Raw genomic sequence first — 50,059 nt, 5'->3', positions numbered from 1 at the left:
TCGTCCCTCACGCGGCGTTGCTGCATCAGGCTTGCGCCCATTGTGCAATATTCCCCACTGCTGCCTCCCGTAGGAGTCTGGGCCGTGTCTCAGTCCCAGTGTGGCCGGTCACCCTCTCAGGCCGGCTACCCGTCGTCGCCTTGGTGGGCCGTTACCTCACCAACTAGCTGATAGGCCGCGAGTCCATCCTTGACCGAAATTCTTTCCAGCTCCTAGCCATGCGGCTGAAGCTCGTATCCGGTATTAGACACCGTTTCCAGTGCTTATCCCAGAGTCAAGGGCAGGTTACTCACGTGTTACTCACCCGTTCGCCACTGATCCAGAGAAGCAAGCTTCTCTTTCACCGTTCGACTTGCATGTGTTAAGCACGCCGCCAGCGTTCATCCTGAGCCAGGATCAAACTCTCCATAAATGTTTGATTGCTAGAGGAGCAAGCTCCTCTGCACATCTAGCGCCACCCGCATCCGGAATGGGATGTCGAGGTGACAAGTTTGAAACTGACAAGAACAAATCAATACTGACTTGCTTTGTTTTGTTTATATCTTTTTCCAAAGGAATCCAACGAATGGATCTACGCAGACCGAATGGCCGTTATAGAAACAAACGCCGGGTTTTTGGCATTTGACATTGTGCACGCTGTTGAGTTCTCAAGGATCGGACGCTCCTGGTTTTCACCTTGCGGCTTCTACCCAGGGCCTACCTAGTCAGATTTGGCTGCCTTCGCTTTCGCGCCGGGCAACTTGTCTAACTTACCACCTGCGCGTTACTTGTCAAATCGGCGGGAGTGACTCGAGAGTCGCTCTCAATCCGGACTTGACCTGCTAGGCGAAGTGGATTTCATCCTAAGTTGTAAAGACAGTGACTCAAAGAGTTGCGCTGCTTTATTGCTAGGATTTGGTCCCTCTTGAGGCCGGAAGCTCTTCGGCTTTCCGCACCTTTGGGGTGACAAGTGATTACATTACGGGGATCGCTGGGGGCGGGCAAATTTCGGCCGATCCCGGGCGTGTCGCGCCAAATCGAGTGGAATTTGGGCGGGCGCGCCGACTCAATCGCAGTATTTGCCAACCCAGGCTGCTATGGCTGTCTGCGACGTGACCGACTGAACTGTCGCTAGATTTCCCGCTCGGTCGATGCTCTGGCTGGCCTCGACGCGGCCGATGACCGTTGCCGCAACTGTGGCCACCGCAGTGACGTCTGGGCGGATCGTTGGGTGCGCGACGGCCGCGAGCTGTGCCCACCGCTGCTGGTAGGCCTCCATGGCCGCGACTGTGGTCGGAATGTCGGCGCTTTCGGTCGGCCATCCGAACCCGGGCTGGGCAAGGATTCCCGGGGTCGCCGCCAGATCGGCACACAGGGGCGCACTATCGGCCGCGACCTGCGCTTCGGAGTTCTGCACGAGCGTCCACGCGACAAGGGCGCCGCCGCCCATGATTGCGACGGAGAGGACGAGCACGATGGCCACCGTGGCGAGCACCGTGCGGTCGGGACCGGAGCGTCGACGCGTGCGACGGCCGTCACCGCCGCCGGAATGCGAACTCGGCGTGAGTCCGAAATCAAAGGCCGGCGCACTGCGGGTCGCGCCGTGGTCTCCCCCACTGCCAAACGTCATGCGTGAACTCCCGTACTCGATATCGGCTCAACTGTTGCCAGAGCATACCGGGCTGCGGTCACGAATGGATTACACGGAGACCCGTGCGGCTCACTCGACGAATACGCCGGCGATCGTCTTCTTGCCACGGCGGAGCACGGCCATGCCCGACGGGAGAGCCAAGTCGGAGATCGGTGCGGTGTCATTGTCGATCTTGGCGTTGTTCACATAGGCGCCGCCCTCGCCGATCGCCCGCCGCGCCGCGCTGAGACTCGGGCTGAGTCCGGTGTCGACGAGCAGCTGGGCCACCGTGCTCGACCCTGGCGTTGTGGTGTTGGGCAGCTCACGAAGGGCGGCCTCGAGAGTCGCGTCGTCGAGCGTCGATAGGTCGCCGTTGCCGAAGATGGCCGCGGAGGCGGCGATCGCGGCGTCGGTCGCCGCCGAACCGTGCACGAGCCGGGTGACCTCGACGGCGAGGGTTCGCTGCGCCTCCCGCCGGAAGGGCTCGCCGGCCACCGCCTGCTCCAATCGCTCGATCTCGGCCCGGCTGAGGAAGGTGAATACCTTGAGCCGCGCGATGACATCCGCGTCATCGGTGTTGAGCCAGAACTGGTACAGCGCGTATGGGCTGGTGAGCGTGGCGTCGAGCCAGATGGCGTTGCCCTCGCTCTTGCCGAACTTGGTGCCGTCGGAGTTGGTGATGAGTGGCGTGCCGATGGCATGGGCGCTCACCCCCTCTGCCTTGTGGATGAGGTCGGTGCCGCTCGTGAGGTTGCCCCACTGGTCGCTACCGCCGGTCTGCAGCACGCAGCCGTACTGCCGGTAGAGCTCGAGGAAGTCCATTCCCTGCAGGATCTGGTAGCTGAACTCTGTGAAGGAGATGCCCGCGTCGGAATTGAGGCGGGCACTGACCGCATCCTTCTTGAGCATCGTGCCGACGCGGAAGTACTTGCCGACGTCGCGAAGGAAGTCGATGGCGCTCAGCGGCGCCGTCCAGTCGAGGTTGTTGACCAGCCGCATGGCGCTCGGCCCATCGGTGGCGAGGAAGCGGCTGACCTGCGCCTGCAGGTAGCCGACCCATTCCACGACGGTGTCGCGATCGGTGAGGGTGCGCTCTGCCGTCGGCCTCGGGTCGCCGATCAGACCAGTCGAGCCTCCGACCAGTCCAAGCGGCTTGTGGCCGGCCAGCTGCAGTCGGCGCATCGTGAGCAGCTGCACCAGGTTGCCGAGGTGCAGGCTCGGGGCCGTCGGATCGAACCCGCAGTAGAAGGTGATCGAGTCCCCGGCCAGAAGCTCTTTCAGCTCCGCCTCGTTCGTCGACACGTGCACGAGGCCGCGCCACTGCAGCTCGTCCCAGACGTCGTCGAAGGTCTGGTCGTTGCTCTGTGCGGCGAGGGATTCGGATTGCTGGGCTGACACGGGTTCAACCGTAGCGCGTGGGGATCGTCGCTACCGCTTCTTCGGCATCCAGCGCTTGTACGGAGACACGGTTGGCTCACCCGGGATGAAGTAGCGCCACGCGTAGGGCTCGACTCCCCCTGGCCCCGAGACTCCCGTGCGCAGGCTGGTCTGGAACCCGGATGGCGCGGCCGGCAGTTGGAGGCGCACGCGCCCGGTCGCGAGGTCGTTGCCGTCATCCGCCAGCCCGATGTCCATGGCGACGGTGAGGCGGGCGGGACCACGCGCAAGGTCGACGTCGGAGCGCGAGGTCACCCGGCGCATCCTCGCGACCTCCACCCCGTCGACGATCGACCCGGCCCGAAGCAGCACGGCAGATGCCTCCCCCTCTGGCAGGCACACGATGTTCGAGCAGACATGCATCCCGTAGGTGAAGTACGTGTACAGGTGACCTGGCGGGCCGAACATGGTGTCGTTCTTGGCGCCGCGTCGGCGGTAGGCGTGCGATCCCGGGTCGCTGCCGACGCCGAGGTATGCCTCGACCTCTGTTACCCGCAGCACGACGCCCTCGACCGTGAGCAGCGCACCGAGCAGCAGGGGCGCGACCTCAGTGGCCGGCTGCTCGAAGATCGACCGGTCGAACATGGCTAGAAGAGCGGTGGGCCGTTCGTGATGGTCCACCAGATGACGTAGCCGAACACGGCGACGACGACGGCGATGATCACGATGAACGTGCCGCGCCGCATGGGCGGTCGGAGGTTCTTCTGGCGGGTGCGGTCTCGGTCGAGTGTCATCGTCAGTCGGTTCCCGCGTCGAAGGCTGCGCCCTCGGATGCGACGTCGGTGGCGCGCTCCAGGGCCGCGGTTGCGGCATCCGGGTGCTCCACACCCCCGAGGATCTTGTCGGCGGCCCCAGCCTCGAGGCGGCCGATGAGGTCACCCGTCGGCCCGCCGATGAGCCCGGCCGCCGCGTATTGCTCGAGGCGCGACCGCGAGTCGGCGATGTCGAGGTTGCGCATCGTCAGCTGGCCGATGCGGTCGTCGGGGCCGAACGCCGCGTCGCCGACCCGCTCCATCGAGAGCTTGTTCGGCTGGTAGCTGAGCGAGGGGCCGGTGGTGTCGAGGATCGTGTAGTCGTCACCACGGCGCAGGCGAAGCGTCACCTCGCCCGTGATCGCAGAGCCGACCCAGCGCTGCAGCGACTCGCGCAGCATGAGCGACTGCGGGTCGAGCCAGCGGCCCTCGTACATGAGTCGCCCGAGTCGACGGCCCTCGTTGTGGTAGTTGGCGACCGTGTCCTCGTTGTGGATCGCGTTGAGCAGTCGCTCGTAGGCGATGTGCAGGAGGGCCATGCCCGGAGCCTCGTAGATGCCGCGACTCTTGGCCTCGATGATGCGGTTCTCGATCTGGTCGCTCGCCCCGAGGCCGTGGCGCCCGCCGATCGCGTTCGCCTCGAGCACGAGCGCGACGGAGTCGGTGAACTCGACTCCGTTGAGGGCGATGGGGCGGCCGGCTTCGAAGCGCACGGTGACGACCTCTGTCGCTATCTCGACATCCTCGCGCCAGGCCGCGACGCCCATGATCGGGTCGACGATCTCGAGACCGGTCGAGAGCTCCTCGAGGCTCTTGGCCTCGTGGGTCGCGCCCCAGATGTTGGCGTCGGTCGAGTAGGCCTTCTCTGTCGAGTCGCGGTAGGGGAAGCCGCGGGCGACGAGCCACTCGCTCATCTCCTTGCGGCCGCCGAGCTCGTTGACGAACTCGCTGTCGAGCCATGGCTTGTAGACGCGAAGGGCGGGGTTGGCCATGAGCCCGTAGCGGTAGAACCGCTCGATGTCGTTGCCCTTGTAGGTGGAGCCGTCGCCCCAGATGTCGACGCCGTCCTCCTTCATTGCGCGCACGAGCATCGTGCCGGTGACGACGCGGCCGAGCGGCGTGGTGTTGAAGTAGGTCTTGCCGCCGGAGCGGATGTGGAAGGCACCGCACTGCAGTGCGACGAGGCCCTCCTCGACGAGCGCGGTCTTCGCGTCAACGAGACGCGACGCCTCTGCGCCGTAGTGCAGGGCGCGCTCTGGCACGACGTCGATGTCTGGCTCGTCGTACTGCCCGATGTCGGCGGTGTAGGTGAACGGGATCGCGCCCTTCTCCCGCATCCAGGCGACCGCGCATGAGGTGTCGAGACCTCCAGAGAACGCGATGCCTACTTTTTCGCCGACGGGGAGGGAGCTGAGAACCTTGGACACGACGATAAGCCTAGAGGGACGCCGCGCGTGCGCGAGCCAGAAGGGATGCCAGCTGCAGCTCGACCTGCTTCGGCGCGGTGCCGCCGGCACCGTCGCGACTCGCAAGAGAGCCCTCCACCGTGAGCACCTCACGGACGCCCGCCGTCAGGTGTGGTGAGATCGCCGCATACTGCTCGTCGCTCGGCTCGTGCAGCGCCAGCTCGCTCTGCTCGCAGAACCGCACGAGTGCGCCGCTGATCTCGTGCGCCTCGCGAAACGGGATGCGCTGGCGAACGAGCCAGTCGGCCACGTCGGTCGCGAGCGAGAAGCCCTCTGGCGCGAGCTCTGCCATGCGCTTGGTGTTGAACCGTGCCGAGAGCACCATGCCAGTGAAGGCGGGCAGCAGCACCTCGAGGGTCTCAACGGAGTCGAACACCGGCTCCTTGTCTTCCTGCAGGTCGCGGTTGTAGGCGAGCGGGAGGCCCTTCAGCGTTGCCAGCAGACCCGTCAGGTTGCCGATGAGGCGGCCCGCCTTGCCCCGCGCGAGCTCTGCGATGTCGGGGTTCTTCTTCTGCGGCATGATCGACGAGCCGGTCGAGTAGGCGTCGTCGAGCTGGATGAAGCCGAACTCCTTCGTGTTCCAGATGATCACGTCCTCAGCGAAGCGCGACAGGTCGATGCCGATCTGGGCGGTGATGAATGCGAACTCGGCAACCACATCGCGACTCGAGGTCGCATCCATCGAGTTCTCCGGCGGGCCGCTGAGGCCGAGCTCGCGCGCCACGAGAGCGGGGTCGAGGCCGAGGGAGCTGCCGGCGAGGGCGCCGGAACCGTAGGGAGACACGGATGCCCGCACACGCCAGTCGCGGATGCGCTCGAGGTCGCGCACGAGCGGACACGCGTGCGCGAGGAGGTGGTGGCCGAGCACAACGGGCTGCGCGTGCTGGAGGTGGGTGCGGCCCGGCATCGCGCTCGTCAGGTGCTGCCCTGCCTGCGCCGCGATCGCGTCGATGAGGCCGGTGATGAGCTCGCCGATGATGGCTGCGTGGTCGAGAAGGTAGAGCCGCACGAGCGTCGCGATCTGGTCGTTGCGCGAGCGGCCGGCGCGCAGCTTGCCGCCGAGCTCTGCGCCGACGACGTAGATGAGCGCATTCTCCAGAGCGCCGTGCACGTCTTCGTCTTCTGGCTGCGCTACGAGCTCTCCTCGCTCGAAGCGCGCGGCGAGCTCGGTGAGACCGGCAATCATGCGCTGCAGCTCGTCGTCATCCAGGTAGCCTGCGCTCGCGAGCGCGACCGCATGCGCGCGGGAGCCCGCGAGGTCGTATGGGGCGAGCTGCCAGTCGAAGTGCGTCGACTTGCTCAGCGCCGCGAGTTCCGGCGATGGTCCGCCGGCAAATCGTGCGCCCCAGAGGGAACCGTCGTTGGTTGAGCTGGCATTCATATTGATCTCCTCAGGTTCAGTAGCAGATCGCCGAGACGGCGATCGCGCTGGCGTCGCAGCACAGGCCCGAAAGGGCCTGTGCCCTACGCTCCAGCGCGCCTCTCCAGCAGCCACACCAGCAGGGCCTTCTGCGCGTGCAGGCGGTTCTCCGCCTCATCCCAGATGACACTCTGCGGGCCGTCGATGACCTCGGCCGTGACCTCGAAGCCCCGGTCGGCGGGAAGGCAGTGCAGGAAGAGCGCGTCGGGCTTGGCGAGTGCCATGAGCTCGGCGTTCACCTGGTATGCGCCGAAGGTGGCGATGCGCTCCGCCTTCTCCGCCTCCTTGCCCATCGAGACCCAGGTGTCGGTGACGACGACGTCGGAGCCGGCGACCGCCTCGAGCGGGTCGGTGTAGAGGGTGACCGAGCCGCCCGTGGTCATGGCGACGGCGTCGGCGTCGGCAACGACCGCGTCGTCTGGTGCGTAGTCGAGCGGCGAGGCGACACGCACGTGCATGCCGGCGACAGCACACGCGAGCAGGTACGACTGCCCCATGTTGCTGCGCCCGTCGCCGAGGAAGGTCACCGTCTGCCCGGCGAGCTCGCCACGGTGCTCACGGATGGTGAGCAGGTCGGCGAGCAGCTGGCACGGGTGGAAGTCGTCGGAGAGTGCGTTGATGACCGGAACCGTGGTGCCAGCCGCCATCTCCTCGAGCCCCGACTGCGCGAAGGTGCGCCACACGATCGCGCTCACGAGACGCTCGAGAACGCGCGCCGTGTCGGAGGGGGTCTCCTTGCCGCCGAGCTGGCTGTTGGCGGTCGAGATGATGAGCGGGCTGCCGCCGAGATCGGCGATGCCGACGGCGAAGCTCACCCTCGTGCGGGTCGACGACTTGTCGAAGATCACCGCGACCGTCTGCGGGCCGGCGAGCGGCTTCACGGCGTAGCGGTCCTTCTTGAGCTCGACGGCGAGATCGAGGATCTCGGTCTGCTCTGCCTGAGTGAGGTCATCGTCGCGAAGGAAGTGCCTGGTCATGCGTGTGCCTCCAAGGCCGTGGTGAAGATGGAGAGGAACTCGGCGATCTCGGCGTCGCCGACGATCAGGGGTGGAGCGAGTCGGATGGTGGAGTCGTTGGCCGCATTGACGATCAGCCCGGCGGCGAGGCAGGCCGCAGCCAGCTCGTTGGCAACAGGAGCCGCGAGCCCCACTCCGAGCAGGAGCCCGCGACCGCGCACCTCGGCAACCCCCGGGAGGGCGGAGAGTGCGGCCTTCAGCTGCTCACCGCGGGCGGCGGCGTTGTCGACGAGTGCGGCATCCTCGATATAGGTCAGCACCGCGTCGGCAGTGCCCGTCGCCAGCGGGTTGCCGCCGAAGGTGCTGCCGTGCTGCCCCTTCGTGAACAGATCGGACGCTGCGCCGAAGGTGATGAGAGCGCCGATCGGCACTCCCCCGCCGATGCCCTTCGCGACGGCGATCGCATCAGGCACGATGCCGTGCTGCTGGAACGCGAACCAGCTGCCGGTGCGCCCGGCACCGGTCTGGATCTCGTCGATGATGAGCAGGGCGCCGTGCCGCGACGTGAGCTCGCGCGCCGCCGCGAGGTAGCCATCCGGCAGCTCGATGACCCCGGCCTCCCCCTTGATCGGTTCGACGACGAGCGCCGCCACGTCGCGCGACGACAGGGCCGCCTCCAACGCCTCGATCGTCGACGGAATGTGCAGCACATTCGGCAGGAGCGGCTCGAAGTCCTCGCGCAGCGCTGGCTTGCCGGTCAGCGAGACCGATCCGGTCGTGCGCCCGTGGAAGGAGTTCTCCAACGCGATGATCGTGCCGTGCTGCTTGTGGCGCCGAGCCAGCTTGATCGCTGCCTCGATGGCCTCCGCACCGGAGTTGCCGAAGAACACGCGGCCGTTCTCTGCCCCGGTGAGCCGCACAAGCCGCTGGGCGAGGGCGATCTGCTGGGGGCTCGCGAAGAGGTTGGAGATGTGCGCGATCCGCGCGGCCTGCTCGCTGATCGCCCGCACGACCACGGGGTGCGCGTGGCCGAGCGAGTTGACCGCGATGCCGGCCAGGAAGTCGAGGTAGCGCGTGCCGTCCTCGCTCCACACGTAGCAGCCCTCGCCGCGGCTGAGCAGCGCGAGCGGCGTCGGAGCCGACTTCATCATGACGGCCGAGTAGTCGTCTGTCCAGGTACTCATGCGGGTACTACCTCTGTTCCGATGCCGCTCGAGGTGAAGACCTCGAGCAGGATGCTGTGGGGTGCGCGCCCGTCGATGATGGCGGCCTTGGCGACGCCGCCCTCCACCGCCTCGAGGCACGCCGTCATCTTGGGGATCATGCCGGACTCAAGGCTCGGCAGCAGCTCGCGCAGCTCTGCCGTGTCGATGACCGACACGAGCGAGTCGCGGTTGGGCCAGTCGCTGTAGAGGCCGGCCACATCGGTGAGCACAACGAGCTTGGCGGCCGTGAGCGCGATGGCGAGCGAGGCGGCCGCAGAGTCGGCGTTCACGTTGAGAAGCTGGCCGGCGGCATCCGGCGCGATGGAGGAGATCACCGGGATGCGGCCGGCGGCGACCGCAGACAGCACTGCCGTTGGGTCGACGTCAACGACATCGCCCACGAGCCCGATGTCGACGAGCTGCCCGTCGACGACGGCACCACGGCGCTCGGCGGTGAATAGCCCCTCGGTCTCGCCCGACATGATCGACGAGAGGTCGCCGTGCTCGTCGATGAGGCCGGCAAGCTCCGTGCTGACCACGGTGGTCAGCACCTCCTTGACGACACCGATCGACTCCTCTGTGGTGACCCGGTAGCCGCCGGCGAACTCGCTCGCGATTCCGAGCTCCGCGAGGCGGGCCGAGATCTGCGGGCCACCGCCGTGGACGACGACCGGATGGATGCCGGCGAACCGCAGGTACGCCATGTCCTCCGCGAAGGCACGCTTCAACTCCTCATCGACCATCGCATTGCCGCCGAACTTGACCACGATGATCTCGCCGTGGAACCGCTTGAGCCACGGCAGCGACTCGATGAGCACCGCGGTCTTCACCTCGACGTCGAGTTCCCTGGCCGTTCTGAAGACGCCCATCAGCTGGAGTACGCCGAGTTCTCATGCACGTAGTCGTGCGTGAGGTCGTTGGTCAGGATGGTGGCTGTCGCCGTGCCGACCTTGAGGTCGATGAGCACGTGCACCTCGCGCGGCGTGAGGTCGACGCTCTCGGAGGGCTCGTCAGGCTCGCCAGAGCGGCACACCCGCACCCCGTTGATCGAGACATCGACGTCGTAGGGGTCGAACTCGGCCTGCGTGGTTCCGATGGCAGCGAGCACCCGACCCCAGTTGGGGTCGTTGCCGAAGACCGCGGCCTTGAAGAGGTTGTTGCGGGCGACGGAGCGACCGACCTCGACCGCATCCTCCTCGTTCGCGGCGTTCACCGTCTCGATGGCGATGTTGTGGCTTGCGCCCTCGGCGTCGGCCTGCAGCTGCAGCGCGAGATCCTTCGTGATCTCCTGCAGTGCGGCCGTGAACTCGTCGAGCGACGGAGTGAGCCCGGATGCCCCGCTCGCCATGAGCGACACCTGGTCGTTGGTCGACATGCACCCGTCGCTGTCGAGGCGGTCGAAGCTCACCCGCGTGCTCGCCCGCAGCGCCGCGTCGAGCTCGCCGGAGCCGAGCAGCGCGTCGGTCGTCAGGACGACGAGCATGGTGGCGAGACCCGGGGCGAGCATTCCTGCGCCCTTGGCCATGCCGCCGATCGACCATCCGTCGCGGACGACGACGGCGCGCTTCGGGATGCTGTCGGTCGTCATGATCGCCAACGACGCATCCTCGCCACCGCTCTCGCTCAGTGCCGCAACCGCGGGGCCGACACCGCCGAGCAGCGACGCCCGGAAGGCGTCGCCGCCGACGCCGATGAGGCCGGTGGAGCAGACGAGAACGTCGCCGGCGCTCACGCCGAGGCCCTCGGCGACGGCCTCCGCCGTGAGGTGCGTCGTCTGAAAGCCGAAGCTGCCGGTGTAGCAGTTGGCCCCGCCGGAGTTGAGCACGATCGCCGACACGACGCCGTCGCTGATGACCTGCTGCGACCAGAGGATGGGGTTGGCCTTGGCCCTGTTGCTGGTGAACACGGCGGCGGCAGAGAAACTCGGGCCGAGGTTCTGCACGAGGGCGAGGTCTTTGCCGCCCTTCGACTTGAGTCCTGCTTCGACGCCGCTCGCGACGAATCCCTTGGGGTGGGTGACGCTCATGGCGCGACTCCGTTCACGGTGAGACCCGCTGTCTCGGCGAGGCCGAGCGCGATGTTGGCGGACTGAATGGCGGCGCCGGCGGTGCCCTTGACCAGGTTGTCGATCGCGGTGATCGTCACCAGCCGGCCGGCCGCCTCGTCGACGGCGAAGCCGATGAGCGCGGTGTTCGCGCCGACCGTGTCAGCCGTGCGCGGGAAGACGCCGGCGGGGAGCACGTGAACGAAGGGCTCATCGGCATACGCCTCGTAGAAGGCGGCCTCGATTGCTGCGGCGGTCGCGCCGGGTGCGAGCTTCGCTGTCGTCGTCGCGAGGATGCCCCGCGACATGGGAACGAGCATCGGCGTGAACGAGATGGTCGGGTTCGCCGCCCCCGCCACGCGCAGGTTCTGCCGGATCTCTGGTGTGTGCCGATGCACCCCTCCGACCGCATAGGCAGATGCACTGCCCATGATCTCTGCCGCGAGGTACTCGGTCTTGAGGCTCTTGCCCGCGCCCGACGGCCCGACCGCGAGGACCGCGACGATGTCGTCGGCTGCGACGAGTCCGGCCCGCACTGCCGGCGCGATGCCGAGGGTGATGGCAGTCACGTTGCAGCCGGGCACGGCGATCCGCTTCGAGGATTGCAGCACAGCGCGCTGCTTGGTGCCGTCGCCGTGAACGAGCTCCGGCATTCCGTAGTCCCAGGCGCCGTAGAACGGTCCACCGTAGAAGGCGGCCCAGTCGGCCTCCGACACGAGGCGGTGGTCGGCGCCGCAGTCGATGACGAGGGCGCCCTCCGGCAGAGCGGCCGTGACCTCGCCCGACTTGCCGTGCGGAAGGGCGAGGAAGACGACGTCGTGACCGGCGAGCACCTCCGGCGTGGTCTCGTCGAGGGTGAGCCCGGCGAGCGAGCGCAGGTGCGGCTGCGTCGAGATCAGCGGCTCGCCGGCATTGGAATGGGCGGTCACCGTGGTGACCTCGAGATCGGGGTGCGCTGCGAGAAGTCTCAGCAGCTCACCGCCCGCGTAGCCGGATGCACCGGCGACGGCAACGGATAGAGGCATGGCTCAACCTTATTGTTCAGGGGGACGGAGGCTGGGGCAGGCGACGGCTGGCTGAGTAACTGGGAAACCCCAGATCAGCGAACCGGCGCCCCGAATCGCTCGTCCGTGCCACGACGTCGCGACACCGCGGACAGCACGCGGCTGTCCGTTGCGATGGGGCGGATGGTGGTCACGGGTCGAGGCTACTACCTCGCGGGAGCCTCGCGCCAATCGCTACTGTTGGAGCACCATCCGCACAATCAGGGAGACGCAATGGCAGAACTAGACGGACTCATCGAGATGATCCCGATCGGCGACATCGCCACGAAGCTCGGCATCGATGAGAAGCAGGCGAAGGCAGCCGTCACGACGGCCCTTCCTGCGATCGTCGCCGGGCTCTCGGCAAACGCCAGCTCGGCCGATGGCGCGGCCTCCCTCGAGAAGGCGCTCGCCAAGCACACGGCCACGAGCACGAAGGTCGACGACGTCGACGAGGAGGACGGCAAGAAGATCGTCAGCCACGTCTTCGGATCGAAGAAGGAGGCCGTCGAGGAGGCCGCCGCGGCGAAGTCCGACGTGACGAAGGAGATCATCGCGAAGATCCTGCCGATCGTCGCACCCATCGTTCTGGCCTGGCTCGCCCAGAAGTTCCTCGGCGGCGACAAGACGGAGACGACCACAGCGAAGAAGGAGGAGTCGTCGGGCGGTATCGGCGACATCCTCGGCGGCCTGGTCGGCAGCAAGGAAGGCCAGGACATGCTCGGCGGCCTCCTCGGAGGACTGCTCGGCGGTAAGTAGCCCACAACACACGAAGGCCCCCGACCATCGCGGTCGGGGGCCTTTCGCGTCGGTCGGCTACTCCCGCACGCCCGCCTGGTGCCGGGAGGCAGCGAGCTCGATCGCTCCCTGCTTGGCGGCACTCGCCTCCGCGGCGGTGAGCGTGCGGTCCGGTGCGCGGAATCGCAGGGCGAAGGTCAGCGACTTGGAGCCGTCTGGCACTCCGGTGCCTCGGTAGTCATCGGTGAGCCTGGCATCCTCGAGCAGGCCGCCGGCTCCCTCGATCACGGTGGAGAGCACGTCTCCGGCAGGCGTCGCCAGAGGCACGACGAGCGAGAGGTCTTGCGTTGCCGCAGGGAAACCGACGATCGGGCTCGCGGCGACCTCGCGGGCGCCGAGGTCGATGAGCAGATCGAGGTCGAGCTCAAGCACGCCAACGACGCGCGGCAGGTTCGCCTCCTCTGCGACAGCGGGCAGCAGCTCGCCGACGAGTCCGACGCTCGTCTCGCCGACGAAGACCTCAGCAGTGCGCCCCGGGTGCAGGGCCGGGTGGGCGCCCGTCTCGAAACGCAGGGTCACGGCGAGCGTCGTCGCGAGCTGGTTCGCCGCGGCGATCGCGTCGGCGATGCCAGCCGGCACGGATGCCGCACCCGGCTGCTTGGCGACAGCGTCGCCCATGAACAGCGCGCCGACGCGCCACGGCTGCGGCGGAATCCCCGCCTCGAGCTCTGCACGCTTCGCCTCGTCGGGGTGCGTGCCGCTCGCCGGCACCGGGCCGCTGCCGAATGGCGCGCCCGAGACGGGAACGAAGACGTGACCGATCTCGAACAGCGCGAGGTCGGTCAGCCCGCGGGAGGCGTTGCGGTGGGCGACCTCGATGAGCCCCGGCAGCAGCGAGGTGCGCATGAGCCCGACCTCGGAGTCGAGGGCGTTGAGGAGCTTCACCGACGGACCAGGGGTCCAGGAGAAGAGGTCGTTGCGCGCGGCATCGCTGAATGGCGAGCCGAGCACCTCGGTCAGCCCGGCGAAGGCGAGAGCGTTCGCTGCCGAGCGGCGAAGGCGCTGCTCTCGCGTGTAGCCACGGCCGGGAGGCGCGACGGGAAGCACAGAGGGGATGCGGTCGTAGCCGACGATGCGCGCGACCTCCTCTGCGAGAGTCGGTGCATCCGTGAGGTCGGGGCGCCAGCTCGGCGGCGTGACACGCAGTCCGGTCGCCGTCGTCTCGATGGCGGCGCCGATCATCGCGAGGGAACCCGTGACCTCATCAGCCGAGTAGTCGACGCCGATCAGGGCGTCGACGAAGCCCTCGGCCAGGTCGATGGCTGCGGGCGCCGTCGAGATGTCGTAGCTCGACCCGAGGCCGTCGATGGTGCCACCCGCGAGCTCGGCGAACAGCTGTGCGACGCGGGATGCCGCGACGGCGGCGATCGCCGGGTCGACGCCGCGCTCGTAGCGCTTGGCCGCCTCGCTCGGCAGCTTGTGGCGGCGAGCCGTGCGAGAGATCGTGATCGCCTCCCAGTTGCCCGCCTCGATGAGCACGTTGGTCGTCGCGGCACTCATCTCGGTCTTCGCACCGCCCATGACACCGGCGAGGCCGATCGGACCGGAGTCGTCGGTGACGAGCAGGTCTTCGACGTCGAGCGTGCGCAGCTTGCCGTCGAGAGTCTCGAAGGTCTCGCCCGGCATTGCGCGGCGCACGGTGATGCCGCCGGTGAGCGTGTCGAGGTCGTAGCCGTGAATCGGCTGCCCGAGCTCGAGCATCACGTAGTTGGTGATGTCGACGGCGAGCGAGATCGACCGGATGCCGGCGAGCGTCAGGCGCGACACCATCCACGGCGGGGTCGGCCGGGTCGGGTCGATGCCGCGCACGACTCGCGACTCGAAGCGCGAGACGCCCTGCTTTCCGCGGATGGGTGCCCGGTCGTCGATGACGACGGGGAAGATCTCGACCGGCTCGATCACCGGCACGGCGAGCGCGGGGTCGCGGAAGGCCGCGCCGGTCGAGTGGGAGTACTCGCGCGCTACTCCGCGGATCGAGAAGGCGTAGCCGCGGTCGGGCGTCACGTTGATCTCGACCGCGAAGTCGTGAAGGCCGAGCAGCTCGATGGCGTCGGCTCCGAGCTCCGGGTCGAGCCCGAGCGACTTGAGCAGCAGGATGCCGTCGTGCTCCTCGCCGAGGCCGAGCTCGCGCGCAGAGGCGATCATGCCATCCGAGACGTGTCCGTAGGTCTTGCGGGCTGCGATCGGGAACGGTCCCGGCAGTACCGCACCCGGGAGCGAGACGACGACCTTGTCGCCGACGGCGAAGTTGTGGGCACCGCAGACGATGCCGCGCGGCTCTGCCTCGCCGACGTCGACCTGGCACCAGTTGATGGTCTTGCCGTTCGACTGCGGCTCTGGCGTGAACGCGAGAACCTGACCGACGACGACGGGGCCGGTGACGTCGAAGCGGTGCACGTCCTCCTCCTCGAAGCCGACCTTGACGAGTGCCTCGTGCAGGTGCTCGATCGTGACGTCGTCGGGGAGGTCGACGAACTCGCCGAGCCAGCTGGCTGGGATGCGCATCAGACCACCATTCCGAACTGCTGCGAGAAGCGGATGTCGCCCTCGACCATGTCTCTCATGTCGTTCATGTCGTTGCGGAACTGCAGCGTTCGCTCGATGCCCATGCCGAAGGCGAAGCCCTGGTAGACATCCGGATCCACACCAGCCGCACGAAGCACGTTGCGGTTGACCATGCCGCAGCCGCCCCACTCCACCCAGCGCGCTCCGCCCTTGGCGTTGGGCTGCCACACGTCCATCTCTGCGCTCGGCTCTGTGAATGGAAAGTAGTTGGGGCGAAGGCGGATCTGGGCGCCCTCGCCGAACATCGCGCGAGCGAGGTGCTCTAGCGTGCCGCGAAGGTGCGCCATGGTGAGGCCCTTGTCGATGGCGAGACCCTCGATCTGGTGGAAGACCGGGGTGTGTGTCGCATCCAGCTCGTCGGTGCGGTAGACCTTGCCTGGCGCGACGACGTAGACGGGCAGCTCGCGGGTCAGCAGCGAGCGCATCTGCACCGGGCTCGTGTGCGTGCGCAGCAGCAGGTGCGAGTCGATCGGGTCTACGAAGAAGGTGTCCTGCATAGCGCGGGCCGGGTGGTCCTCGTCGAAGTTCATCGAGTCGAAGTTGAACCACTCGTTCTCGAGCTCCGGGCCCTCGGCGATCTCCCAGCCCATCGCGACGAACACGTCGCTCATGCTCTCCATGAGAAGCGACAGTGGATGCCGCGCACCGGGGCGCCAGCGTGTCGCGACCGCGGTCACATCCACGGCCTCGCTCGCGAGCCTCGCCTGCTCCTCCGCAACGGCCAGCTCGCCCTCGCGCTCGGCGATCGCCTTCGCAACTGAACCCCGTGCCTCACCAACGATCTTTCCCGCCGCGGCCTTCTGATCGCCAGGCAGCGACTTGATGGCGGCGTTGAACTGCGCGAGCGGGGACTGCTCCCCCGCGTGCTGCGCACGGGCCGACTTGAGCTCTGCGACGGTGGCCGCAGCGGCGACGGCCGCGAGCGCGGCGGTCGTGGCGGCGGCTACTGCCTCGGGGGTGATGGGAGTCTCAGACACAAGTCACGAGTTTAGCGTTTCGGGGAATCGCTCCCTGCGCCGTCGACGCCCGCTCCGCCCAGCTGCGCGATCACCGCAGCAGCTCGTCGCGACTTGAGGGTCGACCTGCCACTGGCTGTTCTGCGGGCGACGAGGCGCGCGAGTGCCGAGAGCGTGAGGTTGACGGTGAGATAGACGGCGAGCACGACGAAGAACAGGGTGAAGAAGTACTTGCTGCCGAACGTCGTCGGCCCCTGCCTCAACCCGATGTTGAGCAGCTCCTGGTAGCCGATGATGAACGCGAGCGAGGTGTCCTTCAGCAGCACGACCAGCTGGGCGATGATGATCGGCAGCATCTGCCGAAAAGCCTGGGGAAACTCGATTGAGAATCGGGTCTGCAGCGGGGTGAGCCCGAGGGCGAGGCCAGACTCTCGCTGGCCGCGCGGCAGCGCCGCTATTCCCGATCGCAGGGCCTCGCCGATGACCGCGCCGTTGTAGAGGGCCAGCCCGATGACACCGGCCCAGTACGCTCCGGTCGAGAACACCAGCAGCGTGAACAGCATAAGCAGCAGCACCGGCATGCCTCGGAAGAACTCGATGACGATCATCGCCGGCACCCGCACTGCCCGGTTGGCTGCGGCACGAAGAATCGACAGCACCATGCCGATGGCAATAGCGAGCACGGCGGCAACGGCAGCCATGCGCAGCGTGCCCGTGAGTCCGCGCCCGATGGTGCGCCACATCGCGCGGTCGGCGAGCAGGTCCCACCTGCTCGGGTCGAGCATCCCCGGCAGCTCCACCCCGCCGGCATTGACCCGTGGTATGGCGAGTGTCACCACGAGAAGGGCAAGGCCACCGAGGATGACCACTGCGCCGACCACGGAGATCACCCGCGAGCGCAGTCGCGCCTTCGGCCCCGGCACGTCGTAGAGCACCGTCATCGCAGCACCGCCACCTTCTTCTCGAGGGCGACGGCGAACTGCCCGAGCGGAACCGTGATCACGAGGTAGAAGACCGCGACCGCGATGAGGATGGCGACGGTCGCATTGCCGTTGTCGTTGATGAGCCGCCGCGAGGTCGCGAACAGCTCGATCACGGCGAATCCGCCGGCGACCGACGTGTTCTTCGTCAGGGCGATGAGCACGTTGATGAGCGGCGGGATCACCATCCTGATCGCCTGGGGCAGTACGACGCTGCCGAGTGTCTGCCCGAACCCGAGCCCGAGCGCCCGTGCCGCCTCCGCCTGCCCGACCGGCACGCCGTTGACCCCGGAGCGGATCGCCTCCGCCACAAAGGGAGAGGTGTAGACCGTGAGGCCGATGAGGGCGAAGGTCAGGTAGTCGAATCGAACCCCGAGGTTGGGCAGCACGAACGCGCAGAAGAACAGAATGAGGGTGAGCGGAACGTTGCGGAACAGCTCGGTATAGGCGGTCGCGAACACCCGGAACGCCGCAACGGGCGAGATGCGCATGGCCGCGATGACGACGCCGATGACGAGAGCGCCCGCACCGGAGATCGCGAGGAGGCGCAGCGTCATGAGAAAGCCGTCGATGAAGATCGGCAGGTTCTCGATGATCGCGTTCATGGCACTCCGTGTCTGGATGAGGGTGGCCCGCCTGGCGGTTTCCGGGCGCGCCACAGATCGGTGACTAGTAGCGGTCGACCGTCGGCGGGTCTGGCACCTCGAGCACGGTGCCAGCGGTGCGCTCGAAGGCGTCGGCCCATGAGCCGTCGTCGAAGGCCGCCTCGAGCACGTCGTTGATCCAGTTGCGGAACTCGGTGTCGTCCTTGGCGAGGCCGATGCCGTATGGCTCCTCTGTGAACGGGTTGCCGACGACCTCGAACTCCGGGTCGTTGGCAGCGGCGAGACCGGCGAGGATCACGTTGTCGGTCGTCAGCGCGACGACAGCCCCGGAGCGCAGCGGCTCAAGGCAGTCGGCGTAGCCGCTCAGCGCCGTGATCTGGTCGGTGTACTCCGCGATGTTCGCCTCGGAGGTCGACCCGCTCACCGTGCAGACCGCCTTGCCGGCGAGGTCCTCTGGGCCGGTGATGCCCTCGGGGTTGCCCGCGAGCACCAGGAGGTCCTGACCGGCGACGTAGTACGGGCCGGCGAAGGAGATGACCTCTTTGCGCTTGTCGTTGATCGTGTAGGTCGCGACGACGATATCGACTTCGCCCGACTGGATGAACGGCTCGCGGTTCGCCGACACCGTCTCTGTCCAGGTGATGCCGGACTCGGGAATACCAAGCTTGGCCGCGATGATCTTCGCGATCTCGACGTCGAAGCCCTGCGGGTCGCCGTTGGCATCGACCTGGCCGAAGAGCGGCTGGTCGAACTTGGTGCCGACCGTGATCTTCCCGGCCTCGTTGAGCTTTGCCATGGTCGTGCCGGCCTCGAACTCGATGGTCTCGTCGACCGCGGGGGTCGAGGAGTCGTCCCCTGCTTCGCCCGAGTCCGTACAGCCGCTCAGCGCGACGATTGCCGCTATGGCGAGTGCAGGAACTGCCAGACCTTTGTTGAGTCTCATGGTGTCCTCCTGGTTGCTGTTTCTCCCGCCCACTGGTTAGTGGGCAAGCCATGTCAGTGAGTGAGAACCTTGGAGAGGAACTCCTTCGCCCTCTCACTCTCTGGTTGCGTGAAGAACCTCTCGGGGGTCGCCTCCTCGACGATCTCCCCATCGGCCATGAAGAGCACGCGCTGCGCCGCCTTGCGGGCGAAGCCCATCTCATGGGTGACGACGACCATCGTCATGCCGTCTTCTGCGAGGCCGACCATGACGTCGAGCACTTCGTTGATCATCTCCGGATCGAGCGCGGATGTCGGCTCGTCGAACAGCATCACCTTGGGGTCCATGGCGAGTGCCCGTGCGATCGCCACCCGCTGCTGCTGGCCGCCAGAGAGCTGGGCAGGCATCTTCGCGGCCTGGTTGGCGACGCCGACCCGGTCGAGCAGCTCCATCGCGCGCTTGTCTGCGTCGACGGCAGAGCGCTTGCGCACCTTGATCTGGCCTAGGGTGACGTTCTGCAGCACGGTCTTGTGCGCGAAGAGGTTGAACGATTGAAAGACCATGCCGACGTCGGCGCGAAGCCGGGCGAGGGCCGCGCCCTCCTCCGGCAGCGGAACGCCGTCGATAGTGATCGACCCGGAGTCGATCGTCTCGAGCCGGTTGACCGCCCGGCACAGCGTCGACTTGCCGGACCCGCTCGGACCGATCACCACGACCACCTCTCCGCGGTGGATCGTCGTCGTGATGTCCTTCAGCACGTGCAGTTCGCCGAAGTGCTTGTTCACGCGGTCTATGACGACGAGGGGTTCCATCTAGTCACTGAACCACACCCCCCGCACGGGGGTCAATCAGCGTTCTACCAGCGTGCCGTGAGCAGTGTTCCTCACGTCGTAGCTCCAACTGCGGGCTCGGCGCCCCGGTTGTAGAGCGGGGAATGAGCCCGTCGCTGGAGCCGCGACGGGAGAAGAATAGTCAGGAGCGCTGGGCGAATGCGCTCTCGTAGAGGCACACCGATGCGGCCGTCGCGAGGTTCATCGACTCCGCCTTGCCGTAGATGGGAACGGTGATCGCGCGGTCGGCCAGCGCGAGCTGCTCGTCGCTGAGGCCACGCGCCTCGTTGCCGAACAGCCAGGCTGTCGGCGCGGAGAGGCTCGGCCGTGCGCTGAGCAGATCCTCCCCCTTGATGTCGGCGGCGAGCACCTGGATTCCTGCGGCCTTGACGCGCTCCAGCACGGCATCCAGGTCTGGCATGATCGCGACCGGCACGTGAAAGAGCGAGCCGGTTGTCGCCCGAACGACCTTGGGGTTGTACAGGTCGACACTGCGGCCGGTGAGGATGACGGCGTCAGCCCCGGCGGAGTCTGCTGCCCGGATGATGGTGCCCGCGTTGCCGGGGTCACGCACCTCTTCGAGAATGGCGATCAATCGCGGCTCGCCACCGAGGATGTCCTTCAGCGACGTGGGGAACTGCCGCGCCACCGCGAGCACGCCCTGCGGCGTCACGGTGTCGGCCATGGCCTCGAGCACCTGCTCTGAGACGAACTCGATCTCAAGGCCTGCCTCCCGCGCGGCACGGCCGATGTCTTGGTAGCGGTCGAGGGCGGTTGGCGTGACGAAGAGTTCCTCGATGAGCTCAGGGCGGTAGGCGAGTGCTTCGCTTACGGCCTGTGGGCCCTCCAAGAGAAAACGCCCGGTCTGTGACCGGGCGTCTCTCTTGGCAAGTTTTGCCACGCCGCGTACTCGTGGAGAGCGCGGGTTGTCGATCATGCCGACAGTGTAGGTACTAAAGGTTACGCAACAGCCTTCGGCGCGCTGGTGTTGGCCGGAAGCGCGGCCTTCGCCGTGGCAACGAGCGCCGCGAACGTGGCAGGCTCGGTGACAGCGAGGTCGGCGAGGATGCGACGGTCGACCTCGACACCGGCAAGACCGAGGCCCTGGATGAAGCGGTTGTACGTGAGTCCGTTGGCGCGCGACGCAGCGTTGATGCGCTGGATCCACAGGCGACGGAAGTCGCCCTTGCGCGCGCGGCGGTCACGGTACGCGTAGACGAGGGAGTGGGTGACCTGCTCCTTGGCCTTGCGGTAGAGGCGCGAACGCTGGCCGCGGTAGCCCTTGGCGCGCTCGAGGATGACGCGACGCTTCTTGTGAGCGTTTACCGCCCTTTTAACTCTTGCCATTTGTCTGTTCCTTTACGATTCCGTCGGCGCTACAGGCCGAGAAGCTTCTTGATGCCCTTGGCATCGGCCGGTGCCAGCACCTGGTCGGCGTTGAGGGCGCGCTTGCGCTTGCCCGACTTGACCTCGAGGTTGTGGCGCATGCCGGCCTGCTGCTTCTTGATCTTTCCGCTACCGGTGACCTTGAAGCGCTTCTTGGCGCCGGAATGGGTCTTCATCTTGGGCATTGTGCTTTTCCTTACTTGGTGGACTCGGCCGCTGGCGCAGCAGGCTTCTTCGGAGCCGGCTTTGCAGCCGCTGGCTTGGGAGCTGCGGCAGCGGAGGGCGTGGGGGCCGCAGGAGCGGCCGGGGTGGCTGGCTTGGCCGGGGTCGCCTTCGGCGCGGCAGCCTTTGGCGCTGCAGCCTTAGGTGCTGCAGCAGGCTTCTCGACTGGCGTCTCGACGGGTGCGACGGTCTCGACGACCGGGGCGGCCTTCGCCTCGACGGGCGCGACGACCGGAGCAGCCTTCGCTTCGACAGGCGCGACAACCGGCTTCTTCTCTGCCGCGGCCTTGGGGGCGGCAGCAGGGGCAGAGGATTCGGCGGGCGCGAGCGGCTCGCGGGCCGGCTTGCTCGCCGCACGACGGGCGTCGGCCTCGGCCTTGGCCGTTGCCTTGCTCTTGTGCGGTCCGATCACCATGACCATGTTGCGACCGTCGATCGTGGGAGTCGACTCGACAGAGCCGAACTCCGCGACATCCTCGGCGAAGCGCTGGAGAAGGCGAACACCCTGCTCAGGGCGCGACTGCTCACGGCCGCGGAACAGGATCATGGCCTTGACCTTGTCGCCTGCCGCCAGGAATCCCTCGGCGTGCTTGCGCTTCGTCTCGTAGTCGTGCTTGTCGATCTTCAAACGGAAACGCACCTCCTTGAGAATCGTGTTGGCCTGGTTGCGACGGGCCTCTTTGGCCTTCTGGGCCTCTTCGTACTTGAACTTGCCGTAGTCCATGATCTTGGCGACCGGCGGCTTGGAATTGGGAGCTACCTCTACCAGATCCAGGTCTGCCTCCTGCGCGAGGCGCAGGGCGTCTTCGATACGGACGACACCGACCTGCTCGCCGTTGGGGCCAACAAGACGGACCTCCGGGACGCGGATTCGGTCATTGGTACGGGGATCGCTGATGCGAGTCTTCTTTCGTCATTGGTGCTGTAGCCACGCCAGCGGCACGAGCCGCGTGAGCGACACTGCGAGACGGATGCCGCGCAGCGACGAAAGGAAAGAATTCAATGCACCCGATATGTCTACCTTCACGCACGATCTCTCGCGCGAACAGGCGGGGTGTACTTACCCGATAACCTTGTTCTTGCAGCAACTGCAAGCGGTCATCAGGTGGGAGAATCTCCACTTTCGTACCGGGGCAAGCCCCGGAGCCTGCATCAGAATAGCAGACACTGCGCGAATCAGCGAAGGAAACCATGAGCGACGCCTACAGCCACGACCTCAGTGTCGACCCGGAGATCCGCGATATCGGCGAGGTGCCCGCAATCGAGGTCATCAACACCGTCGCGATCCACCTGCTCAGTGCCACCGCCGTCAAGCTCGGCCTTGGCGAGGAGGACGAGCCAGAGGTTGACCTCGACGAGGCGCGCAAGCTCATCAACGCCCTCGCCGGACTCGTCACCGCCTCCGCCCCCGACCTCGGCGACCACCACGCCCTCGCCCTTCGCGACGGCCTTCGCACGGTGCAGCTGGCGTTCCGCGAGGCGTCGAGCATTCCCGATGCCCCGGGCAGCGGCCCCGGCGAGAAGTGGACGGGCCCGGTCAACTAGCTCCGCTAGCTGAGCTGGAAGAAGCCGACGATGCCGGCTGACGCGTCGTAGCCCTGGGTGTCGAGGCGCGGCCACGCGTGGGGGCCGTCGGTGATGGAGACGACCTCCAGCATCCTGTCGTTCACGCATCCCTCGTAGAGGTCCGTCGCTATCGGACCCTCGATCGTCGTCACTGGCTCGGCATCGCAGTCGTCGCGATCACGCCAGAAGGCCGCGGAGTCGGCGACGGAGACGTTCTTCCACTGTCCGAACCGCGCTGCCGTTCTCTCGTTCGACTCGCCGCCGTCGTACGGCACGGTCTGGTCGGCCATGCCGTGGATGATGAGCACGTTCATGGGAGAGGGCGCCTCGCACAGCGAGATGTTGAGCGCTCCGCCCACAACGGCGATGCCCGCGAAGCGCTCCCCCAGCTCGCAGGAGAGGCGATAGCTCAGCATGCCGCCGTTCGAGAAGCCGGTGAGGTAGACACGGCTGGCGTCGACGGGATGCTGCGCTGCGACCTCGTCGAGCACCGCGGCGATGAAGCCGACGTCGTCAACCCCCGCACGCTGGGGAGCACCGCAGCATGCGCCCGCGTTCCACGAGAACTCGCCGGGGATGTCGGCGGCCTGGGTGCCGTTCGGGTAGACGACGATGAAGTCGTCGGCGTCGGAGTAGTCGTCGAACCCGCTCGCGAGTCGGGCGCGCTCGGCGTCGCCACCGGCCCCGTGGAGCATGACGAGCACGGGCAGCGGCTTGTCGGGCCGGGCGCCCTCTGGCACGTGGAGGATGTACGAGCGCGCCGCCCCGTTCACCTCGATGAGGTTGAGCTGCACCTCCCCCGCCGGCGAGATCTGCACCTCGGCAGGCGCAGGAGTGCACCCGGCGAGTGCAGTGAGAACCCCGAGCGCGACGAGCGCCCCGGCCCCCACGCGCAGATTCATGGAGTAATCCTAGGCAGGAGTCGCGAGCTGCACGCGCATCGAGTCCACGCGCTCTGCGATGACCTCCGAGGCCGTCCAGCGCTGCTGGAGGCGGCCGAGCAGGGCGTCGAGCCCTGCCTGGTCGAGCCCCGGTGCAAGCTCGAGTCGCAGCACGAGCTCCGGGCCCGCCAGTCGCGCATCGGGGTCACCGGGCTCGAGCTGAACCGCAGCGACCGCCGCCTCCCCCGCTGCCGCGCCGACGAAGGCGTCGAGCACCACCGGGTCGAGGTGGCTCGGCGTCCACCCCTGCTGCTGGGCGATCGCCCAGAGGGCGGGGCGGCGGATGGCGAACTCCGTCGCCGAGGTCGGGTCGAGGATGACGACGTCGGTCTGCTCGCTGGCCGCCGCCAACGCGACGCGCGGGGCATCCGTCGGCACGGGGCGCGCCGCCGGGTTCCAGGCCCGCATCGCGTCGACGCTCGTGAACACGGGAAGCGCTGTGCGCCCGTCGGGCCCCTCGACCGTGACGATGGCGAGCTCCTGCGTCTTGTCGACCGTGTGGCCGTGGTCGTTGACCCCCGTCTCGCCGAGATGGGCGATGAGCGGGATCAGCACACGGCACTCGCGAAAGGCCGCCACGACCTCCGCCTCGCCGACCTCTCGCGCACGAAACCGCCGCAGCACCTCGATGAGCACGGGAGGGGCAGAGCCGTCGTCGTCACTCGCGCTGGTGTGCTCGAAGGTGCGGCCAGCCCACGGCTGGCCGGCGGAGTCGGCGCCGGTGCTTGCGTCTGCGTAGTTCACCTGTTCACCCTCTCGTCGCGGCTTCGCCACGACGCTGCGATTGGCTCTTCGCTAGTCGCCCGCGACATCCAGCGCCTCGGCCAAGGTGAATGCCTTGGTGTAGAGCGCCTTGCCGACGATCGCGCCCTCGATGCCGAGGGGAACGAGCGCGCGCAGGGCCGCGATGTCGTCGAGGTTCGAGATTCCGCCGGAGGCGATGACCGGGCGGTCGGTGCGCTCCGCGACCTTCGTGAGCAGCTCGAGGTTTGGCCCGGCGAGCATGCCGTCCTTCGCGACGTCGGTGACGACGTAGCGGCTGCAGCCGGCCCGCTCGAGGCGGTCGAGCACCTCCCAGAGGTCGCCGCCATCCTCAGTCCACCCGCGAGCGGCGAGGGTGGTTCCGCGCACGTCGAGTCCGACGGCGATCGCCTCTCCGTACTCTGCGATGACGTGGGCGGCCCACTCTGGGTTCTCGAGCGCTGCGGTGCCGAGGTTGATGCGCTTGGCACCCGTCGAGAGAGCTGCCTCGAGCGATGCGTCGTCGCGGATGCCGCCCGACAGCTCGATGTTGACGTCACGCGGGGTGTTCTTGACGACCTTCTCGATGACGTGGCGGTTGTTGCCACGGCCGAAGGCAGCGTCGAGGTCGACGAGGTGGATCCACTCTGCACCCTCGTCGATCCACTCCTGCGCGGCATCCTGCGGGCTGCCGTAGCTCGTCTCTGTGCCGGCGGCGCCCTGGGTGAGGCGCACCGCCTTGCCGTCGGCGACATCGACCGCGGGAAGGAGGACAAGCTTCGGGGTGGTGTTGAACTCGCTCATTGTCTGCTCTCGTGGGGTGCAAAAAAGGCCGGGGGCAACCCTACAGCGTTCCCAGCCAGTTCTTGAGCAGCCGGATGCCGGGCTCGCCCGACTTCTCTGGGTGGAACTGGGTTGCCGAGAGGGGGCCGTTCTCGATTGCCGCGATGAAGCGAGAGCCGTGCTCTGCCCACGTGAGGGTCGGCGCGGTGAACGGCGGTTGCGGGTCGAGCGTCCACTCCTGTGCGCCGTAGGAGTGCACGAAGTAGAAGCGCTCGTCTTCGATGCCGGCAAACAAGCGGGAGCCCTCGCCGGCATCCACGGTGTTCCAGCCCATGTGCGGCAGCACGGGCGCGACGAGCTCTGTCACGGTGCCCGGCCACTCACCAAGGCCGTCGGTCTCGTTGCCGCGCTCGAGGCCGTGCTCGAACAGCACCTGCATGCCGACGCAGATTCCGAGCACCGGCTTGTCGGCGATGAGGCGCTTCTCGATCATGGCTCCACCGCGCACGGCGTTGAGTGCCGCGATGACGGCGCTGAAGGCTCCGACGCCGGGCACGAGCAGTCCGTCGGCCGCGGCAACGCGGTCGCGGTCGGCGGTCAGCTCTACCCGTGCACCGGCCGCCTCGAGGGCCTTGGCCGCCGAGTGCACATTGCCGGAGCCGTAGTCGAGAACGACGACGGATGGAGCGCTCACGACTACAGCGCGCCCTTCGTCGACGGGATACCGCTGACCTTCTCGTCGCGCGCGACGGCAAAGCGGAACGCGCGGGCGAACGCCTTGAACTCCGCCTCGGCGATGTGGTGCGGATCGCGGCCTCCGAGCACGGTGACGTGCACGGTGAGGCCGGCGTTGAATGCGATCGCCTCGAAGACGTGGCGAACCATCGAGCCGGTGAAGTGGCCGCCGATGAGGTGGAACTCGAACCCGGCCGGCTCGCCGGTGTGCACGAGGAACGGGCGACCAGAGATGTCGACGACCGCCTGCACGAGCGCCTCGTCAAGCGGCACGAGGGCGTCGCCGAAGCGCGAGATACCGCTCTTGTCGCCGAGCGCCTGCTTGATGGCCGTGCCCAGCGCGATGCCGATGTCTTCGACCGTGTGGTGCACGTCGATCTCGATGTCGCCCTTGGCTGTGACCTCGAGGTCGATGAGCGAGTGCTTCGCGAACGCCGTCAGCAGGTGGTCGTAGAACGGCACGGTCGTGGTGATCGACGAGGTGCCGGTGCCATCGAGGTTGAGACGCAGGTCGATGCTCGACTCGCTCGTCTCACGCTGAATGTGCGCCGTGCGCTGGGTGGTCATAGGTCAATGCTACCGAGGGCGCCAACGCTCTCGAGGGCGCTGAGGAAGAACGTCGTCTCCGCCTTCGTGCCAGCGGTCACCCGAAGGTGGTTCGGGATGCCGACGTCGCGGATGAGCACGTCGCGCTCGAGCAGCGCCTCGAAGGTCGCATTGGGGTCGCGCACTCCCCCGAACAGCACGAAGTTGGTGTGGCTGGCGTGCGGCTGGTAGCCGAGCGCCGGCAGCTCCCTAATGATGCGGTCCCTCTGGGCGCGGATGTCGTCGACCATCGCCAGCATCGCCGGCGCGTGGCGCAGTGCCGCACTCGCGGCCGCCTGGGTGAGCGCAGAGAGGTGGTACGGCAGGCGCACGAGCCGAAGGGCGTCGGTGACCGCGGGGTCGGCGGCAAGGTAGCCGAGGCGGGCACCCGCCAAGGCGAAGGCCTTGCTCATGGTGCGGCTCACCAGCAGTCGCTCACGGCCGGGCAGCAGGCTCACCGCACTCGGGATGTGGTCGGGGGTGAACTCCGCGTACGCCTCGTCGACGACGAGGATGCCTGTCTCCATGGCCTCGTACGCCGCCTCGATCGTCTCGATCGGCAGCGGCGTGCCGGTGGGGTTGTTCGGCGAGCACAGGATGACGATGTCGGGCTTCTCCCGCTCGATGGCCTCCGTGACGAGCTGCGGGCTGATGCCGAACTCTGCCTCGCGCTCTGCCGTGATGACGCGGGTGCCGGTGCCGTCGGCGAGGATCGGGTACATCGAGTAGGTCGGCGGAAAGATCAGCACGCTGCGCCCCGGGCCGCCGAACGCCTGCAGGATCTGCTGCAGAACCTCGTTGGAGCCGTTCGCCGCCCACAGGTTGTCGCGCGTCAGGCCGTGCCCGAGGTAGCTCGCGAGCCCTTCGCGGAGCTCGGTGAACTCCCGGTCGGGGTAGCGGTTGACGGTGAGGATCGCGGCGGCGAGGGATTCGACCATGTCGCGGGCGACATCCTCGGGAATCGGGTGCGTGTTCTCGTTGACATTGAGGGCGACGCGAACCGCCTTCTGCGGGGCGCCGTAGGGGTGCTTGCCGCGCAGGTCGTCGCGAATGGGGAGGTCGTCGAGAGAAGTCACGCGCTCCAGCGTATTCGGCGCGGGGCGCTGTTACTGCTGTGCGTACTTGGTCGGGATCGCGAGCTGCTGGCCCGGCTCGATCTGCGACGACGACATGCCGTTGAAGGCGAGGATGTCGCTGATCACATCACGCGGATCGGCCGTCGGGGCGATGTCGGTGGCAAGAGCCCATAGGGACTCCCCCGCCTCGACCGTCACGTACTCGTACTCAACCCCCGGCTGCGCCACCTGCTGCGTGGCAACCGCGCCGCCGCCGTTGAGGGCGAAGAGCGCCGCAGCGACCACCAGCGGGAGCGCGGCGAGCGAGGTGAACACCGCGCGACCGCGCGGCGTCAGGCGCAGGTGGGACTTGGGAGCCGCGAACCCGAAATCCATGCCTACTGCAGTCATTGCCTTCTCCTCTACGGGGGTTTCGTATCCGGCACTCGGCCGGGAGTGCCGGATACGAAGCTTTGTTCCGAACATATATTCGATTGACGTCTTTTTCAAGTCGATATTCGAAACTGTTCGAACATTTCTTTGCACAACACTCGAATATGTCTTTGGTTTTGCGCCTGCCAGCGGATACTCTTTCGAATGTCTGGTTCTCACCCAACCAGCGACCACTGACATTCGAACGTTGAAGGAGCCGATCGTGGCCGATGAAGAACGCACACGCCGGCGCACGAGCCTGAGCGACAAGCAGCTCGCCATCCTCGACGTCATCCAGAAGTCGGTGACGGCGCGGGGCTACCCGCCGAGCATGCGCGAGATCGGCGACGCCGTCGGGCTCTCCTCGCTGTCGAGCGTCACCCACCAGCTCAACCAGCTCGAGCTCAGCGGCTACCTTCGCCGCGACCCCAACCGGCCGCGCGCCCTCGAGGTACTCATCGAGATGCCGTCGATCGATGACGACGCTCCGGCCGAGTCGAGCGCGCCGTCCGTCGGCGACGCTGCAATGGTGCCGCTCGTCGGCCGCATCGCCGCCGGTATCCCGATCACGGCAGACCAGCAGGTCGACGAGGTCTTCCCGCTCCCCCGCCAGCTCGTCGGCAAGGGCGAGCTGTTCATGCTCAAGGTCGTCGGCGAGTCGATGATCGACGCCGCCATCATGGACGGCGACTGGGTCGTCGTACGCCAGCAGAAGACGGCGGAGAATGGCGAGATCGTGGCCGCCATGCTCGACAACGAGGCGACCGTCAAGGTCTTCCGCCAGCGCGACGGCCACACCTGGCTGCTGCCGCAGAACTCTGCCTTCGAGCCGATCCTCGGTGACTACGCCGAGGTGCTCGGCAAGGTCGTGGCGGTGCTGCGGTCGCTGTAGTCACGTAGCGCGAAGCGCCACACGAGCGCGAGCACGACGACAACAGCAATCACGCAGCCGGCCGCAGCACAGAAAGCGAAGAACCACACGCTGCCACCGAGAGGGTTGCCTCCGCGCACGACAGCGACCGCCCAGAGCGCGGCCATGACGACGAACAGCGTGGATGCGGTGAGCACCCACCCGAATACTCGCTGCCCCTGCGTCAGCCGGCCTGCAACCGCAATCCGCGGCGTGCGCAGTGCCCAGCGCCACGTCCACCACGCGATGATCCCTGCGCCGACAACCGAGAAGCCGAAGTGCAGCGCCCGCAGAACGGTGAACTGGCCAACGTCGCCCTGCATCCACTCCCACTGCTCGGAGAGCCAGCCGACGTGGGTCGGAAGGTCGAGCAGCAGGTGCGTGAGAACGCCAATCTCGAGGGCGACCAGAGTCAGCGCTGCATGAGCGACGCGGTTGCGGCACGGGCGGCACGGGCCGCATCCTTTCTCGCAGCCATGCCGGCGAGTAGTCGAGCACGGGTGCCCGCAGCAGCCAGAACCAGAGCAGGAGCGCTGCTATGCCGACCGGCAGGTCGATCAGGACGATGCCAGGGAAGGAGTGGCTCGCCGAGCGAGTGAGCCCGAGGGGCACGAAGTACTGGAGGTCCGGCGCCATCGACCCGATCACGAGGGCGGCGGCGGGCAGCGGGGTGCGGGCGAACGGGAGGATTGCGACGGCGTGGCTTGGCGTGAATGGCACCCAGCCAGTCTTGTTGCTTGCGGCAGCATCCCGCGTCCGTCTCGAGAATGACCCCGTCAGCGGTGGCGCACTATAGCTGGTAAACTTGGTGTCTGCTTCTCGCGCGGCCGTATCACGGCAACACGCCAATTCAACAGACAGGGATGCCCACATGCAGTTCACCATCGGAGAAACCCTTGTCTACCCGCACCACGGTGCCGTCACGATCACCAAGCTCGACAAGGTCATGGTCAAGGGCGAAGAGAAGACCTACATGACCCTCGACGTGCACACGTCAGAGCTCACCATCAAGGTGCCGATCGACTCCGCAGAACTCGTCGGTGTGCGCGACGTCATCGACGCTGCCGGCGTCGAGGCCGTCTTCGAGGTGCTGCGCAGCGAGTTCGTCGAGGAGCCGGGCAACTGGTCGCGCCGTTACAAGGCCAACCAGGAGAAGATGGCCTCGGGTAGCGTCTACCGCGTCGGCGAGGTCGTGCGCGACCTGTGGCGTCGCGAGCAGGACCACGGCGTGTCCGCCGGCGAGAAGCGCATGCTGCTCAAGGCCCGCCAGGTGCTCATCTCCGAGCTCGCGCTCGCGCAGAAGGTGTCTGACGAAGACGCCTCCATCATCCTGGATGAGGTGCTTCAGGGCACCAAGGCCGCCTAGGTCCTAAACGAAAAGAGCCCCGCTTCGGCGGGGCTTTTTTCATGCCCGAGACCGGGCACGTGAAGCTCGGCCGCCTCGGGGACCCAGTTGTGACCTCAAGCGAGGTGCTACAACGGGGGCCCCGAGGCCGCAGCTGGAGCTACGACGCAGAAACGCGGGCGCGCACTGCCTGCGTGGCCGCGACCACGTTGCGCAGCGACTCGACCGTCTCGGCATAGCCACGGGTCTTGAGTCCGCAGTCCGGGTTGACCCAGACCTGGCGCGACGGAATCGACGCGAGAGCCGTCGACAGCAGCGACTCGACCTCCGACACCGACGGCACACGCGGCGAGTGGATGTCGTAGACCCCGGGGCCGATGCCACGCCCGAATCCGCTGGTTGCGATGTCAGGCACGACCTCCATCTTGCTGCGCGCCGCCTCGATCGAGGTGACGTCGGCATCCAGTCGGTCGATCGCGTCGATGACGACACCGAACTCCGAGTAGCAGAGGTGGGTGTGGATCTGCGTGGCGGGAGCCACGCCGGCGGTGGCGAGGCGGAAGGAGCCGACCGACCAGTCGAGGTAGGCGGGCTGGTCCTTCTTCTTCAGCGGCAGCAGCTCGCGCAGTGCTGGCTCGTCGACCTGGATGATGCCGATGCCGGCTTGCTCCAAATCAGAGATCTCGTCGCGCAGCGCGAGGGCGACCTGGTTGGCCGTGTCGGCGAGCGGCTGATCGTCGCGCACGAAGCTCCACGCGAGGATCGTCACGGGCCCGGTGAGCATGCCCTTGACCGGCTTCTGCGTGAGCGACTGCGTGTAGCGTGACCACTCGACGGTGATCGGCGCCTCGCGGGCAACGTCGCCCCAGAGCAGGGAGGGGCGAGTACAGCGGGAGCCGTAGGACTGCACCCAGCCGTTCTGCGTGACCGCGAAGCCGTCGAGGTGCTCTGCGAAGTACTGCACCATGTCGTTGCGCTCTGGCTCGCCGTGCACGATGACGTCGATGCCGATCTCCTCCTGCAGGTCGACGACCCGCTTGATCTCGGCCTTGAGGTACTCCTCGTACTCGCGCTCGCTCAGCTCGCCCTTGGTGTACTGCGCGCGGTACTTGCGGATCTCACCGGTCTGGGGAAACGACCCGATGGTCGTCGTCGGCAGGAACGGCAGGTTCAACGCGGCGGTCTGGGCGTCCAGGCGCTCCTCGTACGAGCCGCGGCTGAAGGCCTCTGCGGTCAGTGCCGCCGCGCGGGCTCGCACGGCGCCATCGCGCACGCCGGGGGCGTCGTGACGGTCTTGAAGGGCGCTGGATGCGGCATCCAGTTCGCTCTGGATCGCCGCCTTGCCCTCGGTGAGTCCCTTCGCGAGCGTGGCGATCTGCGCGACCTTCTGGTCGGCGAAGGCGAGCCAGCTCTTGAGGCGGTCGTCGAGCAGCGGCTCGTCGTCGACGTCGTGCGGGGTGTGGAACAGCGATGTGCTGGATGAGACTGCCGTCGCCCCAGCCGCGACGAGCTTCTCGAAGGCGGCGCCCAGGTCACCGCGCCAGATGTTGTGGCCGTCGATGACGCCGCCGACGATGGTCTTGTCGGTCACGATCGTGCCCTCGAGGGACCCGCGAACCAGGTCGAGGCCGATCGCCTCGACGGGCGACTCGAGCAGCACGGGCAGGGCGTCGTCGAGCGAGCCGTACGGTGCGGCGACGAAGATCTGCGGGCGGGCCGGCACAGAGCCGAGCAGCTCGTAGGCGTGCTTGGTGGCGGCGAGCACGACCTTGCGGCCGACCTCGATCGACTCGGAGACGAGGGCTGGCTCGTCGAGCTGCACCCACTCGGCGCCGACGGCGGTGAGGGCCGCGAGCAGTTCTGCGTAGACGGGCAGCAGGTCGTCGAGGCGGTCGAGCGGCGTGAAGCCCTCCGGTGATCCCTCTGCGGCCTTCGACAGCAGCAGGAACGTGACAGGGCCGACGATGACGGGGCGCGTGCGGTAGCCGCTCGCCGTGGCCTCCGCGACCTCGCGGATGAGGCGGTCGGAGGCGAGGTGGAAGTCGGTGTCTGGCCCGATCTCTGGCACGAGGTAGTGGTAGTTCGAGTCGAACCACTTGGTCATCTCTGCCGGCACGTCGGCGCCCTCGCCGCGCGCGATGGTGAAGTAGCCAGCGAGATCCACCGTGCCGTCGTCGCCGACGAGGCGTTGGAAACGGGAGGGGATGGCGCCGACGGTGACCGCGGCATCCAGCACCTGGTCGTAGAAGGAGAATGCCTCTGGAATGCTCGAGTCGATGCGGCCGAGGCCGAGGCTCACGAGACGCTCGCGGGTGGCTGCGCGAAGGTCGCGTGCGGCATCCTCGAGCTGCTGAGCGCTGATCGTGCCGGCCCAGAAGGCCTCGACGGCCTTCTTGAGCTCGCGGCGTCGGCCGATACGGGGGTAGCCGAGGATGGTTCCGGTGGGGAATGCGTTGGTCATGCTGGTTCCTTTTCGAGTAGCCCTGCGCCGCGGAGCACCGCGAGCACGGGTTCGTGCTGGTTGAACGTGTAGAGGTGAACGCCGTCATCGGGTTTCGTCACGACGGCGTTCACGAGGTCGATCGCGTGGGCAATGCCAACGGCCGCCTGGCCTTCTGGGGTAGCTTCCGCCTCGAGCCTGCGCAGGAGGGGAAGCGGCAGCATCTCGTCGGTGAGGTCGACGATGCGATGCAGTCGTGCGGGGCTCAGCACCGGCATGATTCCGGGCAGGATGCGCATGGTCACTCCCGCTGCGCGCGCCTGGTCGACGAAGCGAAGGTAGTCCTCCGCGTGGAAGAACAGCTGCGTGATCGCGAGGTTGGCGCCAGCGGCCTCCTTCGCGAGCAGGGTGTCGAGATCCTGCTCGACGGAGCGCGAGCGCGGGTGCCCGTTGGGGAAGGCGGCGACGGCGATGGTCACCTTCTTGCCCTTGGCGATCCTCTTCGCGCCGTGCGCACCGGGAATGCTCACCTCGGTGAAGTGCGCCCGCTCGGCCTGGATGCGGTGGATGAGCTGAACGAGCTCCCCCGCGCTGCCGAGGTCGCCGAGAAACTGCTCTCCCTCGTGCGCATCGGCAGGGGGGTCGCCGCGGAGGGCGAGGAAGCTGGTGACACCCGCATCGAGAAACTCGCGGATGAGGCGGCCGGCCTCGTCATACGACGATCCGACACAGGTGAGGTGCGCCATCGCGCTCGTGCGCGCGAGCACCTTGTCGAGAACGTCGAGCGAGGCGCCGCGGGTCGAGCCGCTCGCGCCGTAGGTGACGGAGATGAACTCGGGGCCGGCCGCCACAAGATGGTCGAGGGAGTCGAGCAACGCGAGCTCGGCCGCAGGCGTGCGCGGCGGGTAGAGCTCGAATGAGAACGTGGGCACTACCCCTCCTTTCGCGCGTGTGCGGAATCAGATGGGCGGGTGCAGGGCTCTGCTGTCGCTCGTGTTGCCTGTTCTGCGCAACCCTCCAAGCCTAGAGCGCGCGTGACGCGGCGTGACGGCGTGTTACGGGCACGGGTGGTCAACCCCGGCGGTCGAGTGGTTCCGCCGATCGACGTAGTCTCGAGCTGGTGAGCAACAAGCCCCGACGCACGAACGCCCGAATCCCCGCCACGGCACCCAGCGACCGCAGCACCGCGAGCTACGTGCCGCTGCTGGTCGGCGGCAGCCTCGTCGGGCTCGGCCTCGGCCTCTGGCTGCTCGGGGTGGTGTGGCCGGTCGCCGCCAACGAGGGCACGGCGCTCGGGTACGGCGGCATGGTCGGCCTGTTCTCCGGACTGCTGGGCGCGAGCGCGATAGCGGGATCGCAGGTGATGACTGCGGGTCGCCGCCTCGCGTGGTTCTCACCGGTCGCGGGAATCCTGTTCACCGTCGGCTTCACCGGCCTTGTGCTGGCGAGCGCTGGCTCCGACTCGGCCCCGTGGATGCTCATCGGCATCACCGGGCTTGGCGCCTGCGTCATCTGGTTCTATGCCATCGGAATGATCACTGGCCGCATCCCGCCGCTGTTTCTCAACCGCTACGGCACGTGGGCAGCACCCGTCATCGGGGTCGTGCTCACTGTGGTTGGCGCGATGAACGGCCTTCTCGAGCTGCTTGCCCTCGGCGTGCTCACCATCGCCGCGTGGGTCGGGATCCTTCTCGGCAGCATCCTTCTGCGACGCGGCCGGCCAACGTCAGTGCGCCGCTAGCGCGAGCTGAGCGACTGGTACTTGCGCACCGACAGCGGCACGAACACCACGAGCAGCACGGCGATGCCGATGAGCACGGTGAGAATCGGGTTCTGCGCTGGCCACGAGTCGCCGACCGGCGTGCCGGGTGGAACGTTGCCGAACAGCTCACGGGCCGCCTGCACGAGCGAGGTGACCGGGTTCCACTCCGCGAAGATGCGCAGCGGGGTCGGCAGGTTCTCGGCCGGCACGAAGGCGTTCGAGATGAAGGTGAGCGGAAACAGCACAAGAAAAGAGACGTTGTTGATGATCTCCGGGCTGCGCACGCTCATGCCGATGAAGGCCATGAGCCAGGAGAAGGCGTAGCCGAACAGCAGCAGCAGGAGCACCGCGAAGAGCGCCTCGATGGGGCTCGACTTTATGCGCCAGCCGACGATGAGACCGGTGCCCATCATGACCAGCATCGAGATCGTGTTGATAAGCAGGTCGCCGTTGGTGCGGCCGATGAGCACGGCCGAGGCGCTCATGGGCAGGGTGCGAAAGCGGTCGATGATGCCGTCTTTGAGGTCTTGCGCCATCGCTGAGCCAGAGTACGTGGAGCCGAACACCACGGTCTGCGCGAAGATGCCCGCCATGAGGAAAGACGTGTAGTCGATGCCCGGAATCGAGATCGCCGCGCCGAACACGTAGGAGAACAGCAGCACGAACATGATCGGCTGGATGAGCGTGAACACCAGGATGTCTGGCACCCGCTTGATCTTGATCAGGTTGCGCTTCGTCGTGACGAGACCGTCGTTGAACCAGTGTGCGAGCGTCACTTCTTCGCTCCCTTCTGCTGAGCCGCGGCGTCGGCCGCATCGTGCTCCTCATCCTCCGAGGCGGTGTGGCCGGTGAGTCGCAGGAACACGTCGTCGAGGGTCGGGCGCCGCATGCCCGCGTCGAAGAGGCGCGTGCCGCTCGACTCGAAGGCGGCGAGGATGCGCTGCAGGGCCGCCGGGGCATCCGTCGAGGCGACCGTGATGGAGCGGCCGTCGCTGGAGACGGATGGCTCACCGGAGCCGAACCGCGTGAGCACCTCGACGGCGCTCGCCGTGTCGTCGGCGGAGACGAGGTTGATCTCGACGCGCTGCCCGCCGATCGACGCCTTGAGCTCGTCGGAGGTGCCCTCGGCGATCACGGTGCCGTTGTCGATCACCGCGATGGAGTCGGCGAGCTGGTCGGCCTCCTCGAGGTACTGCGTCGTCAGCAGTACCGTGGTGCCGTCGGCGACGAGGCTCGTGATGATGTCCCACATGCCGAGGCGGCTGCGCGGGTCGAGGCCCGTGGTCGGCTCGTCGAGAAAGAGCACCCGAGGGCGAATGACGAGTGCGCCCGCAAGGTCGATGCGGCGACGCATGCCGCCAGAGAATCCCTTGACCGGGCGGTCTTTCGCGTCGACGAGGTCGAACAGCTCGATGAGCTCGGTGGCCCGCGCCCTCGAGGCCGCGGCGCCGAGGTGGTACAGCCGACCGACCATGTCGAGGTTCTCGAAGCCGGTGAGGTTCTCGTCGACCGCGGCGTACTGCCCAGAAACGCCGATCATCGGGCGAATGCGATCGGGATGCTTGAGCACGTCGATTCCGTCGATGACGGCCGTGCCCTCATCCGGCCTGATAAGCGTCGTGAAGACCTTGACGGTCGTCGTCTTGCCCGCCCCGTTCGGCCCGAGCAGCGCCTTGACGGTGCCCTGCGGCACATCGAGGTCGAGCCCGTCGAGGGCGTGCACCGGTGCCACCTTGCGCGGCGTGTAGGTCTTCTTGAGTCCCCTGGCTTCGATCATGCTCACGCGACAACGCTAGGGGCGCGCACTGACATCCCGATAGATGCTCGGTGAACGCCCCTAGCGAACGCGGCGCCTTCGGGGCCCCAGAAACCGTTTCGTCTAGCGCCCTAGCAGTGGGGCCCCGAGCCCGCAGCTGGAGCTACGGGCTCGAGAGGGCTAGACGCGGAAGGGCTCCACGTCGCCCATGTTGCGCGGGTGCACCATCGCGGTGACGCGGGTGCCCTCCTCGACGTACTCGGTCGACTTGACGCGGCCGGAGAGGTGCAGCTTCGAGATGACCTCGCCGCGGTCGTATGGCACGAGCAGGGTCACCTCCACCTCTGGGGCGGGCAGCAGCTGGGCGATGCGCTCGTTGAGCTCGTCGAGGCCCTCCCCTGTTCTGGCCGATACGAAGATCGCGCTTGGCTCGAGGCCCCGCAGCAGAAGCCGCTGGTCGGCATCAACCAGGTCGGCCTTGTTGAAGACGATGATCTCGGGCAGGTGACGTGCCTCGACCTCGCCGATGACATCCCGCACCGTCTTGATCTGGCCGGCGGGGTCAGGGTGGGCGCCGTCGACCACGTGCACGATGACGTCGGACTCCCCCACCTCTTCGAGCGTGGAGCGGAAGGCCTCGACCAGCTGGTGCGGAAGGTTGCGCACGAAGCCGACGGTGTCGGTGAGGGTGTACGGGCGGCCGTCCTCGGTGATGTTTCTCCGCACGCTGGTATCAAGCGTCGCGAACAGCGCGTTCTCGACGAGCACTCCGGCCCGCGTGATGCGGTTGAGCAGCGACGACTTGCCGGCGTTCGTGTAGCCGGCGATCGCGACGCTCGGCACCTCGAAGCGGTTGCGGTTGGCCCGCTTCGCCTCGCGAGCCGGCGCGAATCCCTTGATCTGCTTGCGCAGCTTGGCCATGCGCGTGTTGATGCGGCGGCGATCGAGCTCGATCTTCGTCTCACCGGGGCCACGACTGCCCATGCCTGCGCCAGAACCACCCGCACCACCACCCTGGCGGCTGAGGCTCTCACCCCAACCACGCAGTCGCGGCAGCAGGTACTCGAGCTGCGCGAGCTCGACCTGCGCCTTGCCCTCGCGGCTCTTCGCGTGCTGGCTGAAGATGTCGAGGATGACGGCGGTGCGGTCGATGACCTTCACCTTGACGACATCCTCGAGGGCACGTCGCTGGGAGGGAGCGAGCTCGGTGTCGGCAACGACGGTGTCGGCGCCAGCAGCTGCGACGACGGCCGCGAGCTCCTGCGCCTTGCCCTTGCCGAAATAGGTCGACGGGTCAGGATGCGCTCGCTTCTGCAGCAGGCCGTCGAGCACCTGCGCTCCCGCGGTCTCGGCCAGCGCGAACAGCTCGCGCATGGAGTTCTCTGCCTCGACGACGTTGCCCTGGGTGTAGATGCCGATGAGCACGACCTTCTCAAGCCGCAACTGGCGGTACTCGACCTCTGTGACGTCTTCGAGCTCGGTGCTGAGCCCGGCGACGCGTCGCAGCGCCTCACGGTCTTCGCGGTCGAACTGGTCGCCGTCTCGGTTCTCGTCGTAGTTGTTGTCGCTCTGCAGCGCCTGCGCGGTGCCGAACCGCGTGTAGGTGGCGGCCTGCGTGGCCTGGCGTGCGAGCACGCGGTCGACGACATCCGCGTCAGTCATGGGGGTTTCTACTTCTTCAGTCATTTGGGTTAACCCTAGTTCTCGTGCATTAGGTAAGTTTTGGGGATGGTAAATGAGCACTATTTCTCGGCATCGCCAGAGAGTGAGCTCAAGCTACGGACGATCCACACGACCATTGCGGGCCGCGCCGTCGAGCTTCAGACGGCAAATGGCGTGTTCAGCCCCGAACGGATCGACACGGGGACACGTGTGCTGCTTTCATCGGTACCAGCACCTCCTCCGGGTGGCAATCTTCTCGACCTTGGGTGCGGCTGGGGCCCAATCGCCCTCACGCTCGCCGCCGAATCCCCCCACGCTACCGTGTGGGCCGTGGATGTCAACGAGCGTTCGCTGGATCTGGTGCGTCGTAATGCAGCTGTTATGGGGCTCACCAATGTCAACGCTTCTTTGCCTGCTGATGTTCCCGCCGACATCACATTCATGACGATCTGGTCGAACCCGCCGATTCGTGTGGGCAAGGACGAGCTGCACGCGCTGCTGCGGTTGTGGTTGCCGCGGCTTTCTCCTGGCACCGACGCGTGGCTCGTGGTCGCTCGCAACCTTGGGTCGGACAGTTTGCAGCGGTGGATGGATGGGGAGTTCGCCTCGGAGCTCACCGTGTCGCGGGCTGCGTTGAATAAGGGGTATCGGGTGCTTCGGGCTCGGCGGCGCTGATTAAGCGCCCTTGGGTAGATGTTGCGCGAGCGCCGTTACAAGCTTCACGAGGCTTTCGTTGACTTCAGCATCTGCGGGTGCGACAGCAGACTCGACCCAAGCGTGGCCGAAAGCACGTTGCATGAACGCAGTCTTCGCAGCGTCGGCACCATCGACGTCCATCAAGAACGGTTGCAAGGCTCGCAACTCAAGTTCTTGGCGCTTGAAACTGGTAGCTCGTCGAATTGCCTGCCCACCGAATCTGAATGCTACGGCTGCCATACCACCTGCGGCGGCTGTGAGGCCAAACTTCAAAACGACGGGTGGCCACGACACTATGTCCTTGACCTCGCCGTACGCAAAAAGGATCAGTAGTATGCCGGCTGCTGCAGCTGCAGCACCGATTCCGTCGGACACAAAGGCGGCGCGACGCTCCGACGAGGCGTAGGTCCCGTACTCCGTTGCGAGAATATCCCCAGCCGCCAAGCTGGACATCTCAACTGTGCTCGTTCGAAGTTTGGCGATCTCCGCTAGTGCATCTTGCGCCGACGAGTCGGCGTCTCTCAGCGACTGAAGATGGGGGTCAGCCAGCGAAGAAAATTGTGATTCCTCGCTTGCCAGCCATGCTTTGAAGTCCTTCTCACGTGCGCTCTGCGACGCCAGGAAGGCTTCGTTGTTTGCCGTCTGAGACGCATCCATCCGGGTCTCGCTGAGGGAGATGCGCTCCTCCGTAGTGGCGACCATCGCTCTACTCGTCTCGACCATCGCGGACAACTCTTCGAGCCGCCGCTCTAGCTGTGACTCCCTCTCGGAAGCTGCCGAAAGCGCTTGATCAAGGCGCGCAAGCATACGCTCCCGACTCGCGTCGAGTTCCTCGCGATATCGATTGAACGATCGAGTCAAGTTGGCTTGAGCGGCACCATGTGCGAGAGGTCTGGGTATGCCGCCGAGCTGCTCTCGAAGCGCATCTGCTCGAGACGCCGCTTGGCTCAGATACGAAACCTGCTTGCTCGAAATGTAGCTTGAGAGATGACTGTTGATCTGCGCCCACGAGGAGGAAACCTGGCCCAGCTGTGACTCCGTCACCAGTGCCCATTCGGCTACCCGATAGGCATCGGTTATGGCCAGCAACTCGCGAAACTGGTCAATAATCCGCAATGCTTCGGCATCAGCAATATTGTCTAAGGTCTTGAAATTCTCATTTACTGCGGCGAGCTCTCCCCATAGCGGGTGGCTTAGGTACTCGTTCTCTCTCACAGCGCCCCTCGACAAGTTGCAACGCCGGCAGCGACTTCACGATACGAACGGTCTCGAGGCTCACGGTGACGATCCGCCCCAATAGGTCGAGGATGTAGCGCGGATTACCCTGTTCCTCGGCCCAATCGTTGGGGTCGCTTACGATCCCTGAGGCAATATCGGTCTTCACCTGGTAGCGATCGATGATCCAGTCGATCGCAGAGCGGGAACCAATCAAGTAATCGTGTGCCTCTTGAGGGATACCGGAGACAGTGATGTCACTGTTGAAGATGACCGTGGACTTGTCGGCAATGCGACCGGACTTCGCGTACTTCATCTTCTCAACACGGAAGCTGGCGTTGACACTATGTTGCACCTCGAGCGCGTACGGCTCGATGGTCTCGTAGTTCAGATGAAGCGCGGATAGCCGGCACCCCGCGTCGCTGAACACCTGGAAGTCCTTGACCTTCGGGATGCGGGGAAGCATCTTCTTCAGGTCCCCTTCGAACTGCTCTCGATAGTCAGGACTGTGCAGAATTCCGTAGAGGTAGAAGAAGATATCGTCCTTCGTGACATCCGCACCGAACGACTTCTGGTAGTCGGCGAGGGTCTCGTCGCTGACATTGTCGATACGGCGAAACTCGTCTATTACCTCGCCATCTTCGAACGAGAAGGAAACTTGCCCACCTCTTGTCGCACCGACCGGTTCGTAACGGTACCGGGGGAACACCTGCCCTGCAGATCCAGCGCCGGTGAAGTGAAGATCAGGGATGAGAGCAGTGGCAAGCACCGAGAAGGGCACCTGGGAACCTGATCCCACCTGATAGATCACCCAGTTGCTCGACTCCGGAGTGGGGAAAATACTTCGCATCTTGCTTTGAATCTCATTGAGTCGCGAGTCGAAGTACAGATGCTGACGAAAAAAGGGTCGGTACGCGGCCATCCGCATTGCGGACGCGTCAAACTCAATGATCTCCTCGCGGCTGGCACGCTTTCGGAGGCCGCGCGACCAACTTATCTTCTTCGGGTCCTCGACCTGCCGCCCGGCAATCGCCTCGGAATAGGCACCGAGCATTCGGCGGACGTTCGCGGTTACTCGCCTTTCGGACGACGCGTACACCCATGAGTCGCGGGCCGTCGTGGGACCGTTGGAAGCCAAAGCAAGTATGGAAGTGTCAGCGTCCGCGAGAGACTGAAAGCGGGCGAAGTCGTCCCGTCTCTGGTTGACCCAATCGCCCTCGGGGTTGGGGGTGATCGCGGTCCAGTCGATGCCGGTGTAGCTTCGCGCTTCACGCACGCTGTCGAGTTTCTGTTCGCGGGTTAGGTAGTCGCCAATGTCGGAGTAGAAGACCTTGCCGAGGGCGGGATCGTCGGGGTTCTTGATGAGCAAGTAGATCGCTGCGGTGGTGCGAGTGCCCTGCCCGAAGACGTTGTCCTTCTCCTTACGGCGTTGTTCACCGGCGGTGCGAGCGTTGCCTCGGAGGTTAAAGACGTAAATGCTGTTGAACTCGGCGGCGAAGGTCTTACGGACGCCGTCGGCGGTGTTTCCGTCTATGAAACCGCCGTTGGAGACGAAGGACACGATGCCTCTGTCACCGACTCGGTCTGACGCCCAGCGGATGGCTCGGATGTACGAGTCGTACAAGTTGTTCTTGTTCTGCGCCGTGGATCGGGCGGCATAGGTCGCGGCGATCTTCGCATCCAGAGTCGGGTACTTCAAGTTCTGGTTGTTGTCGTTGCCGGACTCCTGGCCCTTGGAATAGGGAGGGTTGCCAATGACCACGCGGATGTCGAGAGCTTTCTGCGCTTCGGCTCGCTCGTTGTTTTCGGGGAAGACTCCGTGGTTGTCGAGTTCGTCGTCAGCTTCGTTCATCTGGAACGTGTCGGTGAGCACGATACCTTCGAAGGGAACGTAATCGCCTCCTGCGAGGTCATGGTAGGTCTCTTCTATATTGATCGCGGCGACGTAGTAGGCGAGCAGAACGAGCTCGTTCGCGTGCAACTCGTACCGGTACTTGTAGGCGAGATCCTCGGGTTTGATGAGGCCGGATTGGAGCAGGCGGACAATAAAGGTGCCGGTGCCAGTGAAAGGGTCGAGTACGTGGACGCCTTTGTCGGAGAGGCTGGCTCCGAACTCGGCCTTCAATGCGTCATCGACGGAGTGGATGATGAAGTCCACAATCTCGTTCGGCGTGTAGACGATGCCGAGGCGGTCGCTGGTTCCGGAGAACGCGGTCTGGAAGAACTTCTCGTACAGCTCCTTCACGATCTGCTGTTTCGCGGCGGCATCCGTTATCCCAGAGGCACGAGTACGCACGGACTCGTAAAACTTGTCGAGCTTCTCGGTCTCCTTCTCGAGATGCTGCTCTTCGAGTGCATCGATCATGTGCTGCATGACCTGAGAGACGGGGTTGTGGTCGCTGAAGGCGTAGCCCTCGAACAGAGCATCGAATACGGGCTTCGTGATGAGGTGCTGGGAGAGCATCTCGATGGCGTCTCGTTCCGTAATGAACGGGTTGAGGTTGTCCTGGAGACCCTTCAAGAACCTGGCGAACTCATCGTGGAGCGTTGCATCCGATCCCTCGACCAGACCCTTGATGCGAGTCATGTGGTCAGAGGCGATCCCCGCGACATCCTTCGCCCAGTTCTCCCAGTAACGCTTCTCGCCGACCTTCTGAACGATCTTGGCGAGGATCGCGTCACGCCATTGGTCGAGGGCGGGGAAGTCGAGGGTGACGGCGGTGTTGCCGGTCTCGTTCTTGTCACCGTCCTTGCCACCACCGCCGACGCCGATGATGGAGAGTTTGCCCTCGGTGGACTTGGTGAGGTCGATCTTGTTGACCATGGCGTCGAAACGCTCATCGTGGGCGCGGAGAGCCTGGAGCACCTGCCACACCACCTTGTATTTCTTGTTGTCGTTGAGCGCGGTAGCCGGGTCCAGGTCGGCGGGCACGCCAATGGGGAGGATGACGTAGCCGTACTTCTTGCCTTCGAGCTTGCGCATGACTCGACCCACGGACTGCACGACATCGACGACCGAGTCGCGCGGGTTAAGAAACATGACGGCGTCGAGGGCGGGGACATCCACACCTTCCGAGAGAACTTTGGCGTTGGTGAGGATGCGAGCGTTGCCCGCGCCTGGGTCCTGCTTCAGCCAGTCGAGTTCCTTGTTGCGGTCGAGCACGTTGTAGGTGCCATCGACGTGGTGCACCTCCACATCGAGGAGGTCTCCAGCGTTTTCGTCGCTCTCTCGGTCGATAGCTTCGATCTCGGCCTCGACGACCCTCTCGAATAGGTTCGCGATCTTCTTGGATTCGCTGATATTGCGCGCGAACGCGACTGCTCGCTTCATCGGCTCGGGGTCAAGAACGAACTCTTCCGGTGTCAGCGACCGCTTGGAGAGTCCGTTCCAGCAGCCAACGATCTTCGCGGCGTCGTCTAGGGTCAGCTCATTGTTCTCGTCCGCCAGGAGTCGCTGGAAGCGGGTAGAGATGTAAGACTCATCCACTGCGAGCACGAGCACCTTGTAGTCGGTGAGGCGACCCATCGCCACGGCGTCGCCGAAGCCGAGACGGTGAAACTCTGGGCCGTACCACTCGAGCCGATCCATATCGATTGCATCGGCTCCGACTTCGTCTGCCTTGGACTTTGCGGCATCCGCATAGATGCGCGGTGTGGCGGTCATGTAGAGGCGCTTCTTGGCCTGGATGTACTCCTGGCTATGCACCCTCACGAACGCGGATGCCTCTTCTCCTGCCAGAGTGACACCCGTCGTGCGGTGTGCTTCATCGCAGACGATAAGGTCGAACTCAGGGATGCCCTTACCCTGAGCCTTGGCGACCACATCGATTGATTGATACGTCGAAAAGACGACCGTGATCCCGTCGAAACCGTCAGGGATCTGTTCAAATTTCTCCACGAGTTTCGTGGTGTTTGTAGTTGCTGGATAGGCAAGGTCCGTGACGGGGATGTCTTCGTCCGACTTGCGCTTGCCAACGCTCACGTCCGAGCACACCGCAAAAGAGCGCAGCGGAACGGCGGACTCGATAGTCCACTCCTTCAGCGTCTGCGAGAGAAGTGAGATTGACGGCACGAGGAACAGCACTGTTCCACCGCGCGGCACGACCTGTTCAACGAGCTTGAGACTCGTGAACGTCTTGCCGGTGCCGCAGGCCATGATCAGTTTCCCGCGGTCGGCGGTCTCGAAGCCGGCGACGACCTTGGCGATGGCCAGTTCTTGATGCGGGAACGGCTGCTTTGCGGCCTTCCTGGTCAGTTCGCTCGGCTTCGCGAGCGAGTACACGCCCCAGTCGATCGACGATTCGTCTAGGTCCTGGACTCGAAGACGCTGCACCGGTGGGCTCTGGCTTTCAACCACTTCCTCTGCGTTGCTGCCCCACTTGTCACTGGTTGAGATGACCAATCGAGCAGAGAACTCAGGCTTGCCGTCAAAGCTTGTGCTCGATGCTGCGAGAAACGAGTCCAGCATCGGCTTCGTCACGGTTGTCGATGGGTCAAAGAACTTGCACTGGATGGCGGTCAGTTCCCCTGTGTCACGAGTCCGTGCAACCAAGTCGATGCCCGTGTCTTTGCGGGTGCCGCGCTGCGGGTAGTCAGTCCACATCCAGACCGCGTCGTAAAGCTGCGCGTACTGAGGCTCCACCGTGAGGTACGCCTGCATGAGACGCTCGAAACGGTCACCCTTGTCGCGCTCGTCATAGGCGACTGAGCGCAGCTCGGCAAGGATGTCGTGGATGCTCGTCATTGGTGTCCTCGGGTGTAGAACGGCTGTTCCATGAGGCTACCGGTGGACCGGGTCGCGGTGGCTGGGCCACGCGGCTTCACTCGCCCCCACCTCGGGTGACAGGGCGTCTTTCCACCGAAGCCGCCATATTGACCTCCAATCGTTCTGCACACGACAACGTGGGTACATGACTAGCTGGCTGTGTCGGTACGAAGAGGGCTACCTGGATTCAACTGGTGCTCACGTCCTCGTCGAACGCCGAGAAGTACAGGACCACGGTTGGGATGCACCGCAAGAGGCAATCGACGCCTGGCGCGCCAACGGAGATTTTGACGAGCCTGGCACTACTGAACTGCCGATGGGGAAGGAGCAGGTCGTCGACGTTTCTGACGATCCTGATTTCTTTCCACTTGGTGTGACACGAATCTGGCGTCGTCTAGTGTTTACGCCGTTCCCCTAGCTGCTGAGTCACGCGCCCAATTACTACGCGGAACAGCCCCTTTTGGGGTGTGACGATTTGTCGAAGATGGTCGCTAGGCTCACCTCCGCGGGGTAAACGCCTCAGCCGAGCATTGAATGGAGGAAACATTGATTGAATCAGACTCTCTTGGGCCCGCGGACGACGTCGACCTTTCAACGGCAATTGAGGCGAAGCCTGTCAAACAGTGGCCTCCGAGCCGGAAGACTCTCACCGTTGCGGCGGGCGCAGTGCTTCTCCTCGGCGTCGCAGCGATTGTGTTCGCCGTGGCTCAGCCTTCGCAGATTGAACGAGCTGGCGAGGCATGCTCGGGGTCGAAGCCGTGGCAAGTCTTCCTGGACGAGCTCGCCTCGAGCGCGTCCCCTGAACCCACTTCGCCTGGAGAGGATGAAGCGAACGCCGAAGGCTACGACGGTGAGGCCTTTGCCGAGTACTTTGACGGTGTTGTCAGCGTTGAAGACGCCGGTTCGACCTTGATCGTGAACACGAAGCCACAGGACGACGACCCACTCGGGATCTCTTCCCTCGCCATGGACTGCGTGTTCACCCAGCTGGATACTCCTAAACACATAACCGAGCGCGTCGCAGCTACACGCAGCCTCGACGGGCGCCAAGAAGGCGAGTGGGACGGGTACAGCGCCTCCTGGAGCTACCACCCAGACGACGGCGCCAACATCATCATCGTCGCCAAGTAACTGCGGCCACGGCAATCGGTGCGCGCGGGAAACGGATGCTCGCCGATCGAGGTGGTCGGGGCTGACGACATCCACAAGCATCTTGCCTCGCGGGGGCGTCGCCTGACGGCCAGCCAGGTCGAGCAGGTGCTCATGGTCGCGATGACGCACTTTCCCGCCTACGTCGGCGCGCAACAGGAGCAGCCGGCACTCGTGCTGCCGGAGCCCGTGCTCGACGAGCCGGTTGACACGCTGCTCGAGGATGGCGCGATGCTCACCGAGGATGAGGTGCGCGACGTGCCCACCGCGGCCGAGCTGGCTGCGCCCATCGAGGACTGGATGACGTTCCTGCACCCGGAGCAAGCCGCCCTCGTGCGCCGCACCTTCAACGGCCCTGCGCGCATCCGCGGTGCGGCCGGCACCGGCAAGACGGTCGTCGGGCTGCATCGCGCGGCCTACCTCGCGCGGGCAGGACGAGGAGCGCGCGGCGCGGGATCTGCGCGAGCGGTATGTGGCGGCGCGGTCGATGGCGTATGCCAAATCTTGACCAGAATCCGGCCATGCGCGATGCTGGGGGCGGCATAACCTCTTAGAGGCGCTCAGGGTTCGGGATGTTAGCCGCGAACTGAGGCGATGGCCGTCGATAGTGGCGGAGCACGTCAGGAATATTCACCAATCCTGATGGAGTGCTCATGGCCCGTTGTCCCAAGATTCGCTACTCGACTGCTGCGGATGCCGCGTTAGCGTTGCGGGCGCTCGCACAGAACGGCCGCAGTGAAGCAGGGATCTACCCCTGTAGTGAGTGCGGCTGCTTACACCTCACCTCAGATCGCAAGTCGGCCGGGAACAAGTGGACCCGAATCGGGCTCGCTGCAATCGGAAGAAAGGCGGAGAGCGGCGGATTCACAACAAGCTAGCGAGAACTAGAGGAAATAGGTTCAGCGCCAACACTCCTGCACCAAGGGCGAGCGCCAGCGCCCAGGCCACCCGTACCCGCCCCGACTCCACCGCCTGAGCGTGCAGTGCGTCGAACGCGGGCAGGTGCGTCATGTCGATGGTCAGATCAGCATCGCGGTGCCACGTCGTGGGCTTCACAGCGGCATCGACTACAGCGGAGCAGGTTGCAGGGTCAAGTGTTGGCTTTTGGCGATGCAGCCACCGGCGGAGCTCCGACGCAGCGAGTACGGACACGTCGTCAGGAATCCCCGGGCCGCCAATCGAGTCCGCGCCGACGACCGCGATTACCGGATGCACACGAACGCCAAGGAGTCGCGTCGCACGTTCCGCTTCATGGCGGGAGTTGCGCAGATAGCTGGTCTTTTGCCCCGCGACAATAATCAGCTTCGGTGAGACCCAGATCTTCGCCCCAGAGTGGTGCTTCGTGTTGATGGTGAAGACGCCGGCCGGCCCTATGGCTACGTGGTCGATGTCGCTCTCGTCTGTGCCCACCGGTACTGCGTGCAGGATGGTCCATTCGTCGCCGAGTCGGGCGAGCTCGTTGGCGACCCGGCGTTCGCCCAGCGCGCCCTTGTACCAAGGCATGGCATCCGTATGAACTGGATGGATACCGAGGATGCGTTGGAAGTTAGTGCGCGGCCTCGCTGTGCTCTGGCGCGCGAGCGTCTCGCGTATGACGCCGTACCCAGCCGGCCGCGACCTCAGGTCGGTCACAATGCCGCCAGCAGCGCCGCGAGCCCGCGCTCGTCGACGATCGGGATTCCATAGTCGCGGGCTTTGCGCGCCTTACCGGAGAGGGAATCGGGGTCGGCCGCAGCTACGAGTTTGACCTTCTTGGTCACGCCCGACCACGGCACGAACCCTCGCGACTCCAGCTCTCGGTGCCAGTCGTCACGATCGCGCACCATGTCTCCGGTCAGCACGATGAGGTCGCCGGCGAGAAGCGCGAACATCGCCTCGGCTAGTGGCGTCGCCTCGCGGGGTTGCATTGCGTTCGCAATGGTCGCGGACGGGATGCCGAGCGCCTCCCCCACCGACACCAGATCGGCCATCTCTGATGTCGTGAGTTCGCCATCCGCCCAGGCAATTGCCGTGAGCTGGTCGAAGTACTCGGCGTGCAGGGCGACACAGGTCTCGCGGCTGATGCCGAGTTGCTCGGCGAGGGTGACGAGCGCATTGCCCTCGTGCACCGACAGCTGACGGTCGAGCAGGCAGCGGTCGAGCAGCGCGAGGTAGTCGAGATGCTCGGCCGGGCCCGCGAACTCTGGCAGCTTGATCGAGATGCGCTGAAGGAAGCTGGCTGGTGCCGCGGCCGTGGCTCCGCGAAGGATCCACTCCGCGTTCGTGGGGGCAAGGGATGGCCAGGCGGATGCCTTCTCCATGTAGGCTTGCCATCCAGACAGATTCTCGGAGTCGCCCATGTAGGCCGCGAGTAGGTGCGCAGTGGCGAGGGCGTCGGCGGAGGCACGGTGGGCATCCGTGATCTCGATGCCGTAGGCGTCGCAGCAGTCGCGCAGCGAGCGACCCGCTCCTGGTATGTACTGCCGCGCCAACTGCATGGTGCACAGCGCGACAGCCTCCGGCTCGTAAGACAACCGCGCGAGCTCGGCAATGAGGAAACGAGTGTCGAAGCTCGCGTTGTGCGCGACGATCACCCGATTGGACAGCAGCTCGACTAGGCGCGGAGCAATGTCCGCGAAGGTGGGAGCCTCGAGCACGTCCGCGGCGCGGATCTGGTGAATGTGTTGCGGTCCGAGGTCGCGGCCCGGGTTGACCACGGTCTCCCACTGGCCGGTGATCGCGCCGTCCGGGTCTAGGTGCACAACGGCGACCTCGATGACGCGATCATGGCCTCCGGGGAAGAGTCCAGTGGTCTCAAAGTCGATGACGGCGAATCCAGCTGCGGGCATGCGGGCTCCTCTGCGCGTTGGCTCGAGGCTATACGTGAGCGAATGTCGGGCGCGCTCCCGCATTCGGGGGCGACCCTCCGCGTCAAACCGTTCGCGGACTCAATGTGATTTGTACACGTCGCTGCGGTGCCCCAGCGTCACCACGACCACGAGCAGCACGTCATCCTCGATCGTGTACAGGATCCGGTAGTCGCCGACCCGGATGCGGAAGCCCGGGCGGCCCTGCAGCGCTCGGGCTCCCGGCGGGCGGGGGTCGTGCGCTAGGAGCGCGATGGCGCCCTGAATTCGGGGACGCATCGCGGCATCCACTCGGCGAAGTGCACGCGCTGCCGCGGGTCTGAGTTCGACGCGGTACGGGGTCACGTCCACCCGAGGTCGCGCTTGACCTCGTCCCAGGGGATGTTCGGGCCCTCCTCGGCGAGTGACTCATCGAAGGCAGTCACGTCGTCGGCGTCGTCGAGGGCGTTCATGAGCTGCTCGTAGCGCTCCGGGCTCACCAGCACGGCGGCGGGACGCCCGTAACGCTCGAGGATGACCGCCTCGGAGCGAGCCAGCTCGATCGCGTCGGGAAGGTTGTCGCGCGCGTCACTCATCTTCATGGTCGCCATGCCCAATTGTACGATTCTGGCGATGTTTCGTACAAGTTATCGGCCGAGGAAGTAATCCTCCGCCGCGATCCACCGCACGCCGCGGTTGTGGGCGAGCAGTGGGCCCCGCAGCGGGATGCCCTCCGCGAGGCAGGCAGCGTGCACCCACCCACCCGGTTTCGATACGCGCGCCTTCGGCGTGCTACTCAACCCGCAGAAGCGGTCGCCACTCAACCCGCCGCCACCGGCACCGCCGCCGTCGCCACCATCAGCACGGCGCCGAGCGAGACGAGGGCGATGCCGCCGAGGGCCACCGCCATCACGCGCAGCCGCACCACGCCGTGCGGCACGACGAGCCGCGCCACCAGCATGCCGACGAGCAGGGCGAGGTCGGCGAGGATCGCGGCGCCGGCCACCCCCGTCGGCGGCATCTCGGTCATCGGCATCAGGATCACCAGGGCGATCGCCGTGAGCGCTGCTCCCACGACGAGCCAGCGCAGTCCGCTGGAGGTGCGAAGGGCCGGCTGGTTTCGCATGCGCATCGGGTCGTTGCTCATGCACTCCGTTCTACGCCTCCCGGCGCAGAAATCAAGCGGCTAGAACCACACCGCTTCTAGAACCACACCTCTTCTAGAACCACACCTCTTCTAGAACCACACCGACGTCCACGGGGTCACCGGGCTGGCAAAGGCCAGATCGATGGATGCCGCTGCGCCCACCGCGTGCTCCGTCACGTGCCCTGCCGCGGCGAGCGTCGTCGCCCGCACTCCGCCGAGGTAGATCGCGCTGAGGGCGTTGACGGTGAGGGTCAGGTCGGGTGTGGCGGACTCGACGCGCTCGACCCCCGCATCCGTCAGCGCATAGGTGCCCGCCGCGAAGCCGAGGTCGTCGGTCACCTCGATCGTGAGGT

Annotated in this window: 50 protein-coding genes, 1 rRNA gene and 2 pseudogenes; 9 read left to right on the top strand and 44 right to left on the bottom strand. The window is 65.9% G+C overall.

Going from position 1 to position 50,059, the window contains the following annotated elements; genetic code table 11:
* The 12 genes from AC14A7_RS01845 to argC all read right to left on the bottom strand — a co-directional run.
* Positions 1-412: ribosomal RNA gene (locus AC14A7_RS01845) — 16S ribosomal RNA — on the bottom strand; the annotation flags it as partial.
* A 633-nt stretch (positions 413-1,045) separates the two neighbouring features.
* Positions 1,046-1,609, bottom strand: a complete 564-nt coding sequence (locus AC14A7_RS01840) for a hypothetical protein (RefSeq protein WP_484006175.1) — start codon at positions 1,607-1,609, stop codon at positions 1,046-1,048.
* Positions 1,610-1,699: 90 nt separating this feature from the next.
* On the bottom strand, positions 1,700-3,007 hold the full coding sequence (gene tyrS / locus AC14A7_RS01835) for a tyrosine--tRNA ligase (protein WP_484006174.1): 1,308 nt from the start codon (positions 3,005-3,007) through the stop codon (positions 1,700-1,702).
* A 30-nt stretch (positions 3,008-3,037) separates the two neighbouring features.
* Complete coding sequence (locus AC14A7_RS01830; protein WP_484006173.1) at positions 3,038-3,631, bottom strand: DNA-3-methyladenine glycosylase; 594 nt, start codon at positions 3,629-3,631, stop codon at positions 3,038-3,040.
* 2 nt (positions 3,632-3,633) lie between these two features.
* Positions 3,634-3,780, bottom strand: a complete 147-nt coding sequence (locus AC14A7_RS01825) for a hypothetical protein (RefSeq protein WP_484006172.1) — start codon at positions 3,778-3,780, stop codon at positions 3,634-3,636.
* Positions 3,781-3,782: 2 nt separating this feature from the next.
* Entirely contained in the window at positions 3,783-5,225 is a 1,443-nt protein-coding gene (gene argG, locus AC14A7_RS01820) for an argininosuccinate synthase (protein WP_484006171.1), read from the bottom strand.
* Between the two features lie 10 nt (positions 5,226-5,235).
* Complete coding sequence (argH, locus tag AC14A7_RS01815) at positions 5,236-6,645, bottom strand: argininosuccinate lyase (protein WP_484006170.1); 1,410 nt, start codon at positions 6,643-6,645, stop codon at positions 5,236-5,238.
* A gap of 83 nt (positions 6,646-6,728) precedes the next feature.
* Positions 6,729-7,661: an ornithine carbamoyltransferase gene (argF, locus tag AC14A7_RS01810; RefSeq protein WP_484006169.1), complete on the bottom strand. Its 933-nt coding sequence runs from the start codon at positions 7,659-7,661 to the stop codon at positions 6,729-6,731.
* Positions 7,658-8,824 (bottom strand): acetylornithine transaminase, encoded by a 1,167-nt coding sequence (locus AC14A7_RS01805; RefSeq protein ID WP_484006168.1) that lies wholly within the window; start codon positions 8,822-8,824, stop codon positions 7,658-7,660. Before AC14A7_RS01805 ends, argF begins: the two co-directional genes overlap by 4 nt.
* A complete protein-coding gene (gene argB / locus AC14A7_RS01800; protein WP_484006178.1) occupies positions 8,821-9,717 on the bottom strand; it encodes an acetylglutamate kinase in 897 nt (298 codons plus the stop codon). Before argB ends, AC14A7_RS01805 begins: the two co-directional genes overlap by 4 nt.
* Positions 9,714-10,871: a bifunctional glutamate N-acetyltransferase/amino-acid acetyltransferase ArgJ gene (gene argJ, locus AC14A7_RS01795; RefSeq protein ID WP_484006167.1), complete on the bottom strand. Its 1,158-nt coding sequence runs from the start codon at positions 10,869-10,871 to the stop codon at positions 9,714-9,716. Before argJ ends, argB begins: the two co-directional genes overlap by 4 nt.
* Positions 10,868-11,914: an N-acetyl-gamma-glutamyl-phosphate reductase gene (gene argC / locus AC14A7_RS01790; protein WP_484006166.1), complete on the bottom strand. Its 1,047-nt coding sequence runs from the start codon at positions 11,912-11,914 to the stop codon at positions 10,868-10,870. Before argC ends, argJ begins: the two co-directional genes overlap by 4 nt.
* A 252-nt stretch (positions 11,915-12,166) precedes the next feature.
* Here argC and AC14A7_RS01785 point away from each other — a divergent pair, with 252 nt between their 5' ends.
* Positions 12,167-12,691 (top strand): DUF937 domain-containing protein, encoded by a 525-nt coding sequence (locus tag AC14A7_RS01785; RefSeq protein WP_484006165.1) that lies wholly within the window; start codon positions 12,167-12,169, stop codon positions 12,689-12,691.
* 57 nt (positions 12,692-12,748) lie between these two features.
* Here AC14A7_RS01785 and pheT read toward each other — a convergent pair whose 3' ends face one another.
* From pheT to infC, 10 genes are all read right to left on the bottom strand, one after another.
* The gene (gene pheT, locus AC14A7_RS01780; RefSeq protein ID WP_484006164.1) at positions 12,749-15,235 is read right to left on the bottom strand and encodes a phenylalanine--tRNA ligase subunit beta; all 2,487 of its coding nucleotides are present in this window, start codon (positions 15,233-15,235) and stop codon (positions 12,749-12,751) included.
* On the bottom strand, positions 15,235-16,272 hold the full coding sequence (pheS, locus tag AC14A7_RS01775) for a phenylalanine--tRNA ligase subunit alpha (RefSeq protein ID WP_484006163.1): 1,038 nt from the start codon (positions 16,270-16,272) through the stop codon (positions 15,235-15,237). Before pheS ends, pheT begins: the two co-directional genes overlap by 1 nt.
* A gap of 11 nt (positions 16,273-16,283) precedes the next feature.
* A complete protein-coding gene (locus AC14A7_RS01770) occupies positions 16,284-17,192 on the bottom strand; it encodes an amino acid ABC transporter permease (RefSeq protein ID WP_484006162.1) in 909 nt (302 codons plus the stop codon).
* Positions 17,189-17,836 (bottom strand): amino acid ABC transporter permease, encoded by a 648-nt coding sequence (locus AC14A7_RS01765; protein WP_484006161.1) that lies wholly within the window; start codon positions 17,834-17,836, stop codon positions 17,189-17,191. Before AC14A7_RS01765 ends, AC14A7_RS01770 begins: the two co-directional genes overlap by 4 nt.
* A gap of 64 nt (positions 17,837-17,900) precedes the next feature.
* On the bottom strand, positions 17,901-18,779 hold the full coding sequence (locus AC14A7_RS01760; protein ID WP_484006160.1) for a glutamate ABC transporter substrate-binding protein: 879 nt from the start codon (positions 18,777-18,779) through the stop codon (positions 17,901-17,903).
* 53 nt (positions 18,780-18,832) lie between these two features.
* Entirely contained in the window at positions 18,833-19,570 is a 738-nt protein-coding gene (locus AC14A7_RS01755; protein ID WP_484006159.1) for an amino acid ABC transporter ATP-binding protein, read from the bottom strand.
* 160 nt (positions 19,571-19,730) lie between these two features.
* On the bottom strand, positions 19,731-20,525 hold the full coding sequence (locus AC14A7_RS01750; RefSeq protein WP_484006158.1) for a TrmH family RNA methyltransferase: 795 nt from the start codon (positions 20,523-20,525) through the stop codon (positions 19,731-19,733).
* Positions 20,526-20,548: 23 nt separating this feature from the next.
* Positions 20,549-20,935, bottom strand: a complete 387-nt coding sequence (rplT, locus tag AC14A7_RS01745; protein WP_484006157.1) for a 50S ribosomal protein L20 — start codon at positions 20,933-20,935, stop codon at positions 20,549-20,551.
* A gap of 29 nt (positions 20,936-20,964) precedes the next feature.
* The gene (gene rpmI / locus AC14A7_RS01740) at positions 20,965-21,159 is read right to left on the bottom strand and encodes a 50S ribosomal protein L35 (protein ID WP_484006156.1); all 195 of its coding nucleotides are present in this window, start codon (positions 21,157-21,159) and stop codon (positions 20,965-20,967) included.
* Positions 21,160-21,170: 11 nt separating this feature from the next.
* On the bottom strand, positions 21,171-22,067 hold the full coding sequence (gene infC / locus AC14A7_RS01735; protein WP_484006177.1) for a translation initiation factor IF-3: 897 nt from the start codon (positions 22,065-22,067) through the stop codon (positions 21,171-21,173).
* 320 nt (positions 22,068-22,387) lie between these two features.
* On the opposite strand from infC, the gene AC14A7_RS01730 reads away from it, so the two are divergent.
* Entirely contained in the window at positions 22,388-22,741 is a 354-nt protein-coding gene (locus AC14A7_RS01730; RefSeq protein WP_484006155.1) for a DUF1844 domain-containing protein, read from the top strand.
* Between the two features lie 5 nt (positions 22,742-22,746).
* Here the strand turns inward: AC14A7_RS01730 and AC14A7_RS01725 are convergent, their stop codons facing one another.
* The 7 genes from AC14A7_RS01725 to AC14A7_RS01695 are packed head-to-tail and all read right to left on the bottom strand — an operon-like array spanning position 22,747 to position 28,013.
* Complete coding sequence (locus AC14A7_RS01725; protein ID WP_484006154.1) at positions 22,747-23,664, bottom strand: extracellular catalytic domain type 1 short-chain-length polyhydroxyalkanoate depolymerase; 918 nt, start codon at positions 23,662-23,664, stop codon at positions 22,747-22,749.
* A 9-nt stretch (positions 23,665-23,673) separates the two neighbouring features.
* Positions 23,674-24,447 carry an SseB family protein gene (locus AC14A7_RS01720; protein WP_484006153.1) on the bottom strand — a complete coding sequence of 258 codons (774 nt, stop codon included), beginning with the start codon at positions 24,445-24,447 and terminating at the stop codon, positions 23,674-23,676.
* A 51-nt stretch (positions 24,448-24,498) separates the two neighbouring features.
* Positions 24,499-25,248, bottom strand: coding sequence for a bifunctional 1-(5-phosphoribosyl)-5-((5-phosphoribosylamino)methylideneamino)imidazole-4-carboxamide isomerase/phosphoribosylanthranilate isomerase PriA (gene priA, locus AC14A7_RS01715; RefSeq protein WP_484006152.1), 750 nt, complete (start codon positions 25,246-25,248; stop codon positions 24,499-24,501).
* A gap of 40 nt (positions 25,249-25,288) precedes the next feature.
* Positions 25,289-25,921 carry an imidazole glycerol phosphate synthase subunit HisH gene (gene hisH, locus AC14A7_RS01710; RefSeq protein ID WP_484006151.1) on the bottom strand — a complete coding sequence of 211 codons (633 nt, stop codon included), beginning with the start codon at positions 25,919-25,921 and terminating at the stop codon, positions 25,289-25,291.
* A gap of 2 nt (positions 25,922-25,923) precedes the next feature.
* The gene (gene hisB, locus AC14A7_RS01705) at positions 25,924-26,529 is read right to left on the bottom strand and encodes an imidazoleglycerol-phosphate dehydratase HisB (RefSeq protein WP_484006150.1); all 606 of its coding nucleotides are present in this window, start codon (positions 26,527-26,529) and stop codon (positions 25,924-25,926) included.
* Positions 26,526-27,623, bottom strand: coding sequence for a histidinol-phosphate transaminase (locus AC14A7_RS01700; RefSeq protein WP_484006149.1), 1,098 nt, complete (start codon positions 27,621-27,623; stop codon positions 26,526-26,528). The genes hisB and AC14A7_RS01700 overlap by 4 nt, the downstream gene beginning before the upstream one ends.
* Before the next feature lie 30 nt (positions 27,624-27,653).
* The gene (locus AC14A7_RS01695; RefSeq protein WP_484006148.1) at positions 27,654-28,013 is read right to left on the bottom strand and encodes a LysM peptidoglycan-binding domain-containing protein; all 360 of its coding nucleotides are present in this window, start codon (positions 28,011-28,013) and stop codon (positions 27,654-27,656) included.
* A gap of 244 nt (positions 28,014-28,257) precedes the next feature.
* Between AC14A7_RS01695 and lexA the strand changes: the two genes are divergently transcribed.
* A complete protein-coding gene (gene lexA / locus AC14A7_RS01690; RefSeq protein ID WP_484006147.1) occupies positions 28,258-28,926 on the top strand; it encodes a transcriptional repressor LexA in 669 nt (222 codons plus the stop codon).
* Here lexA and AC14A7_RS01685 read toward each other — a convergent pair.
* Both AC14A7_RS01685 and AC14A7_RS01680 read right to left on the bottom strand, forming a co-directional pair.
* A pseudogene (locus tag AC14A7_RS01685) lies at positions 28,878-29,372 on the bottom strand (DUF4184 family protein); the annotation flags it as partial. The gene lexA and the pseudogene AC14A7_RS01685 sit on opposite strands and share 49 nt — an antisense overlap.
* Positions 29,373-29,418: 46 nt before the next feature.
* A pseudogene (locus AC14A7_RS01680) lies at positions 29,419-29,817 on the bottom strand (DUF4184 family protein); the annotation flags it as partial.
* On the opposite strand from AC14A7_RS01680, the gene AC14A7_RS01675 reads away from it, so the two are divergent.
* The gene (locus AC14A7_RS01675; RefSeq protein ID WP_484006146.1) at positions 29,816-30,310 is read left to right on the top strand and encodes a CarD family transcriptional regulator; all 495 of its coding nucleotides are present in this window, start codon (positions 29,816-29,818) and stop codon (positions 30,308-30,310) included. The pseudogene AC14A7_RS01680 and the gene AC14A7_RS01675 overlap by 2 nt on opposite strands.
* A gap of 139 nt (positions 30,311-30,449) precedes the next feature.
* Here the strand turns inward: AC14A7_RS01675 and metE are convergent, their stop codons facing one another.
* Entirely contained in the window at positions 30,450-32,750 is a 2,301-nt protein-coding gene (gene metE / locus AC14A7_RS01670) for a 5-methyltetrahydropteroyltriglutamate--homocysteine S-methyltransferase (RefSeq protein ID WP_484006145.1), read from the bottom strand.
* Positions 32,747-33,661, bottom strand: coding sequence for a methylenetetrahydrofolate reductase (locus AC14A7_RS01665; protein ID WP_484006144.1), 915 nt, complete (start codon positions 33,659-33,661; stop codon positions 32,747-32,749). The genes metE and AC14A7_RS01665 overlap by 4 nt, the downstream gene beginning before the upstream one ends.
* A 188-nt stretch (positions 33,662-33,849) precedes the next feature.
* On the opposite strand from AC14A7_RS01665, the gene AC14A7_RS01660 reads away from it, so the two are divergent.
* Positions 33,850-34,470, top strand: a complete 621-nt coding sequence (locus AC14A7_RS01660) for a hypothetical protein (RefSeq protein WP_484006143.1) — start codon at positions 33,850-33,852, stop codon at positions 34,468-34,470.
* Here the strand turns inward: AC14A7_RS01660 and AC14A7_RS01655 are convergent.
* The 3 genes from AC14A7_RS01655 to hflX all read right to left on the bottom strand — a co-directional run bounded on the left by AC14A7_RS01655 (position 34,467) and on the right by hflX (position 37,933).
* Positions 34,467-35,267 (bottom strand): ABC transporter permease, encoded by an 801-nt coding sequence (locus tag AC14A7_RS01655; protein WP_484006142.1) that lies wholly within the window; start codon positions 35,265-35,267, stop codon positions 34,467-34,469. The genes AC14A7_RS01660 and AC14A7_RS01655 overlap by 4 nt on opposite strands.
* On the bottom strand, positions 35,264-36,268 hold the full coding sequence (locus tag AC14A7_RS01650; RefSeq protein ID WP_484006176.1) for an ATP-binding cassette domain-containing protein: 1,005 nt from the start codon (positions 36,266-36,268) through the stop codon (positions 35,264-35,266). The genes AC14A7_RS01655 and AC14A7_RS01650 overlap by 4 nt, the downstream gene beginning before the upstream one ends.
* 159 nt (positions 36,269-36,427) lie before the next feature.
* Entirely contained in the window at positions 36,428-37,933 is a 1,506-nt protein-coding gene (gene hflX, locus AC14A7_RS01645) for a GTPase HflX (RefSeq protein WP_484006141.1), read from the bottom strand.
* 42 nt (positions 37,934-37,975) lie between these two features.
* On the opposite strand from hflX, the gene AC14A7_RS01640 reads away from it, so the two are divergent.
* A complete protein-coding gene (locus tag AC14A7_RS01640) occupies positions 37,976-38,584 on the top strand; it encodes a class I SAM-dependent methyltransferase (protein WP_484006140.1) in 609 nt (202 codons plus the stop codon).
* Here AC14A7_RS01640 and AC14A7_RS01635 read toward each other — a convergent pair whose 3' ends face one another.
* Both AC14A7_RS01635 and AC14A7_RS01630 read right to left on the bottom strand, forming a co-directional pair.
* A complete protein-coding gene (locus AC14A7_RS01635) occupies positions 38,585-39,820 on the bottom strand; it encodes a hypothetical protein (RefSeq protein WP_484006139.1) in 1,236 nt (411 codons plus the stop codon). It abuts the gene before it with no gap.
* Complete coding sequence (locus AC14A7_RS01630; RefSeq protein WP_484006138.1) at positions 39,762-44,564, bottom strand: DEAD/DEAH box helicase; 4,803 nt, start codon at positions 44,562-44,564, stop codon at positions 39,762-39,764. Before AC14A7_RS01630 ends, AC14A7_RS01635 begins: the two co-directional genes overlap by 59 nt.
* Positions 44,565-44,730: 166 nt before the next feature.
* On the opposite strand from AC14A7_RS01630, the gene AC14A7_RS01625 reads away from it, so the two are divergent.
* The 3 genes from AC14A7_RS01625 (at position 44,731) to AC14A7_RS01615 (ending at position 46,280) form a co-directional block, all read left to right on the top strand.
* Positions 44,731-45,003, top strand: a complete 273-nt coding sequence (locus AC14A7_RS01625) for a hypothetical protein (protein WP_484006137.1) — start codon at positions 44,731-44,733, stop codon at positions 45,001-45,003.
* A 128-nt stretch (positions 45,004-45,131) separates the two neighbouring features.
* Positions 45,132-45,716, top strand: a complete 585-nt coding sequence (locus tag AC14A7_RS01620) for a hypothetical protein (RefSeq protein WP_484006136.1) — start codon at positions 45,132-45,134, stop codon at positions 45,714-45,716.
* Between the two features lie 18 nt (positions 45,717-45,734).
* Entirely contained in the window at positions 45,735-46,280 is a 546-nt protein-coding gene (locus AC14A7_RS01615; protein ID WP_484006135.1) for a hypothetical protein, read from the top strand.
* A gap of 318 nt (positions 46,281-46,598) precedes the next feature.
* On the opposite strand, the gene AC14A7_RS01610 is transcribed toward AC14A7_RS01615, so the two are convergent.
* From AC14A7_RS01610 to AC14A7_RS01585, 6 genes are all read right to left on the bottom strand, one after another.
* Positions 46,599-47,237, bottom strand: a complete 639-nt coding sequence (locus tag AC14A7_RS01610; protein ID WP_484006134.1) for a nuclease-related domain-containing protein — start codon at positions 47,235-47,237, stop codon at positions 46,599-46,601.
* A 125-nt stretch (positions 47,238-47,362) separates the two neighbouring features.
* The gene (locus AC14A7_RS01605) at positions 47,363-48,562 is read right to left on the bottom strand and encodes an exonuclease domain-containing protein (RefSeq protein ID WP_484006133.1); all 1,200 of its coding nucleotides are present in this window, start codon (positions 48,560-48,562) and stop codon (positions 47,363-47,365) included.
* Positions 48,563-48,661: 99 nt separating this feature from the next.
* Complete coding sequence (locus AC14A7_RS01600; RefSeq protein WP_484006132.1) at positions 48,662-48,925, bottom strand: type II toxin-antitoxin system RelE family toxin; 264 nt, start codon at positions 48,923-48,925, stop codon at positions 48,662-48,664.
* Positions 48,922-49,170, bottom strand: coding sequence for a type II toxin-antitoxin system Phd/YefM family antitoxin (locus tag AC14A7_RS01595; protein ID WP_484006131.1), 249 nt, complete (start codon positions 49,168-49,170; stop codon positions 48,922-48,924). Before AC14A7_RS01595 ends, AC14A7_RS01600 begins: the two co-directional genes overlap by 4 nt.
* 209 nt (positions 49,171-49,379) lie before the next feature.
* On the bottom strand, positions 49,380-49,706 hold the full coding sequence (locus tag AC14A7_RS01590) for a hypothetical protein (protein ID WP_484006130.1): 327 nt from the start codon (positions 49,704-49,706) through the stop codon (positions 49,380-49,382).
* A 90-nt stretch (positions 49,707-49,796) separates the two neighbouring features.
* On the bottom strand, positions 49,797-50,059 hold a 263-nt coding region (locus AC14A7_RS01585), incomplete at its 5' end, for a sterol carrier protein domain-containing protein (protein ID WP_484006129.1).

The organism is Conyzicola sp. (assembly GCF_057073975.1).
The sequence above is the reverse complement of the archived record's forward strand: the minus strand, read 5'-3'. Positions and strand labels throughout refer to the sequence as shown.

Excerpts from the sequence above, each read along its gene's own strand:
- AC14A7_RS01770 (WP_484006162.1), bottom strand. The coding sequence starts at position 17,192 with ATGACGGTGCTCTACGACGTGCCGGGGCCGAAGGCGCGACTGCGCTCG.
- rpmI (WP_484006156.1), bottom strand. The coding sequence starts at position 21,159 with ATGCCCAAGATGAAGACCCATTCCGGCGCCAAGAAGCGCTTCAAGGTC.
- rplT (WP_484006157.1), bottom strand. The coding sequence starts at position 20,935 with ATGGCAAGAGTTAAAAGGGCGGTAAACGCTCACAAGAAGCGTCGCGTC.
- AC14A7_RS01605 (WP_484006133.1), bottom strand. The coding sequence starts at position 48,562 with ATGCCCGCAGCTGGATTCGCCGTCATCGACTTTGAGACCACTGGACTC.
- AC14A7_RS01755 (WP_484006159.1), bottom strand. The coding sequence starts at position 19,570 with ATGGAACCCCTCGTCGTCATAGACCGCGTGAACAAGCACTTCGGCGAA.
- AC14A7_RS01595 (WP_484006131.1), bottom strand. The coding sequence starts at position 49,170 with ATGGCGACCATGAAGATGAGTGACGCGCGCGACAACCTTCCCGACGCG.
- argJ (WP_484006167.1), bottom strand. The coding sequence starts at position 10,871 with ATGAGCGTCACCCACCCCAAGGGATTCGTCGCGAGCGGCGTCGAAGCA.
- AC14A7_RS01830 (WP_484006173.1), bottom strand. The coding sequence starts at position 3,631 with ATGTTCGACCGGTCGATCTTCGAGCAGCCGGCCACTGAGGTCGCGCCC.
- AC14A7_RS01825 (WP_484006172.1), bottom strand. The coding sequence starts at position 3,780 with ATGACACTCGACCGAGACCGCACCCGCCAGAAGAACCTCCGACCGCCC.
- pheT (WP_484006164.1), bottom strand. The coding sequence starts at position 15,235 with ATGCGCATCCCAGCCAGCTGGCTCGGCGAGTTCGTCGACCTCCCCGAC.
- hisB (WP_484006150.1), bottom strand. The coding sequence starts at position 26,529 with ATGACCACCCAGCGCACGGCGCACATTCAGCGTGAGACGAGCGAGTCG.
- metE (WP_484006145.1), bottom strand. The coding sequence starts at position 32,750 with ATGACCAACGCATTCCCCACCGGAACCATCCTCGGCTACCCCCGTATC.
- AC14A7_RS01610 (WP_484006134.1), bottom strand. The coding sequence starts at position 47,237 with ATGCCTTGGTACAAGGGCGCGCTGGGCGAACGCCGGGTCGCCAACGAG.
- AC14A7_RS01590 (WP_484006130.1), bottom strand. The coding sequence starts at position 49,706 with ATGAGCAACGACCCGATGCGCATGCGAAACCAGCCGGCCCTTCGCACC.
- AC14A7_RS01725 (WP_484006154.1), bottom strand. The coding sequence starts at position 23,664 with ATGAATCTGCGCGTGGGGGCCGGGGCGCTCGTCGCGCTCGGGGTTCTC.
- AC14A7_RS01630 (WP_484006138.1), bottom strand. The coding sequence starts at position 44,564 with ATGACGAGCATCCACGACATCCTTGCCGAGCTGCGCTCAGTCGCCTAT.
- AC14A7_RS01730 (WP_484006155.1), top strand. The coding sequence starts at position 22,388 with ATGAGCGACGCCTACAGCCACGACCTCAGTGTCGACCCGGAGATCCGC.
- argH (WP_484006170.1), bottom strand. The coding sequence starts at position 6,645 with ATGAATGCCAGCTCAACCAACGACGGTTCCCTCTGGGGCGCACGATTT.
- argF (WP_484006169.1), bottom strand. The coding sequence starts at position 7,661 with ATGACCAGGCACTTCCTTCGCGACGATGACCTCACTCAGGCAGAGCAG.
- AC14A7_RS01765 (WP_484006161.1), bottom strand. The coding sequence starts at position 17,836 with ATGAACGCGATCATCGAGAACCTGCCGATCTTCATCGACGGCTTTCTC.
- AC14A7_RS01650 (WP_484006176.1), bottom strand. The coding sequence starts at position 36,268 with ATGATCGAAGCCAGGGGACTCAAGAAGACCTACACGCCGCGCAAGGTG.
- AC14A7_RS01750 (WP_484006158.1), bottom strand. The coding sequence starts at position 20,525 with ATGATCGACAACCCGCGCTCTCCACGAGTACGCGGCGTGGCAAAACTT.
- AC14A7_RS01840 (WP_484006175.1), bottom strand. The coding sequence starts at position 1,609 with ATGACGTTTGGCAGTGGGGGAGACCACGGCGCGACCCGCAGTGCGCCG.
- AC14A7_RS01805 (WP_484006168.1), bottom strand. The coding sequence starts at position 8,824 with ATGAGTACCTGGACAGACGACTACTCGGCCGTCATGATGAAGTCGGCT.
- AC14A7_RS01695 (WP_484006148.1), bottom strand. The coding sequence starts at position 28,013 with ATGACTGCAGTAGGCATGGATTTCGGGTTCGCGGCTCCCAAGTCCCAC.
- AC14A7_RS01625 (WP_484006137.1), top strand. The coding sequence starts at position 44,731 with ATGACTAGCTGGCTGTGTCGGTACGAAGAGGGCTACCTGGATTCAACT.
- AC14A7_RS01640 (WP_484006140.1), top strand. The coding sequence starts at position 37,976 with ATGGTAAATGAGCACTATTTCTCGGCATCGCCAGAGAGTGAGCTCAAG.
- argC (WP_484006166.1), bottom strand. The coding sequence starts at position 11,914 with ATGCCTCTATCCGTTGCCGTCGCCGGTGCATCCGGCTACGCGGGCGGT.
- AC14A7_RS01675 (WP_484006146.1), top strand. The coding sequence starts at position 29,816 with ATGCAGTTCACCATCGGAGAAACCCTTGTCTACCCGCACCACGGTGCC.
- priA (WP_484006152.1), bottom strand. The coding sequence starts at position 25,248 with ATGAGCGAGTTCAACACCACCCCGAAGCTTGTCCTCCTTCCCGCGGTC.
- hflX (WP_484006141.1), bottom strand. The coding sequence starts at position 37,933 with ATGACTGAAGAAGTAGAAACCCCCATGACTGACGCGGATGTCGTCGAC.
- AC14A7_RS01785 (WP_484006165.1), top strand. The coding sequence starts at position 12,167 with ATGGCAGAACTAGACGGACTCATCGAGATGATCCCGATCGGCGACATC.
- AC14A7_RS01760 (WP_484006160.1), bottom strand. The coding sequence starts at position 18,779 with ATGAGACTCAACAAAGGTCTGGCAGTTCCTGCACTCGCCATAGCGGCA.